The following is a 57671-nucleotide window of genomic DNA, read 5'->3' as shown; positions in this document are numbered from 1 at the left end:
GCTACCCCTTCTGAGTCTGAAAAGCAGCAAATCACAGACAAAACGACATCATTGATCGAAGCTATCCGTGCGGATAAGACTTCTATCCAGATGATCGATGCACTGTTGCTTGAATACAGTCTAGATACTCAAGAGGGCATCTTGCTGATGTGTCTGGCGGAAGCCTTGATGCGTATTCCTGATTCAGCAACCGCTGATGCACTGATTCGCGACAAACTCAGCGTTGCGGATTGGAAATCTCATCTAAAGAATTCTGACTCAGTGTTTGTTAACGCATCCACTTGGGGCCTAATGCTAACAGGCAAGGTGGTTGGACTTTCATCTAACGAGCAGAGTGCGGGTCAAGCCGTTAATCGCTTAGTGAACAAGCTTTCTGAGCCGGTGATTCGTAAAGCGATGCACCAAGCGATGAAGGTGATGGGTCACCAATTCGTTCTTGGCCGTAGCATTGCTGAAGCGCAAAAGAACGGTAAGTCTATGCGTGACAAAGGTTTTACCTACTCATACGACATGTTAGGTGAAGCAGCACTGACCACGGCAGACGCAAACAAATACTTCAAAGATTACCTAATGGCGATTGAAGCCGTAGGTCGAGACACGTATGTCTCTTCAAAATCGAGCCCTGCGCCATCGGTATCTATCAAGCTTTCTGCGCTTCACCCACGTTATGAAGTGGCGAACGAAGACCGCGTACTGACTGAACTTTGCGACACGCTAGAGCAGTTATTGCGCCGAGCAGTAGAGCTCGATGTTGCAATTACGATTGATGCGGAAGAAGCGGATCGCTTAGAGCTTTCTCTTAAATTATTCGAAAAACTGTACCGCACTGACCTTGTAAAAGGTTGGGGTAAATTTGGTTTGGTTATTCAAGCATACTCAAAGCGTGCACTTCCGGTTCTAGTATGGCTAAACCGCCTAGCGAAAGAGCAGGGTGATTTAATCCCGCTTCGCTTAGTTAAAGGTGCTTACTGGGACAGCGAAATCAAATGGTCACAGCAGGCTGGTTTCACTGATTACCCAGTTTACACTCGTAAAGAAGCGACAGACGTAGCTTACCTTGCTTGTGCGCGTTACCTATTGAGCCCAAGTGTTCGCGGCAATATCTTCCCGCAGTTTGCGAGCCACAATGCTCATACGGTTTCAGCTATTGCCGTAATGACCGAGCATAAAGACTTTGAATTCCAACGCTTACACGGCATGGGTGATTCTCTGTACAACCATGCGATGGAAGCTTACCAACAGTCGGTACGTATCTACGCACCGGTTGGCAGCCATAAAGATTTACTGCCATACCTAGTACGTCGCTTGCTAGAGAACGGCGCAAACAGCTCGTTTGTACACCGTTTAGTTGATGCTCGTTGCCCTGTGGCAGAGCTGACCCAACACCCTGTCGATATGCTTCTTGCATTCGATACGCTGCACAACACTAAGATTCCTCTGCCTCCAGCGGTATTCCCTGAGCGTAAAAACTCTTACGGTGTGAACATCGATATTGAAAGTGAAGCGCATCAGTTTGAAGAGCAAGTAAAAGGCTTCTTAAACAACCAATGGACAGCGGGCCCTGTGATCAACGGTGAATCTCTTGCCGAAAGCATGATCAAGGCTGATCAGAATGTTGAGCAAGTGACTGCACCTTATGATCGTCGTATTAATGTAGGTCAGGTGGCTTTCGCTAACCTTGATCATGTTTCCGTAGCGATCACTGGCGCAGATGCAGCATTTGCTGATTGGAACGCAACTTCAGTTGAAACCAAAGCGGCAGCGCTTGATAAGCTGGCTGACCTGATGGAAGACAACCTTGCTGAGCTGGTGGCAATTTGTCATCAAGAAGCAGGTAAGACGATTCACGACAGCGTTGATGAAGTGCGTGAAGCGGTCGACTTCTGTCGTTACTACGCAAAACAAGCGGATAACCTACAAGGTTTCGAACTAAAAGGTTTTGATGGCCAAACACGAATCGCTTCACGACAAGGTCGTGGTGTGTTCGTTTGTATTAGCCCTTGGAACTTCCCTCTAGCCATCTTCCTTGGCCAAATTACAGCAGCTTTGGTTGCGGGTAACACGGTTGTGGCTAAGCCTGCCGAGCAAACAAGCTTGATTGCAGCTCGCGCGGTTGAACTGATGAATGAAGCGGGTTTCCCTGCTGGCACCATTCAATTACTACCGGGTCGCGGTGCTGAGATCGGCAGTGCACTAACCAGCCATGATGCGATTGCGGGCGTTGCTTTTACGGGTTCAACACCAACAGCACAACGTATCAACGTGTCATTGGCAAGTCGTAACGCTAAGCCTGTTCCGTTTATTGCGGAAACCGGTGGTCAGAATGCGATGATCGTCGACAGTACCGCACTGCCTGAACAGGTAGTTCGTGATGTTATTCGTTCTGCATTCGCTTCAGCAGGTCAACGTTGTTCTGCGCTGCGTGTGCTTTACATTCAAGAAGACATCGCAGACCGCGTGGTTGCATTGATTCACGGTGCAATGGACGAATTGAGTGTGGGTATCCCACATCTTCATAAAACGGATGTTGGCCCTGTTATCGACCAAAACGCGAAACAGAAGCTAATGGCGCATTTAGAAAACATGACCAATACCCAGAAGAAGGTGGCTCAACTTTCTCTAGGTTCTGATTGTGAACATGGTGACTTTGTTCCACCAAGTGCGTTTGAAATTGATGACATCAGCTGCTTGAAAGAAGAACAGTTTGGCCCTGTGCTGCACATTGTTCGCTTCAAAGCGAGTGAGTTGGCGCAAGTGGTCGATCAAATTAACCAAACGGGCTTTGGCCTAACCATGGGTATCCACAGTCGTAACGAAACAACTTACCGTTGGATCGAGAAACACATTCGTGTGGGTAACTGCTACATCAACCGCGACCAAGTGGGCGCCGTTGTTGGGGTTCAACCATTTGGTGGTCAAGGCTTGTCAGGTACTGGCCCTAAAGCGGGTGGTCCTCACTACCTATACCGTTTTACAGATGTTCATTTCTCTCAATCACAAGACAAGGCATAAGGAGCAGTATCATGGTTCATCAAGTGACAGGTTTTTCTGATGCTTTGCTAGCGTGGGAACAATGGAATCTTACCGACTTTGATTACAAGAGTGCTCAGGTACTTGCGCTGAAATCAGAGATCGAAAGTCAATCTGTGCCTTTGGCTGCAGTGGCAACTTATCATTTAGAGCAAGCGTCTGCGCTGCTTTCTGAGCATCATCTAATGGCGGGTCCTACGGGCGAAACCAATGAGCTGTATGCCGCTGGCCGCGGTGTAGCTTTGGTGATTGTTGATGATTGCGAAGAGAAAGTGCCGGCACTGCAAACCGCAACAGCGATGATTACTGCAGCACTATTGGCAGGTAACAGCGTTCAATTGTGCAGTGATGACGTGCAGTTCAACACCTTAATTGCAGATGCCGCGAAACAAGCGAATCTACCAACCAACTTGGTGCAGGTTGCCTCGTACGACGCTGCTCAACAGTTGTTGTCTTGCGATGTGCGAAGCGCGGGTTACGTAGGTAATTCACAAACGGCACAAGCTATCAATTTACAGCTTGCTAAGCGTGACGGTGCAATCGTCGGTTTAGTAGCTGAAACGGATCTGGCGACAATGAATGTTGCCAATGATCCACACCTATCGCTGCGCTTCATTACCGAGCGTACGCGAACTATAAATATAACAGCCGTGGGCGGTAACGCGACCTTGCTCGAACTTGGAAGCGAAGCTCACTAACCTTCAGTAAAATTGGCTCTAAAGACTTTTGGTTTTCTCCATTTTTGGGTTTTCTCCATTTTTGGGTTTTCCCATTTTTGGTTTACTCCCTGAGTGCTTTGGAGCCTCAATACCTAACTCAATGCACTTGCTTGCCTTTACGGTGAGTACCTTGCATTGAATTAGGCATGGAAGGCTTTCTACAAATGAGGACTATCAAATGATAGAAAACAGTTTTGCAATAACGACGACGTTCATTGCGTATCTAATTATGATGCTAGCGATCGGTGTTATTGCTTACAAACGTACATCTAACTCAACTGACTACTTCCTAGGTGGTCGTTCGTTAGGTCCATGGCCTGCTGCACTATCTGCTGGTGCATCAGACATGAGTGGTTGGTTGCTACTTGGCCTGCCTGGTTACGCTTATGCTGCTGGCTTTGAAGCATTTTGGCTTGCTGGTGGCCTACTTGTTGGTACTTGGGCAAACTGGTTAATCAGTGCAAAACGTCTACGTACTTACAGCATTACGACTGAATCACTGACGCTGCCTGAGTTCCTATCTCGTCGCTTCAACGATAATTCTAAGCTGATCCAAACAATTTCTGCTTTCTTTATCCTTTTATTCTTCCTTTTCTACACAAGTTCAGGCTTGGTAGCAGGTGGTAAATTGTTTGAAACGGTATTCGGCCTAGATTACACAACTGCGGTAATCATCGGCACGGTATGTGTGGTTTCGTACACCCTGTTTGGTGGCTTCCTAGCGGTATCTTGGACTGACTTAGTTCAAGGCCTGCTAATGTCTGCTGCGCTATTGATTGTACCAATCGCGGCAATGAACGGTGGCCTTGGTCAGCTATCTAGCGACTTGCACAACATCAACCCAGAGCTTCTAACGCTATGGAATGATGCGAAAGGTGAACCACTGTCTGCTATTGCGATCATCTCGCTAGCGGCATGGGGCTTGGGTTACTTCGGTCAACCACACATCTTGGCTCGTTTTAAAGCAACTCGTTCAAACAAAGATCTTGTGACAGCACGCCGCATTGCGGTTATCTGGACTGCATTGTCTATGGTTGGTGCAATGCTAGTCGGTCTTGTTGGTCTAATCTACGTGACTAACTCTGGCGCGCCTAAATTAGACGATGGCGAGAAGATCTTCATGCTTCTTGTTAACGCAATGTTCCACCCAGTAATCGCCGGTATCCTACTTGCTGCAATCCTAGCGGCAATCATGAGTACTGCTGATTCACAGCTTCTTGTTTCTTCATCTGCAATGGCAGAAGACTTGTACAAGCAAATTCTGAAGAAAGATGCAACGTCAGAAGAGATTGTTCGTGTTGGCCGTTTCGCGGTTATCCTAATTTCTCTGATTGCTCTTGTGCTAGCGATGACGCCGGACAGTTCAGTTCTTGGCCTTGTATCTTACGCATGGGCTGGTTTCGGTGCTGCGTTTGGTCCAGCTATCGTATTGAGCCTTTACTGGCCTCGTATGAACCGTAACGGCGCTCTAGCGGGTATCGTGGTTGGTGGTGTTACGATTGTTCTTTGGAAGCAGTTCACGGGCGGTTGGTTCGATGTGTACGAAATCGTACCGGGAATCATCCTATCGACTCTTTCTATCGTTATCGTGAGCCTAATTACTGGCGAGCCTGAAGACGAAGTTAAGAAGCAACACGCTGAGTTCGAGAAGAACCTAGTTGAGCTAGACTAATTTACATTGTAAAACAGGTGTGAATTAGCAAAGAACATTAGCTAAAAAGCAATTGTAAAAAGAAATTGAAAAATAAAAGCAATAGAGTCACTTCGGTGGCTCTATTTTTTTGACTATACCCCAATGCTTTGACCTTTCGACCTTTTTGCATCTGGCAAGTTGAGTGTATTGAGCATGTTTACCTTGTTGGTGACGCTGGCTAAGTCATACTTCTAGGCTCGGAACATTTCAGTTCCCACTGGGATACATTACTCTTGCTAAGAGCTGTTGAGTAAATGAATAGGAAGGTAGTAGTGCCTCAAGTAATCCCGAATATTGGCTTTAACCATGAAAAAACGGCGCAGGCTGAGCTGGAGTTGGTGCCCTTGTCTCGGCTCTATTCAGAAAGCAATATTAGTCACGACCCTCAACTGCCACATCGTGTCAGCTTCTTCCTGATTCTGTTTATCGAGCAAGGCTCAGGCACACACATGGTCGACTTTGAGGACTACCCTTTTAGCCAAGGGAGCGTGTTGTTCATTCAAAGAGAGCAGGTGCACGCCTTTGATTTTAGTAATAAGCCACAAGGCACTGCGGTTTTGTTTACTCAAGCGTTCTTAGACAGCGTTCACGCTAACATGAAGTTGCCGAACTACACGCCTACTCATTTGAACAAGGCACATTCGGCACTGTTATCACTAGACGAATCCCACCAAGAGCGGACGCAAAGTCTCATTCAACAAATTACGATGGAACTGAATCAATCCGAATCTGATCCCTTGATCGTGATGTATCTGTTCTCGGCATTGGCGCTGATTCTTCATCGTCTTCGACCTGAAGTGAAGCAGGATGCCTTGAGCTTGCAGCAGAATATCAAGTTTGCTCGTTACTTCGAGCTTCTTCAAAACAACTACCTGCGCGTGCGTGATGCAAACTGGTACGCCAATCAAATTAACACCACCTACAAGACGTTGAACCAAGCGTGCAAAGTCGCAACGGGGTTAACTGCCAAGCAGATCATCGATTCTTTTACCGTTTTAGAAATGAAGCGTCAGCTGGTGGTGACCAATATTACGTCTCAAAAAATGGCGTCGGATTTTGGTTTTGAAGACGCCAGTAATTTCGTTAAGTACTTTAAAAATCATACTCAAATGACGCCGAGCGAGTTTCAAAAGAAGTATTCCAAGCCGTCACTCTCAGAATAGCGACTAAGTGAGCATTGATAACGTAAGGTTCGATATCTACCATTTTTCTGCCTAAATCCACTCTGCCGTGAGCCTCTCTCGTTGATTAATATAGTTTCCAAGCCAACGAGAGGACTTTAAAAATGAAAACAATAACTAAATCTACATTACTAGCGGCAAGCGTATTTAGCGCTTCTACTTTCGCAACCACCGCGACTGCCCAAGAGCTGTCAATTCAAGAAAAAGCGGTAGCGGTTATTTCGAGCATTGAAACGGGCGACGCAAAAGCGGTGAGCTACATTAACCCTGAAAAGTACATTCAACATAACCTAGCCGTTGGCGATGGCTTAGCGGGCTTTGGTGAAGTGCTACAAATGCTGCCTGAAGGCTCTGCGAAAGCACAAGTGACGCGCTCATTTCAAGATGGCGACTATGTTGTTGCTCATACCGAATATAACTTCTTTGGCCCGAAAGTCGGCTTTGATGTGTTCCGCTTTGAAGATGGACAGATAGTTGAGCATTGGGACAACCTGCAAGAAATTGCCAAGCCAAACGCAAGTGGACGAACTCAATTAGATGGCACGACTAAAGTCGTAGATCTCGATCAAACGGACAAAAATAAGCAGTTGGTCAGTGGTTTCGTTAAAGACATTCTGATCGGCGGTGATATGGCAAAGATTAATAACTATATCGATAATGAAGACAGTGCTTACTTACAGCACAACCCAGGAGTAGCCGATGGTCTAAGCGGTTTGGGTGAAGCTTTGGGTGCGCTAGCAGAAGCGGGTATGCCAATGGTTTATACCGCCAACCATAAGATTTTAGGCCAAGGTAACTTTGTGTTGTCGATCAGCGAAGGCCAGTTCATGAATAATCACGTTGCTTTTTATGATCTATTCCGTGTTGATAACGGAAAAATCGTAGAGCACTGGGATACCATTGAAACCATTCCTGCTCGTTCAGAGTGGAAAAATGACAATGGTAAATTTGGCTTTTAAATTGTGAGCTAAATTTAACCAAACATGGTTTGCTTAAGCGGTACTTTCGCAGAGAAAGTGCCGTTTTTTTATCGACCAATTTGATGACTAAGACGGGGGAAGTACTGTCGCTATGGGGTTTTACAATGTAAATCGAAACCGCATGAACGAGGGAGGGTAAATGGAAGAAGAAAGATCTTGATGGCGTTTGATGTCAAAAAACGAAAGAGAAAAATGGCTATTTTTTGAACTTGGCGCTCACTTTTGTGATTAGCTCGGTGAATAGTGCAACCAAATTCGACATGATGTGTCAATTGTCAGTAACCACTAAAGACCTATAGGACAAAGGTATGCCTGATCTCTATTGCAAAGGATGTAAAAAAACAACACTACATAAGTCTATAATGAAACGTTGTGAATCTGAGCCCGAGACAACCTCTGGCCGTATGATGCAATGGACGTCAAAGCTATTTAGTGGAAACCTGTATTACGATATGGAAACTCAGCACTTCTGTCGAACGTGTAATTGTCGTTGTGAAACAGGAAGTACAGTTCCCCAAGTTGGAATGGCTTAACTTATAGTAAGTGCTTACCTACCTAGATAAAAAAAACCTCCTTTATGGAGGTTTTTTCGTTTCTATGCGGCTTTGAGTGCAAGTTTTGTGTCAATGGCGTTGCCATCAATCTTCACTTCCCATCCATAGTTCGAGTATTCACTTGCGAGTGCTTCAGCAACATCTTTTGATACCGTTACGTGTGTCCATGAGCCAATACCGTATGGTTTGTACGCGAGTTCTTGTGTCTTCATAATAGAGTTATCCTTTCTCTTTGATAATCCCATTATTCACTTTGGCCTATATCCTTTCTTTCGTTTCTGGCTCAACTTATTTGTTATCTGGGTCATTTCTATAATAATTTGTTAATAGTCAAAGATTGATTTATAAGGGGTCTTATCGTTCCATATTGATTTATATTTGATGTGAATACTAAAGGCATATTTAGTTTTTTAAATGTGTGAGCGAGGTTTTCTTCGATTGTTCGTGGTATGGAATATACTGAGCGGAATTTAGAATGTTTAAGGAATGTTATGTCTCAGCATCAACTCGATCGTATCGATAAAGAGATACTAAGAATTCTGCATATGAAAGGACGTTTGCCCGTTGTTGAGTTGGCAAAGCAGGTCAACCTAACGACGTCCCCTTGTTCTGATAGGTTGAAGCGATTGGAGAAAGAAGGCTACATAACGGGCTATCATGCCGAGCTCTGTTCAGAAAAGCTGGGACTCGATGTCCAGGTCTTTATCCATATTCGTCTAGACCAGACCAGCTTTTCGATTTTCGATAAATTCGCCCAAGCGGTTGAAATGATGCCTGAGGTGGAAGAGTGTTATTCGCTGTCGGGTGATTTTGACACCATGATCAAGGTTCGAGTGAAAGACATGAAGGCATACCAAGCGTTTATGGCAACCAAGCTGGGCACACTGCCGGGCGTGATTCAGACTCGCAGCGAAGTGGTGATTGAAGAGCACAAGAAAGGCTTTGGTGTTAACCCTGAGTTGTTGGCCACCCTAAAATAGTGGCCTGCTTTCGCCTTACCAAGGTGATTTAGATATAAAAAATGGAAGCTCGTGAGCTTCCATTTTTTATTGAGTGCCCGAGAAAAGGTCAATCAGATTAAGTTAGAGCAGTTAGAGTGAGAACAGATAAACCGCTTACAGCGTAATTGCCGCAGAGATTAAGCCAATCACACCGCCAAACACACCGCCCCAAACCACTAGCCAACCAAGGTGCTTCTTGATCATGGCTTGAACCATCTCTTTAACCAGCTTTGGTGTCAGTTCATTCAAGCGCTGATCGATGATCGCTTCAATATTCTCTTTGATTTCATCCATCATTGCAGGCGATTCAAGTTCATCCTTGATGGCATTTTTTACAGAATCACTCTTGCTGATTTCAATCACAGACTCTTGCATCTTCTCCACGAATGGCGCTTTCATTGGCTCTAGTGCTTCAGTGCCGCCAACCATCGCTAACATGCCACCAAATTGTGAGTTCTCGATAACATGCACTAGTGAATCGAATGCAGGGTTGAAGTCGATCTTCTTAATCACGGGTTCTAGGTTGAGCGACTTACCGCTCATCTCGCTGCTTAGGAAGCGGTCGATATTACCTTCGGTAAAGAATTGTTCCATCATCAGTTGTTTAATAGCCGCCTTGAACTCTTCAAAACGAGCTGGAATAACGCCAGAACCGTATAAGCCGGGTACTTTTTCGAACAACATGTGAATCGCAAGCCAGTTGGTGATGGCACCAGAAAAGGCGAATAGGCCTGCATAAAGTAAGTATTGGTTTGCTGTCGCATAGCCGCCAGCAAGCAGTGCTAACGCGATTACGTTAGTTAAGACACTTTTGTTCATGGTTGATCTCTAGAAAGAATACTGCGCGCATTTTAAGAAAAAAACGCCAAGAAAAAAACAAAAGGATCGATGAAGTTTATGGGGCAGACGAAAATAGATGAGAAAGGGGCGAAGAATAACAGATATAAAAAAGGCTAGCCTCCCCCCGAAGTCTAGCCTTATTCCAGAACGCGCAAGCGAGGCGTCTTTGGTGTTAATGTCATTATATAATTACGACATAACATTCTGCCACGTGTAATTTACCATTAATTAACAAATTGGTGTGAATTACGCCGCACTTTTAAAGTAGCACATAAATTAAGCACTCGACGCTTGGTCAAGATTATCGGCAATGAAGCCTCCGGTCTGGTGATTCCACAATTGAGCATAGATGCCATTTTGTGTAATCAGCTCTTGGTGAGTGCCTTCTTCGACGATATTGCCTTGGTCGAGTACGATTAAGCGATCCATTGCTGCAATCGTTGATAAACGGTGTGCAATTGCAATCACGGTCTTGCCTTCCATGAGCTCAATCAAGCTCTCTTGAATTGCGGCTTCTACTTCAGAATCAAGTGCTGATGTTGCTTCATCCAGAACCAACAGCGGTGCATTCTTCAGAAGTACGCGTGAGATAGCAACACGTTGACGCTGACCACCCGAAAGCTTAACGCCTCTCTCACCAACTTGAGCATCGTAACCAATGTTACCAAACGGGTCGGTGAGCGTTTCAATGAACTCGTGCGCGTGCGCTTGTTGGGTTGCGGCATACACTTCTTCATCTGTCGCGTCAGGTCGACCGTAAAGGATGTTCTCTTTGATTGAACGATGAAGCAGTGAGGTGTCTTGAGTCACCATGCCGATGTTGCTGCGCAGTGAGTCTTGCGTGACATCTGAGATCACTTGGTCATCAATCAGGATGCGGCCGCTTTCTACATCGTGGAAACGCAGTAGCAAGTTAACTAAGGTTGATTTACCTGCACCTGAACGGCCAACCAAGCCGACTTTTTCACCCGGTTTGATGTTGAGGTTTAGGTTGTTAATCACACCCTTATTCTCGCCGTAGTTAAAGCTCACGTTATCGAAGTTGATGCCACCTTGTGGCACATCCAAAGGCTTAGCGTCTTTTTTGTCTTCAATAGCGATGGGCTTAGACAGCGTTTTAATGCCATCAATCACGGTGCCTAGGTTTTCAAACAAGCCACCAATTTCCCACATGATCCATTTCGACATACCGTTGATACGCAAAGCCAAGCTGACCGCTATTGCAATTGCACCAACAGTGATTGCGTTGTCTAGCCATAAGTAGATAGAGATACCGGCAATACTGAACACCAACAAGTAGTTAGCGAACTCAACGCAGATGTTGAAGCCGGTCACTAAGCGCATTTGGCGATGGACGGTATCTAAGAAGCCTTCCATGCCTTCTTCGGCGTATTCTGTTTCTCTTTTGCTGTGTGAGAACAGTTTGACCGTTGCGATGTTGGTGTAGCTATCCACAATACGACCCGTCATCAACGAGCGAGCATCGGCTTGCTCAGAAGACACATCTTTGAGTTTCGGTACGAAGTGCAGCTGAATGCTGACGTAAATGAACAACCAAACCAGCATCGGAGCCATCAAGCGCCAATCTGATTCTGCGAGTATGAATAACATCGCCGTAAAGTAGACCGTCACATAGACGAACACATCGACCATTTTGGTCACGGTTTCACGTACTGCGAGTGAGGTTTGCATCACCTTGGTGGCGACACGTCCGGCAAAGTCATCTTGATAGAACGACAAGCTTTGCTTCAAAAGGTAGCGGTGGGCTAACCAACGAATCGACATTGGGTAGTTGCCTAGCAAAGTTTGGTGAAGCAATAGCGAGTAGACGCTGATCAAGATTGGCATCACGACCAACAGTAGAACGCCGAGCCCCATCAGTGTTGATTGGTTGTCTGCTAAGAAGGTGTCTGGGTTGCTTGTTGATAGCCAGTCAACCAGTTGTCCCATGTAGCCGAACAGCGCGACTTCGATGATCGCGATGGTCATGCTCATCAACCCGAGCAAGATCAACGGCTTTTCGAAACCTCGAGTGTAATGGCGGCAGAATGCCAGTATTCCAGTAGGAGGTTGTATCGGCTCTCCCTTTGGAAAGGCTTCAGTAAAGCCTTCAAATTTCTTGTACATAGATTTCCCTTTATAAACTAGTGCATCTATAAGCGACTGCATCGTTGGTGCAGCTTTGTTTTTATAGTCTTGATTTGAAATTTTACCGTCTTAGTTTGAAATTATATAAGCGCCCATGGGTTCTTATAAGCATTGAGTCATTCGATGGGTGTTGTTCTAGCTCTTATCTAAGTACTTGGTTTAAGCGCTTAGCTTTAATTACTTAGCTTTAATCACTTGGTTTTAACGTTAAATGCTTAGTTTCAACGTTAATGCTTAGTTTTAAAGTTAATTACTTAGTTTAAGTGACGAAGGAAAGATCCAAAGAGTGTCTTTCATGACGCTTATTTTAGATTGAATTAGACAGGAAAAGTTAAGCTTATTTCAAACGTAATTGATGGTTATGCAACGGTGATAATCCTAACGTTAAATGGATTGAATTGTAACCAAAACTCGTGGTGAGCGAGAAAATGAAATCGGAATATTTATCCATAAAGCGACTTAACGAATATGCATACAGTTGGTTCTTTCTGATGTGCTGTTATCTCGCAGTAAAAATTACCGATTAATCTAAGATCTGCAGTGATTGTTTGGGATAAATATTCAAATCATTATTATTTTCAGTGAATCTTGTCGTAACAAGTTGTTTACAATTCTGAGGTAAATAAAAGATAGGGACGGTTGAGATGTTAAACCTACACAAAAAATCACTTCATATTACTAATGTTCAAAACGCCAATTGCGTTGTTATGGTTCCGCCAAAAGAGTTTCGATTTAACGAAGAAACAGCACGTGATAACGAGTTTCAGCACAGAGTCAATCTGACCGAAGCTGAGGTGAAGCTGGAAACGATGGCCGAATTTAAGGCTATGGTGGCTTCGTTGCGTAAAGAAGGTGTGCAAGTTGTAGAGTTTGATTACCCAGAATTGGGTGTCGAAACCCCTGACGCAGTGTTCCCAAACAACTGGTTCAGTACTTGTAGTGATGGAAGTTTATTCACTTTCCCTATGGCCTGTGAAAACCGTCAGCATGAAGTTAAGCCTACTGCTCTTATTGAAGTGTTGGAAGCGTCTGGTCGCATTGTTAACCACAGTGAGTCTATGGAGTCGTACGTTGCTCAAGGTTCTTATCTAGAGAGCACCGGTGTGATGGTTATCGATCACATCAATAAGACGATTTATGCGGCGCTTTCTCAACGTTGCGACCGTGAAGTATTAGAAGATTATGCGAAGCGTATTGGTTATTCTCGCGTGGTTTCGTTCCAAACGGCATTACCGTCTGGTCAGCCGATTTACCACACCAATGTGATGATGGCGATTGGCGATAACTTCTGCGTGATCTGTGATGAAGTGATTCCTGAGTTTGAACGCCGCTTTGTGGTGAAATCTCTTGCGAAAGACAAGCAAGTTATCTCAATCTCAATCGATCAGATGAACCGATTCTGCGGCAATATTCTGCAATTGGAAACCGTGAATGGCGATAAGGTAATCGCGATGTCTCAGTCGGCTTACGATGCATTTTCTCCAGCTCAATTAGCTCAGCTTTCGACACACGGAAAGTTGCTGCCATTTAACGTGAAAACGATTGAAGACATTGGTGGTGGTTCGGTGCGATGCATGTTGGGTGAGGTGTTTCTACCAACGCGAGTGAATCGTCTGTAACAAGTATAGAAAGTATAACAAGCACTCACTTTAGCAATGAATCTTTGAATACCACTCTTATCGCAGAGTGGTATTTTTGTTTTTATCTATCTTTGTATCCGTCTACCAGAAGTAAGAAAACAGTAATAAGAGAACCAGAGCTAGATACACGAGCTAACGCGCACAAAAGTTAACGGAAAACAGCTAACGCAAAAGCTATGAAGCGTCTTTAAAAGCTCTGTGTTCGATGAATTGAGCCGACAGTGCCACGACTTCCTTGGAGTAGACAAGCGCCGTGTGGTTGAGTTTGAGAGCGTAAGTATCCGTTGCCCCTCTCAGGTTTGCGTCTTCGAGTGTTACCGTGCCATCCCCCGGATTTTTTCCCAGTACAATACGTCCAACTCCGGCGTCGTAAGTGCCTGTAATCACGCCAATCGGCACATCAATATCGTAGTCACCCAAGCCATCACTTAAGATCATTTTGCTCGAACCAAATATAAATCCAAGACCATGATTCGAAAGCGTTTTGGCGATGGTTGCCCCATTGTGCGGAGTGCCTGCGGTAATAATGCAGGTGTCTGCAAAGTCGGGTTGGTAGAACTTAAAGTAGTGGCGAATCAGCAAGCCACCCAGTGAGTGACCAAAGAAGTAGACTTCATCGTATTCATTAAAGCGAGCATTCACGAAGCGATTGAGGCGTTTGGCGGCCGAAGGGAAACGCAGCGAGTTGTAGGCAAATTTGTGCGTTGTAAAGCCGCGTTTTTTGAAGTTTCTATCCAGATATTGCATGATCAACGCAGGCATATATAGACCATGAATTAAAACTATATGTTTGTTTTTATTATTCATTTTTGTCCCCCGTCTGATGATGTCCCCAGTATATTTAGTCGCAAATCTAAACTCAATAAAACTTGCTACTAATGGGACACAAAAGACAGAGAGTGCTTGATGGGTAAAGGGTGGGTTAGTCCGATCTCACTCCACCATAAACATCAATAGTTAAACCGCCTTGTTTAGCGTAAGTATTGGGTGTTAGACCGATGGTTTTCTTTAGGTAACGAATCAGGTGCGGTTGGTCGCTAAACCCAAATTGAAAGGCGACGTCCATCCAGTCGATGTCATCCAAATTTCGCTTATACAAGTATTCCAGCATTGCTTCGAGCTTGTTCATCGATTGGCACTGTTTTAATGTCAGCCCTGTTACCTTGTTGAAGCTTCTTTCCAATGTTCTTTGCGAGCAAAACAGCTTGTCGCCAAGCTCTGCAATCGGTGTCGAACCAAGCACACCCAACACCTTACGTGTCAGTTCGCTGTGCCTATCCGTTTTAGCTGTCGATAGCCAAGGAAGTAGCAAATCATCTAACTGCTGACAGCAGGCCTCAACATGGGTTTGAGCGAGCTTGATCAGTAGCGTTGCATCGGCGTTTGGATTGTTTAGCAAACCTGCGAGATTGACTGGACTAACCCTGTCCAAGCTAGGGTGAGGACTATCTGGGATAACCAATGAATACAAGGCTCCGACATGGAATTTAATGCCCAAGTGAACAAAGGGCTTCGAGTGATCCAATTCGATGGCTTTATGGTGTGGCAGCAGTAGATGGCAACCAACGTCTTGATCGATTTTTTGCTCAATAGTGTAGTGATACGCTTGCTCGCTTGGCGATAAGATCAGGTGTGCTGATGGATCGGGATTGAGTATCGGAAATTGATGAGTTTGAGCGTCGGGCGTCTTTTCAATCAGCCAGTAGCAATCAATGAACTGAGCAACTACAGGGGATTTTGGAGACTGTAACCAATTGATCATTAGACCTTCTATTTCAGATGACTGTCACCTCCAACTATATGTGGATATCGTTGGAGGTGACAGTTTTTATCAGTATCTATTGTTAGAACTTAGTCTTGATGTTTGTTAATCCGAATCAAGGCTAATCAGTTTCCTTTAATTCGCTAAAATTAAACTGCAAGATACGATGCTTTGATGATAACCCAGCGCGTGTGATGGCCTTTTGTGCGCCAATATTACTGCTTTCCGTAGAGCACATAGCTTCTAACCCTTGGCTATTAGCGTGCTGCTTTAGAAAGTTAAGAACACGCGTTGCTAAGCCTTTACCGCGTTCTTGTTGTGCGACAATCATACCTAGGTCGGCAAACTGTGTTTGATGCTCATCGAACTTACGACACTCTCCGGTTGCTAGAACATGGTTATTTTCTATGTAGCCCCATAGCTCTTGGCGAGCAATTAAGTTGCTGTAGTAACCGGTGATCCACTCTTTTGGCGCGCCAATCGCTGATGAAGCAAACTCAACGAACTGCTCCAGTTGTTCTTCTGTCGCGAGGCTCATCTCTATCTCTTCAATGCGGTCTGAATCACAATCAGATCTGGCTTGAGAGTTTTGGCGGTACATCATCGCATTCACTTTAAATGACTCTGTGTTGTCGACACACAGTGATAAATATTGTGGCTCAGCCGTACTCACGAATGCGCCTTTCACATTACCAATCACAGAGCTGTTGTTCTCTACGATTAAGGGGAACAAGTCTTCAATATGAGTACTGGCTGTTGGTGCTAGGTAGAACTGAAGTAAGTAGCCTTCGCCATTCAACACGCAATAACCGACAAGATTACCGTTTTCGTAAAAACCAAAATGGTCAGACATTGGCACAAAGCCAAAATGCCACATGCCATCGAGTGGTGCTGTTGATTCGGTAAAGTAAGCCGTTTGAAGTTCGCTTAGGTCACTAAGTGTTGAGATTTTTTTGATGTCTAACATCGCTTGAATTCCTGCTGTTTTGATTCGGTAGAGTGCGTGGTCGTCATCTTGTTCTCAGGTACGTCAATTGACGATGAGATAATTGATTAGCTGAGCCACGTTTCAATAACAGCAATTGTAGGCGACGGCTTGAGGCCGGTATTGAATAAAAACGACAGTTTTGAAAGGTGTGTGGGTGTTAACAGAAGAGCTGATGTTAATTGAAAGAGGGCAAGATATTTTGCCCTCTGCTGAACTTATTGATTGGGACGTTGAATAGGGCGCATTACTTTCCTGAGTCTTCAGCTTTGATGAGTTTTGTATCGACAGTTTCACTCTTTAACTCAGGCTCAACTAATACCTTTATCACGCCTTTTTGTAGGATCAGGTTATTAGGGTAGGTGATGATGTTGCCCGAACTGTGTCGAAGAATAACGTGGAACATGGTGATATCGATGATCACACCGCTGATGTCTTCGTCTTTCTCCGCGACTCTTACTCTGTCGCCAATGCGATAAGGGAATACGAAAAATATTAGTACACTGGCTGTGAGGTTACTTAGAATCGACCATTGCGCGAATAAAGCGACACCCAGCACCGCAAATATGGATGATAAAAACAGCGAAATATCACCAAAACCCAAGTTAAGAACAATCGTAAACACAGCGATGAAGAGTAGAAACAGAACGATATTGAAACACTTAATCACGAACTGCTTTCGCTTCAATTCGACGCGCTTATTTTCCGCTAATGTTTCTATCCAGTTTTTCCCCAAGCGTTTTATCACCCAATAAACAGTGATAAGAAGTAAACCTAAACCCACTTGTTTAAGCCACATATTGGATTGCAAAAACTCAACCATTAAATAAACCTCAATTTTTTCAAAATAATGACCTCTGCCGCTATGACCACGAGCAGCCCAACGCAAAATAGTGGGAATGCTATTGGGTTATCTGTTCCGGGTATTCCTGCAATATTGACACCCAGCAAACCGGTGAAAAACCCAGCAGGGAGGAAAATACCCGCAATGATAGAAAATAGGTACGTATTTCTATTCATTTTTTCAGCTTGTTGCTGACTTAGGCTCGCTAAAAATACATTAATTTGTTCGATGTAAAACTCAACAGACTCATTAATTCTCAGGATGGTATCAAGGCTGTTCTTTATATGACTGTTGTGCTTACTCAATGGTGCAGGCAGGTCACTCATTAAGTCCTCAAAAACGTATTTCTGTGGCTTCAAATAGCGCCTTAGTCTAAGTAGCCTTGAATGCAGAGCGTTAATGGATCTTATGTCGATATTGGATTTAGATTCTAACTCGTCAATCAAGAGTTCGACGGGTACTAGGAAGGTTGAAATACTGTGGTTGATTCCACGTATCATGCCCAGTAATACATCAGGTAATGATGTCGGGCCTTGGTTTTGTTTGAGATCAGATATCAGATTACTGACCGCTTTTGAAGGAACTTTGCGTGTCGATATTAAAGTGCCTTTGTACCATAAGATGCGTAGGCTAAGCATGTCGTCAGGGTTAGCACCTTCGTTTAGATTAATCCCTCGCAGAATCATCAAAAAACAGTCGTGGCCAAACTGTTCGAACCGAGGACGGGTGTCATCGGTGAGTAATGAATCGATGATGGCATTTGGAACCGTATTACTGTGGAGCCATTCTCTCAAACCGTCAGCATCTCTTTGGCAGTGATACCAAGTTGATTGCTCGAATGAGGCTGGGCTGGTGGTGTGTTCATGTGCCACACCCTCAGAAAATTGCCAGCTTGAAATTATGAAAGCGTCCATTCATTTGTCCTTAATGATATGACGTAAACATTGATATTGCGGCGCCATTCAGGTGCCGTATTGAACTGAGCTTAATCGTGGTAAGTTCAATGAGCGATGTGAGTGAGATAAAGTCTAATAAGACTAGTTGGTCTTTGGAGCACGACGGACTCTTCCATTATTGTGTCTATTAAATGTAGCTCATTGTTTCATCGTTATAAATTAGCACTCTGGCTCCATGTTAGCGACGAAAAAAAAGAAAAGACCGAGGTCTTTTCTTTTTAGGAGAAGTTGAGGATAGCTTGTTCAGGCAACTCGAGTTTTCCGATGGTTTACATAAGCAAAAGCACTACCGACACGCAGAAAAAATGTCTTGGTTCTCTCGATATTCTTTGGTTTGTACATCCATCAAGCCAAGTAAGGAGTCGAACAGATTATCTTGGGAGAAGCTCTGTTCTTTGCCTGCCTTTCTTAAGCAGGTCTGGTCTATCCCTTTCTGCTCGGCGAAACCATCAGACATCCACATTATCATAGGCACATGGGTTTGCTCTTTCGGTGCCAATGAATAAGGCATGCCGTGTAAGTAGACGCCATTTTCTCCCAATGATTCTCCGTGATCGGAAATGTACATCAGCGCGACATTGTACTTATCTGTGAGCTTCTCTAGCTTTTGAATAGCCTGTGAGAGAAAGAAATCCGTGTACAAGATGGTGTTGTCGTAGGTGTTGACTACTTGCTCTTTGGTGCAGTTTTCGATATCAGAACGTGGGCAGTCTGGCACAAACTTCTTATGATCTTCTGGGTATCGCTCAAAGTAAGTTGGGCCGTGAGATCCTGAGATATGATAGAAAATGATGCTATCTTGTTTAAGATCTTGAGTATCTTGTTCGAAGTTCTCTAGCATGGCTGTGTCATAGCACACATCGTTATTACACAGCGGGTCGCTGTCTTTGGCGACGAGAGTCATCTCTTTGATTCGATGTGCGACCGCCTTGTCTCCACCATCGTGCTCTCGCCAGATAGAGTGAATGCCCGCGCGGTTCATAATGTCGACCACGTTATCTTGGTTGTAGGCTTTGTCGCGATCGTAGTTGCTTCGGTTCATGTTAGAAAACATACACGGCACAGAAACCGCAGTGGCTGTTCCGCATGACTGAACATCAGAGAAAAAGATCGGGTTATAGGGTTTGGTATGAGCATTGGTTTCTTTCTCATAGCCATAATATTGGTAGTTATATACACGTGCTGTTTCACCAAGAACAAACACCAATAAGGTTGGTTTTTCAGCTTGTTTAGCTTCTGGTTTTAGCTGCGCATCTAAGCCGATTTCTTGGTAAGGAATCGGTTCTTTGATGTAAGTATTGTTGATGTATTTTGCGGTTGAAGCGACGTATTCGGTCGGAATGATCATCTTTTTAAGATGAGAGTTATTACGACCAATCGACACATAATCTTTGTAAAACAGTCCAGCAATAATCGCTATGACAATCAACGAAGAGAGCAATCCAATCGCCTTCCAAATAGCAAAATCTTTCCAAGATTCTCTTTCAAGATCCGTAAATAAAAGCAGCAGTGACGGGACTCCTCCCATCAGAACAAACCATAAAATAGAATAGCTGCTTAGGTAGCTAGCAGCCTCTCCGCTGTTGGTTTCGAAGACGTTTTCTATCATTCCATAGTCTACAAAAATGCCGTAGTTGAACATGCTGTAGCTGACTAAAGAGGAAGTAAGTAGTAACAAGATAAAAAAAGCTTTGGCGAATATCGGCCAGTTGAATACTTGAAAGATAAAGTTGAATGCGGCGAGAAAGAAAAATGGGATCGAGATGATAAACCCAATGCTTTCGGCTTGTGAGGCACTAAGAATATTGAACAGTTCGCGTGAGATAGGCAAGTTAATGACAAGCAGGTAATACACTGCCAAAACGAAAGGGAGTTTGTTTATCGACATGTTTAAGCGTGGTAGATTCATAGGTCTTGTCTTCCTGTGTCACTTATCCCTTTATTTTAGTCTCGCTACCAAGAAAGCTCTAATATCAATGCATATAGCTCAAATAGAAGGCGCTGAGCGATAAACTGGCTAAAGTGAAATGACGCTAAGGTGTGTAGATAAAAAAATTCACTTTACTGAGTGACCTTCATGACAAGGTGGAACAGCAAAGTGAATTAGTATGTTCAGCTTATTCTATGTGGTTCAATCACATTAGAAGTTGTATGAACCACCGAAGCTAATGCTGTTGAAGGCAAGTGTTTTGTCTTCTTTCTTAAAGCCGTAGTCGTTTTCAACACTCACTGCGTCTGCTTGTGAAATTAGACGTAGTGTTAGATGCTCGATTGGCGTGTATTCAACACCAACACCAAAGTGGAAACCCGTACCGCTGTCATCAGCGTAACCAGCACTCTTATTTGCGTTTAGGTCAACAGAGCTTAAACCAGCCAATACGAATGGGCGGATTGTGTTGTCGAATGTGTAACCAAGATTTGCTGACAAAGAAACAGACGTTGGAGACAGTTTTGCAGCACCCTTTTTGTAGTCTGCATAATCGTTGTAGCCAAGTTCAACACCTACGATGCGGTTGAATTGGTAGCCGCCGTATAGGTTGTAGCCCATGCCATCTGAATCTAAGCTACCTTGACCATCTGTATCAGAATCTTGGTATATGCCAAGACCGCCACCAATGTAAGCACCGCCGTCAGTACCTGCTGCTAAAGCTGGAAGAGAAACTGCGCTGATTAAACCCAGTGCTAATGCTGATTTCGTTATCTTGTTCATCTTTGTTACTCACTCTGTCATGTCTTCAAATGTGATTGTCGGTCACTGTCGATTTTTAATCGTTGTTGGTTTTTGGCCTCTCGACCGTTGTTGACAATTATCCCTGAGTCTTTTGCTCATTACTGTATGGCTTTGTAAGCTGAATCGTTACATAGATACAAAAATTCACTTTACTGTGCTGCCTTATCAACGAGCAGAGTAGTAAAGTGACTTTGAGCTACTTACTTACGACTTAGTCGTTTGGGGTGAATATTAGAAGTCGTATGAACCACCGAAGCTCACACTGTTGAACGCTAGAGTGTGGTCGTCAGTTGAGATCGTAGAGCCACTAATTTGATAAGAGTCTTCTACGCTTACTGCGTCAGCTTGAGAAATCAGGCGAAGTGTTAGGTGTTCAACCGGCGTGTATTCAACACCAACACCAAAGTGGAAGCCGGTGCCGCTATCATCATTGTAGCCAGCGCCGCTATTCGCATTGAGGTCGACTGAGCTTAAACCTGCTAGTACAAATGGGCGAATGGTGTTGTCGAACGTGTAACCGACATTTGCTGATACAGAGATAGACGTTGGTGAAAGCTTGTCTGTGCTGTTCTTGTAATCTGCATAGTCGTTGTAGCCAAGTTCAACACCTACGATGCGGTTGAATTGGTAGCCGCCGTATAGGTTGTAGCCCATGCCGTCTGAATCCAGACTTGGCGCTCCATCCGTATCGGAACCTTGATAGGCACTAAGTCCGCCACCTACGTATGCGCCACCATCGATACCTGCTGCAAAAGTTGGAAGTGAAACTAAACCGATTAAGCCGAGTGCTAATGCTGATTTTTTCATGATAATACCTTGTTTACTCATCCTGTGATGCAAATCACGGTATCGCTGATGATTGATTTATAAAACCCTCACAAATGAAACCTATTTTTTCATTGATAACGTGATTACCTGCGCCCCTTGATTTATCAAGAGCTAACGAAATATTTGTTGGTTATATTGTTTATAAATAAAATTCATATATTGACAAATGGTTAAATTTGCTAAATAAAACGATGTTTTTTAAAGTTGAAGTGAGATCAGGTTTATCTAACTAATTGAAAAATAAAACATAATAAATATTGAATTTGTTCTATTGTAGTATTTATTGTGGTGTTTGTTGAAAGCAAAGCAGTACGCTGATTCTAATCATGACAAGGAGAGTAGGATGTTAAACCGAGCAAACACAGGTTTGGTGGTTGTGGACGTACAAGGCAAGCTCGCACGCCTTGTTGATGAGAGCGATACGCTGATTGCTAATTGCGGAAAGTTAGCTCAAGGAGCGCAGGTTTTGGGGCTGCCAATTATTCGTTTGGAGCAGAACCCAGAGAAGCTAGGTGCAACGGTCGACGAACTGAATGACCTATTGAGTGATGCTAAGCCGATACCAAAATTTACCTTCAACGCGTGTGATGAGCCTAAGTTTGTTGAGGCGGTGCAAGCCAAGGACGTGGATACTTGGTTAGTGTGTGGTATTGAGGCTCACATTTGTGTTTATCAAACCACAATGGGGTTGTTGGAACTTGGGTACAATGTTCAGGTAGTTGGCGACTGTATTAGTTCACGAACGGCACTCAACAAAGATCTGGCAATCCGTCGACTAATGGATGCTGGTATCCAAATCACAGGATTAGAAATGAGCTTATACGAGCTTGTGAAAGACTGCCGCGCGCGTGAATTTAAGCTCATTCTATCCTTGATTCGTTAATCACCGAGAGGCTGTCTATCGCCACCGCCTCGGTAAGAATCGAGCGCAACTTTCAAGCGACGCAGTTTGTCGCGCGAACGGTTCTTGTGATTGACTGCGATTCCCATCGAAAGCACATCTACTAGTGCCAACATTGCGTAACGAGAAGCCGATGGTTTGTAGATGAAATCGGTTTCCATATGCTTGATGGGTAACAAGATATCGGCAATTTTTGCTAGCGGTGTATCTTGTGGCGTAATCGCAATAATCTTAAGTCCGTACTGCTTGGCTAATTCGGCGGTTTCGGTGATCACTGGCGTAAAGCCTGTCGCTGAAATCATCACCATCACGTCATTGGCATCTGCCGTGGCAGCAACCATACGTGACATCAAACCATCGTTGTACGACACCACTGGGTAGCCTAAACGAAACAGTCTATGTTGCAGCTCTTGAGAAGCAATTGTCGAACCGCCGCCCATGCCGATAGCAATGATCTGTCTGGCGTTATGCAGCCAGCTCACTGCAGTTTCAACGTCTTGCTCTTTGAACAGAGTGCGGTTGATGTCTAGGCTCTGCTTGATCGATTCGTAGATACCTTGATAGCCCGTTTGGTCAACAGGCTCGAGGATAAAGCGCTGGCCAACGGTTAGTGTCTGAGCCAACTTAATCTTCATATCACGCACGTTGTTACAGCCGATCGCTTTAGCAAAACGTGTGATGGTGGCTTCACTGACTTGAGCACCCTCAGCAAGTTCTGTAATGCTGGCATTGGCAGCAAAATCAATGTCGTCCATGATCAACTTGGCGACTTTCTTTTCTGCATCACGAAGAACAGGGAAACGCTCTGTTATCTGTGAAATGATATCTACTTCTAAACTCAAGAATCCTGATCCTTTGTTGATGGGGCCAATCGTATCACTTAGTTTTTAAGAACCTAGCTCTTAAAGCTGAGCCTTAGCCCCGTTAGTATATCTTATTGCTTCGCTGATTCTAGCTTATTGAAAAATCGAACTAGAAACAGGTTTCTACCCATTTGGTCACCTGATGTTCGTCATCGCTGATGGCAATGTAGCGCCATTTGTCGAAGGTTAAACACGGGTGTGAGGTCGAGAACGCAATCATGTCGCCCACTTCAATCTCAGAAGAGCCGTCCGTTTCAACAAAGGTATGTTGATCCATCACGGCAGTAGAGGTTAAGCCTTTCACTGAGATCGCTTCGCCATTGCGATAGCCGCGCTCGGCAATCGGTAAACCCGCATCAAAGGCCACATCACGCTTGCCTAGCCCAACCACTAACTTGGTTGGTTCAGGACGTGAGATAACATACGCCCATACCTCAAGTGCCGATTCTAAATCACCACCCAATTCGCACGCGTAGCCTTGGTTTACTTGGGCACGTTGCAACACCTTGCTTTGTGCGTCTAGGTAAATACCTGTGTCGTGAATGGCATAGCAACCTGGGCGGATGATCGCCAAGTAATCGGTTAGGTTCGCCAAACATTCTGCCACCACGTCATACCAAGCAGAGCCTGCGCCAGTGATAATAGGTTGCCCTGCAATTAGTCCATCTGATGCAAGGCTTTCGACCGAAGTGAGCGCCTGATTTAAGAAGGTACGAATGTCTTGTTCGGCATTGTCACCGTGAATTACACCCTCGTACACCTCAATACCCGCCAGCGAAAGGGCAGGTGTGTCTTGGATGGTTTGAGCCAGTTCTAGAACTTCTTGTGGTGAACGACAGCCACAGCGACCGCCCGGTACACCAAATTCGATCAGTACTTTTAGCGTCTGCTTTGTATTAGCGAAATATTGGCTAAGTTGCTGCACGTTTACCGATGAATCCACACAACAGTAAAAGTCGACATCAAATTCACTGATCAGCTGTTCAACGATCGCCATGTTGGTTTTACCCACCAATTGGTTGGCCATGATGATTCGTTTTGCACCCGCCATAGCCGCAATTTCGGCTTGTGCAGGTGTTGCTACTGTTATGCCCCAAGCGCCATTTTCTAGCTGTTGGCGGAAAAAAGCAGGAGTCATGGAGGTTTTGCCATGTGGCGACAATTTAACCTGATGATGGTCAGCGAATGATTGCATCCAATTCAGGTTATTGGTCAATGCCGATTGTTTGATAACTGCAACCGGGAGCGAAATATCTTCATTAACCAATTGATAAATACCGTTCTCAGATTGTGATATTGCTCTCCCTTTTTGGCCTTTTTCAGTCAAGACAAAACTATCTTTTTGATACTTTATAACATCTTTATGTGCAGGGTTATGTTTCATTGCTGATTCCTAACATGATTTAAGTTGTTGTTATTTAATGTTTGAATATATCCACAATCTGTTTTGTGGTAGAAACTATCACACAAATTAAAATATTATGTGTGTTTTGTCACTGAAAATAATCGGCTGGATTCTTAATATAGTTCCATCAACACAGTGGATTGAGAGAGTGATAAATGTTGTTCGATACGATAATCAAAAATGTAGAGGTGTTTGACGGCACCGGCGAACAATCGTTTTGTGCCGATGTAGCAATCCGAGATGGAAAAATAGCCGAAATTGGTCAAATTGATCACGAAGATTGTGGCCAGTTGGTTGAGGGAGCAGGCTTAGCATTAGCTCCTGGTTTTATCGATGTACACACACATGACGATACCAATGTAATTCGTTACCCAGACTGCCTGCCTAAGATCAGCCAAGGTGTTACAACCGTGATTGTTGGTAACTGTGGTATCAGCGCATCACCAACCGTTTTGGCTGGTGACCCTCCTGACCCAATGAATCTTTTAGGCGCACAAGCTGACTTTAAATACCCAACTTTCGCCGCGTATGCACAAGCGGTAGAGCAAGCTAAACCCGCAGTAAACGTTGCAGCGTTAGTCGGCCATACGACATTACGTAACCAAGTGATGGACGACCTGCAGCGCACTGCAAGCGAAGACGAAATCGGAGCGATGCAAACCAACCTTGATTTGGCGATGGAACAAGGCGCATTAGGTTTGAGCTCGGGTTTGGCTTACGCCAGCGCTAAACAAGCGAATGCCAACGAAGTGATGCAATTAGCGAAAGTGCTTTCTAGTCACGGCGGCATCTATACCACGCATATGCGCACCGAATTTGAAGAGATCTTAAGCGCGATGGAAGAGGCGTTTGAGACAGGACAATACGCAAAAGTGCCGGTTGTTATCTCTCACCTTAAATGTGCAGGTGCGGGCAATTGGGGCAGAACCGTTGAAGTGCTTGATTTGATGGACAAGGTTTCTGAGCACCAAGATGTGTCTTGCGACTGTTACCCATACTCTGCGAGCTCTTCGACATTAGATTTGAAACAAGTGACTGACGATTTCGACATCTTCATCACTTGGTCTGAAGCAAAACCAGAACACGCAGGCAAAACGCTGAAGCAGATTGCTGATGAAATGAATCTCCCCCTGATGGACGCGGCAAAAGCGCTTCAACCAGCGGGTGCGGTTTACCACTGCATGGATGAGAACGACGTAAAGCGTGTATTGAAATACAAACTGACCATGGTCGGTTCAGACGGTTTACCTAATGACCCGCATCCACATCCAAGATTGTGGGGCACCTTCCCGAAAGTGCTAGGCCACTACTGCCGAGATGAAAAACTGTTCTCGTTGCCAGAAGCGATTCACAAGATGACCGGAATGTCGGCTCAGCGTTACAACTTAGCGGGTCGAGGCGAAGTTCGCTGTGGTGCCTTTGCCGATTTAGTTTTATTTGATCCAAAGAATATTAAAGACACAGCAACATTTGAAAATCCTATTTCAGTTGCTGAAGGAATAGAAAGTGTATTTGTAAATGGTGAGTTAACTTACCAGCAAGGAAAAGTAAGAAATAATCGTTCAGGCGTTTTTATTTACCGAAACTAGAATTTAAATTATTTATTAAATTTAGATGGATATAAAAACGGCGAATTAATTTAAATATATTGGAATAGAAACTGTTTTATCTATAAAGCCAATGTTATCTATAAACCCAATAGTATCTATAAATAAGTGGAGTTAAAAAATGACTATTAAACGTTACGGTGTTGAAGGCGGTACAGGTACAGGCGGACAACATTTACCATTTGCACGTGCAACTGAAGCAGGTGGTTTCCTATACGTTTCTGGCCAGACACCGATGACAGATGGTGAAGTGGTTGAGGGTGGCATTGTTGACCAGTCTCGCCTAGCGATCCAAAACTGTGTCGATATCATGACTGAAGCGGGCTACGGCCTAGAAGACGTAATGCACGTAAAGGTTGTGCTAACGGATTCTCGTTACTTCCAATCTTTTAATAAGGTATTCAAAGAGTTTTTCGGTGCTAACCCACCGGCCCGTATCTGCATGGTTTGCGACTTAGTTGTAGACGTGAAGGTTGAAGTAGATGTGACTTGCTACCGCGCCGATCGCGGATAGTAATAACCTAATCACAATTACCTACTTAGAGAGTATTAGGGGTTAGTCATCCCTGTTATTATCCTTTAATACTCTCACCCTACATTTATAAAAATTACTTTAATCAAAAAAGATAAAATCAATAAAGTAATTATATGAAATATAAAATGAATGAATCATAAATAAAGTTCAGGAATGAACTCAATATTTCACTGAGAGGTGTCAAATGAACAGCACACTTTTTCTTACAGGCTTCGGCGTGTACGTATTATTTTTAATTTGGTTAGGCTGGTTTGTCTCGCGTAATCAAAAATCTGGCGAAGATTTCTTATTAGGTGGCCGTGGCCTACCTATGTTCTTAGTACTTGGTACAACAGTAGCGACGATGGTCGGTACGGGTTCAAGTATGGGTGCGGTTGGCTTCGGCTACGCAAATGGCTGGGCAGGTGCTCTGTACGGCATTGGTGGTGCGATAGGCATCCTATTACTTGCACTTTGGTTTGCTCCGGTTCGTAAATTGAACTTCATGACCATGAGTGAAGAGCTGGCTTATTATGTTGGCGCTAACCGCATCGTGAAAAACGTTGTAGGTGTACTGATCTTTGTTGCTTCAATTGGTTGGTTAGGCGCCCACATTCTAGGTGGCGGCATGTACTTAGCGTGGATTGCGGACATCGATCTCAACCTAGCGAAAATCATTATTGCTGCAGCATTCACTATTTATGTGGTGATCGGTGGTTACACGGCGGTGGTGTGGACCGATACCATTCAAGCTATCATCCTTTTTGCTGGCTTCATCTTGATGGCGGTAATGTCAGTCGATTACATCGGCGGCATGGATAACCTTTACGCTGCGATGGACCCTGCTGCTACAAGCTTTTTAGCAATCGATAAACTGGGCCTTCTGCCTGCTGTGTCTCTGGCTGTGGTTATTGGTGTGGGTGTACTGGCGACGCCTTCATTCCGTCAGCGTATCTACTCGGGTAAAGACGTATCAACCGTTCGTCGCTCGTTTGTTGCATCGGGTGTGTTGTACCTTTTCTTCTCAATCATCCCTGCAATCATTGGTATGGCAGCACATGCGATTGACCCATCATTGGATAACGCGAACTACTCGTTCCCTTACGTTGCTGCAACGGTTCTTCCGGTTGGCGTTGGCATGATTGTTCTTATCGCGGGTCTTTCTGCAACCATGTCGAGCGCAAGTTCAGATGCGATAGCTGGTGTTTCTATCCTACTTCGTGATGTTTACGTGATGTTCACTGGTCGCGTACCAAACAAAGAGTCAATGGTGAACTATTCTCGCTTGGCATTGATTGTGGTGATTGGTTTTGCCCTGTTGTTCGCACTAACGTCAAACGACATCATTGGCTATATCACGAAAATGATTTCAACCGTAATGTCGGGCATGTTTGTGTGCGGTATGTTGGGTCGATTCTGGAAACGTTACAACTGGCAGGGTGCGCTTGCTACTCTAGCGGGTGCATCTGTGGCTTCATTTGTTGTAATGCTAAACGCAGACTACACGGCTTTCTGGGGTAACCCTGTGATTCCTTCTTGTCTAGTAGCTCTAACGGCTGGTGTGCTGGTAAGCCTATGTACTCCAGCTAACCAAGTGACACCAGAAATGGCGAAAGCAATTCTTGATGACGAGCGCGCTCTGATGGAGATGGAATTGTCAGACTCAGGTGTGCTTGAAGAAGACGCGTCTTCTCAACGTCCTGCTAATCAAACAAGCTAATCTAAAACGCTCCACAGCTAGTTAGTACAACAAATTCAGTACAACAAGTTGTGGAGTGGCTTAGCTAGCTCAGGCTCTGCTTCTCGGTAGGGCCTTCTTCCCCATTTATCTCTCTATTTTAGGATCTGCTATGCCTGCATCTTCTAACTTCAATATTGCTTTCTTTGGCGAGTGCATGGTCGAAATCAGCGGCTCTCCATTAACCAAAAAATTCGGCGGTGACACACTCAATACCGCACTTTACCTTTCTCGCTTAACCCAATATCAAAACCTCTCTGTTCATTACGCGACTGGACTTGGTAGCGATGAACTGTCTCAAAATATGATTGATAGCTGGCAGTTAGAAGGTATTCAAACCAATTTCGTTGAACGCATCCCAAACAAGCTACCCGGCTTGTACATGGTCGAAACCGACGAGACAGGCGAGCGACACTTTCACTACTGGCGCAATGATGCGGCGGTAAAATCTTACTTTCAAATTGATAACTTAAACAAGCAAACCGACAACCTGAATAAGCTTGAAATCGCTCTGACCGAGAAACAAGTCGACGCGGTTTACATCAGCGGTATCAGTATCGCGATCATGGATGATGCCTCTCGTGAGCGCCTATTCAAAGCGATTAGTGTGTTCTCAAACCAAGGCGGCAAGGTGATTTTTGATAATAACTATCGCCCGCAACTTTGGAGCACTGAACAAGCTCAACATTGGTACGCCAAGTTACTGCCGCTAGTGGACATCGCTTTGATTACCGAAGACGACGACCTGCTGGTTTGGGGTAACTCAGAGAGCGTTCAACAACGCTGCCTCCGTTTGGGTTGCCAAGAGATTGTCATCAAACGTGGCTGCGAGCCATGTAAGATTGTTCAAGTTGAACAGGGCAAAATTGTTGAGAATTATGTCTCAGCGACTCGTGTTTCTAACGTGGTCGACACCTGCGCGGCGGGCGATTCATTCGCCGCGGGTTATTTAGCTGCGCGTCTTACTGGCGAGAGCGCCACTGACGCAGCCGAACTTGGCCACCAACTGGCTTCCATCGTTATTCAATACTCTGGCGCAATCATCCCCGTGAGCGCTATGAGCCAACTGATTAAAAAATAAAATAAAAAGCGGAATTATTATGTCTCAAGAAATGATCAACACACTTAAGCAATTCAAAGTTATCCCTGTTATCCAAATCAACAAGGTTGAGCACGCGATTCCACTGGCAAAGGTGTTGGTAGAAAACGGCCTACCAGTTGCTGAAGTCACATTCCGTACTGAAGCGGCAGCAGACGCGATTCGTGCGATGCGCGATGCGTATCCAGAAATGTGTATCGGTGCCGGTACAGTATTAACGCCAGCGCAGATTGACCTAGCGAAAGAGTCGGGCAGCGAATTCATCGTGGCTCCGGGCCTGAATCCAAACACCGTAAAACGCTGCCAAGAGATCGGCATGCCAATCGTTCCGGGTGTAAACAACCCCAGCCAAGTAGAGCAAGCGCTGGAGCTTGGCCTTAACTTCTTGAAGTTCTTCCCTGCAGAAGCGTCTGGTGGCATCAACATGGTGAAATCTCTACTAGCGCCATACGTCGATGTGTCTTTGATGCCAACGGGCGGTATCGGTAAACACAACGTCAATGACTACCTAGCAGTCGATCGCGTGGTGTGCTGTGGTGGTACTTGGATGGTGTCGCCAAAAATGATCGAGAACGAGCAGTGGGATGAGATTGCAGTATTGGTTCGTGAAGCGGTCGCTCTTGTTAATGAGCAATAAGCTTGTGCGCTCATTCGTTTTTTAACAGGCGACAAGCTTTGAGCTTGCAACAATTTTTGAACTAGCGATAACAAGCTTTCGAATCAGAGATAACGAGCAACAGCAGTGGCTGATGGTTCTGTTTTGTGAATCGCCTCCGATAAACAAAACAGAACCATATTTATATAGGAAAACTAATAATGAAAAAAACTATATTATCCCTATTGATTTCAGGTTCAGTAGTGTCCCCAATGGCGTTAGCAATGGCTCCAAATACCGATCTAAATTTAATGCCGTACCCACAAACGGTCGAGCTGCAAGCTGGGCAAGTTAAGGTCGACGGTAACTTCAAGGTTTACATCAAAGGCTTTAATTCTGATCGCGTTGAGTACACGGCGAAACGTTTTATTGATCGCCTTGAGCGTCAGACGGGTGTGCCGATTCTAAATTGGCAGGTTGATAGTGCAGACGAAGCGAACCTGATCATTGATATCGACGCGGCGCCAAAGTCAGAAGTACAGAACATCGACTCTGTAGAGTCCTACAAAATTACCACTCAGGGTGAACAAATCACACTGAGCTCTCCAAGCCCATACGGCTCAATTCACGGCATCGAAACCCTTTTACAGCTCGTTGAAACGACAGCGACTGGTTACCATATTCCTGCCGTCACGATTGTCGATGAGCCTCGCTTCCGCTGGCGTGGTGTCTCTTACGATACGTCGCGTCACTTTATTGAATTCGATGTGCTGATTCGTCAGTTAGATGCGATGGCTTCGGCGAAGATGAACGTATTCCATTGGCACTTCTGGGACGACCAAGGTATTCGTATTCAAACTGAATCTTGGCCGCGTTTGTGGTCTGAAACCGCTGATGGTAACTACTACACCAAAGACCAAGTTCGCTACCTAGTTGAGTACGCGCGTAATCTTGGTATTCGTGTGATTCCTGAAGTCTCTCTGCCAGGTCACTCTTCTGCCGTGGCGCATGCTTACCCGCGCTTGATGTCGGGCGGTGAAGGGCAAAACTACGAGCAAGAAAGAGGGTGGGGCGTGTTTGAACCGCTCATGGATCCACTGAACCCAGAAGTCTATGAGATGCTAGGTGACGTGTTTGACGAAGTGACCGAGCTGTTCCCTGATGAGTACTTTCATATCGGTGGCGATGAGCCGAACTATGCGCAATGGAAAAACAGCGAAAAGCACCAACAGTTCATTGAAGAGAACAATATCGATGGCGAGCGTGGTCTGCAGTCTTACCTCAATGTAAAAGTTGAGAAGATGCTCGAAGAGCGCGGTAAGAAGATGACTGGTTGGGATGAGATTTGGCATAAAGACCTGCCGACTTCGATCGTGATTCAAAGCTGGCAAGGGCACGATAGCATTGGTCGTGCGGCGAAAGAGGGCTACCCAGGTATTCTTTCTACAGGTTACTACCTAGATCAACCTCAGCCGACGAGCTACCACTATCGCAATGACCCAATGCCAACTGGCATCACTGTTGACGATAATCTGCACAGCGGCGAAAAGTTCGTGACGTATCAATGGCAGAAGCCTCGTTCAAAAGGCGGCCCACGTAAGGGAACACTGACCATCATTGAAGCGAAAGACGGCACTTTCCGTGCATTCAGTGATTACAACGGCAAGTCTCGTGAAGAGATCTTCATCCTTGATCATGTGCCGGGTAAAACCTTTGTTGGCCACTTCGATAACTTCATGTCGTACACCGAATTCAACCTAAACCTGCATCCAAAGGGTTTTGCCGAAGGCAGTTACCAACTGGTTGGTAACGTGCGTTGGCCAACCACAGGTGAAGTGATTGCGAGCAGTGATGTTGAAGGCAGCGTGATTCCTGAACCAAATGGTGGTTACCCTGCAGAATTAACCGACAAAGAAAAAGAGCTTATCTTGGGCGGCGAGATCACCATGTGGCTAGAAAATAAAGATAGCCTCACGGTTGAAAACTACCTATGGCCACGCAGCTATGCGATTGCAGAGCGCTTCTGGTCTGATACGGAATTGACGGACGAACGCAGCATGTATAAGCGTATGAAGGCGATGGATACATGGTCTGAAGTGTCGGTTGGACTTCGTCATCATGCGGATGCTGACATGTTGTTAAAACGCATTGCGAAAGGCCAAGATATTCACGACTTGCGCGTGCTTGCCAAGTACACCGAGCCAGCACAATACTATGCTCGCAACTGGGAGAAGTGGAACTCTACTGAACCTAAGGGCACTTTATACAGCCAATACGAGCGTCTAAATCGCTTCGTTGATGCGTTGCCAGTCGAAAGCTACGCTGTGTATGAAATGCAAGATTTGGTCAACGAAGTCGCGACGGGTAATCAACAAGCGCTTGAGCAACTTGCAGAGCATTATCAGCAAGCGAAAGCGTCTGCACTCGCAGCTAAAACTGTCTTCGCTGGCAATGTGTCTTCAGTAGAAACTGTGATTGTCGCTGAGAAAACCGCGGAAGTCGCAGACTTGGCGTTAACCTTGATTGCTAAAGCACAAGCGGGTGAAAAAGTTCGAGCATCAGACGAGAACGCCTATCAAGCGATACTGTCTGAATCAGCGAAGATCTACGACGAATCGATCATCGCGATTGTTCGCCCGACAGAGCTCTTGTTGAAGCAGTTAGCTGACTAAGCCGTTTACGGATTAGCGAATAAGTCACACGCCAATAAGTGAATCAAAACCGCCCTCTGTGGGCGGTTTTTTTGTTTTCTATTCTCTATAGAGTGTGGTTTCTAAATTCTATGTAAGCGGCTACTTACAATCACTATCACTATCAATATTCTGTAGCGTTAACGTGAATGTCATGCCTTGATCTGGGTTGTTCTTGGTTATCAAGGTACCTTGCATATCTCGCACATTGTTTGCAGTGATGGCCAATCCGAGACCCAAACCTTCGCCCATCTTTTTGTTGGTATGGAAGGGTTCGAAAATGGTTTCGAGTTGGTCTTCTGACACGCCACAGCCATTATCTTGCACCTTGATGATGACACGTTGTTGATCGGTATGTGCGCTGATAACAATGGTCGCGGGTGTTTGATTTTGCGTAGCGTCCACAGCGTTTCTGATTAGGTTGCCAAGCACTTGACGAAGTCGTGCCTCTTCTCCCATCACCATCGAAATATTAGAAGCGACACGCACGCGAATATCGACGTTGTCTAATTCGGCTTGGTGAATTCGTAGGGTTTCTTGCAGTGCTTCGGTGAGTGAAACTGGATAGGGCTTCTCAAGTCTTTTAAAGGCGAACGACTTCAGTTGACTGGTCATATTAGCCATTCTGTCGATGAGGCTCATGACTAAGTCCATGTTCGCTTTCAACATCTTGGTCTCACCCCTTTCCATCAGTAATTGATTACTTGAAAGTAGGGTTTTTAGACCAGTAAGCGGTTGATTAAGCTCATGAGTGATCGCACTCGACATCCGCCCTAATGCGGCAAGTTTGCTTGATTCCACCAATTCTTGCTGCGCGTCTTTGAGATCTTGTGTTCGCTCTTCTACGCGAAGTTGCAGTGTTTTATTGGCGTTTTGTACCGCAATTTCCGCTTTTTTACGCTTACTGATGTCGATCACGGTACATAGGTAATAAGGCGTTGAATGCCAAGGGAACGAGCTAATAGAGAACAGCACAGGGAAGTAGCTGCCATCACTGCGCCTTGCCATGGTTTCGACGCTGGTGATCTCGGCCAGTTCTTGGTGTTGTTCCAAGTTTTTGAGTAATTGCAACGTGGTCGAATTCGGATTACCTGCCTCAAACAGCTGCCACGCCTTGATGTTGCTGATCATCGAATCAGAAAGGCAAAAGTAGTTCTTCGCCATCAGGTTAATATCGTGAATATGACCATGTTTATCGATCAGCACCAATCCGACGTGGGTTTTATTGATCATTCCAGACAGCCGTTTTTCCGACTCTTCGATGAGCTTTTGGATTCGCAGATTACTGAGTTTTTTCTGACGTCTTTGATAAAGAATAACCAGCAACAGCAGAATGAAAAGACAGCCAACCGCCACACTCCAGCTGATCCAGCTAGTGGTTTGGTTGAGGCTGGTTAATGGCGTTAGGTAGGTTAAACGCCAATTGAGGTCGTCTAACTTGATTGACTGAATCAGATAGTCTTTGCCTTGCAGTCGCCACACGCGAATATGGGTTTGGTCATACAGCTCACGTTTTGTGGCTGTGGGCTGAGAATTGAACGTGTCATTGAACCAGTCGGCACTCAGTCGGTGATCACTGGAGAGAAAGAACTGATCGCGAGGGTTCTGGAACAGTATCGCTTCACCATCGGCGAACCATTGATCGGTTAACAATGACAAATCGATTTGCACCGCGACAATACCGACCACATCGGACGCTCGATAAACCGGCGCGGCAATAAAGTAATCGGGTATCACGCCTTTATTTTTGGTCACTACAGAGATAGCACCACCTTGCTGGTGGATTTTAGACACAATCGTATCGGCGTTCTTCTTGCTCAACTTACTTCTTTCAACGCTAGAAACCAGCAAATCGCCCTTCCCAGAAAGCAGATACCAGCCCTTAGTGTTGGCGGCTTTGTCTAACTGAATCAGCTGCTTTTTAATGTGCTTTTCGAGGCGAGTTTCACCATCGATAAAACGCACACTGGTTTCATCGTTAGTCACGAGGTAGGGCAAATAATAAAAACGTTTCAGAGTGCGCCTTGCTTCAGCAATGTACCCAAGAAAGCGTTGTTCTGCATAGCGCTGGGCTTGCTCAAGCTTCCATTGGCTTATCCCGCTTTTGGTGGTGACCTGAACCAAACCAATTAATAAACAGGCACATAGGAACAACCAATACCGATTGTTATTCATCATTGCTGATTAAATCCTTTTAAAATTAGTGATTTGCCCTTTTAAACTCATGGCTTGAGAAAGTTATCTGTTTGCTTTTTAAGCGAGTGGCGAATGAGATAAGTTGAAGCTAACAAACATCACAAAACTGTTAAAGGAGTGTTATTCAAAGTGGGAGCTAGCTCCTTTTCGTCTGCGGATTTTTTACATACCGTGGGCGATATTATTCTGATGTAAGTGGCGGAACCAAACTATGCAGCGTATAGCTTTGATTGAAGATGATGCAATTGTGCGTCAAGCAACCAGCCAGTGGTTACAATTAGCGGGCTTCGATGTCACCGCATTTGAGGTTGGGCAAGATGCGTTAAACGCGGTAGAGCAGGGTGACTTCCAAACCATCATTAGTGATGTGCGTTTACCAGATATTGATGGTGTTGAACTGCTAGGGCGCTTTAAACATCTTGTGCCAGACGTGCCTGTCATCTTGATCACGGGTCATGGTGATGTCGATATGGCGGTGAAAGCATTACAGCAAGGCGCGTATGATTTCATTGAAAAGCCATTCGACCCAGAACGTTTGTCTCAAACGGTATCGGAAGCGGTCGACAAACATCAAAGTGGCCAAGACAGAAACAGTCGTCAGAACTATCTGGATAATCTGAAAGGCATTGAACAGGTGCTGATTGGTCGCAGTAAAGTGATGTGTGAATTGCGAGAGCAGATACAAAAAGTCGCCTCGATTGATACCAATGTGATCATTTATGGTGAAACCGGCTGCGGTAAAGAGCTAGTCGCTTCTTGTTTACATGAGTTTAGCCTGCGTAAAACCCATCCGTTTGTACCGCTAAACTGTGGCGCGATTCCAGAAAATCTCTTTGAAAGCGAACTGTTTGGACACGAAGCAGGTGCGTTTACTGGTGCCGCCAAGCGACGTATTGGTAAGCTTGAATTTGCCGACAAAGGCACGGTGTTTCTCGATGAAATAGAGAGCATGCCACTGTCGATGCAGGTCAAAGTGCTGCGTACCTTGCAAGATAATGTCGTCGAACGCGTAGGGGGTAATCAGCAACAACATGTTGATCTACGAGTGGTCTCTGCCTCGAAAAGCGATCTACTGAATCACCCCGATTTTCGCCAAGACCTTTTCTATCGCTTGAACGTTGCCCAACTGCATTTACCTCCCCTTAATGAACGAGAAGACGATGCTTTGATCCTTTTTGAACACTTCACTCAAGAAGCGAACAATGAAACCCGAGTTGCCAGTGAGGCCGATCGTTATGCGTTGTTGTCGTATGCATGGCCGGGCAATGTGCGTGAACTGCGCAATGTCGCGATTCGTTTTGCACTGGATGAAAGCCTGACAGTGGGCGATATCTTGGCGTGTCGCCCCAATTCTGTCACAGAGTCTACAACGGCAGGCATCCCGTTGGCGGTTCAAGTGCAGAGCTTTGAACGGAAAGTGATTCATGATGCGCTAGTGCGTTATCAAGGGCGCATCAATGATGTGATGCAAGATTTGGATTTACCCCGTCGAACATTGAACCAAAAGATGGTGCGTTATGCGTTGAACCGAAGCGATTATGTCGATTCGTAATTGATGATGAAATTAGAAGTGTTGTCTGAATCAATGAGCAAAAAATGGCTCATCAGATATTTATCATTTTATAAACATTGATCACGTAAATGTAACACAGTGTGACTTGGCTACCTTTATAGGGATGTTAATTGCGGCTTCGGATAAGCAAAAAATAGCTCATTCATTCGTAGGTAAATAAGCAAGAAATGGCTTGTTTTAGGTGGTGTTTCAAATGAATTTCAATAAAAACAGAAACTTAAAAGTTGGCATTGTGTTTGCTATCTAGCCATTGTTATTAACAAAAATATAACGTGAATAATCCTACATGGAGAGTAACAATGAAATATAACAAGCTAGTTAAAACTTTAGCAATCGCAATGGCCTCTATGGGCCTTATCAGCAACGCCTCAGCTCAAGAAGACCGCAGCTACATTTTAGCGACGGCCTCAACGGGTGGGACTTACTATCCGGTAGGTGTTGCTCTAGCGACATTGAGTAAAGTTAAGCTTGCGCCTAAGCAGCACTTTTCTTTGGCGGCTATTAGTTCTGCGGGCTCGGGTGAGAACGTAAAGTTGTTGAACGAGAACGAAGCACAGTTTGCCATTCTGCAAGGTTTGTATGGTGCGTGGGCGTGGCAAGGGCTTGGTCCATATGAGAAATCAGGTCAACAAACACAGCTTCGCTCTGTGTCTATGTTATGGCAAAACGTAGAACACTTCATTGTGCGCTCTGATTTAGCAAAAACAGGCACCGTGAGCGATTTGGAAAATCTAAACGGTAAGAAATTCTCTATCGGTAAGAAAAACTCAGGTACTGAAAACTCAGGACGCCAGATCATGCAAGGCCTGTCGGTAGATCCAGAACAATTTAAACTCGCCTTTATGGGTTACGGCGGCAGTGCCAGTGCACTACAGAATGGCACCATTGATGGCATGAACACACCTGCTGGCGTGCCGGTTGGCGCAGTAACTCAAGCGTTTGCTGCCTTGGGGGAAGACATTCAAATCCTGTCATTTACCGATGCGCAGATCAAACAAGCGAACGGCGATTACAATATCTGGACCAAGTATGAGATCCCAGCAAACACCTACCCAGGTGTTGATAAGCCGATCACCACTATCGCCCAACCTAACTTTCTAGCGGTTCGTGAAGACATCTCTGAAGAAGATGTGTACCAACTAACCAAAGCTATCTATGAAAACCTACCTTTCCTACAAGGTATCCATAAAGCAACCAAAGCAATGGCACTCGAGAAAGGGATCGCAGGTCTGCCTGTTCCTCTTCACCCAGGCGCTGCTCGTTATTATCGAGAGATGGGCATCGAGATCCCTTCTGAGTTGATCGTTAACTAGCTTATCTGTTGTCAGGTAACTATTGGTTTATGAGCTGTTGGCTTGTGAACTAAATACTGGCCTGTGAACTAACGGTTTGTTACGAACTACTATTTGCCATCAACTAACCCCTTCGTGACTTAATTGCTTGGTGCGCGTTCGCTCAAAAATGTGTTCGTGCACCTCCTCACTTTATGGATTTTCTCTGCGCGTTTGCTGTGGAGAGCAGGAGTTTTCTATGAGCGATTCGCTGCAGCAGGAACTGAAAAAATTTGAATTACCGACCCGGACGGATTTCCCGTGGGTGGGTAAAGCTATAACAACAATGGGCGTGATTCTCTCTTTATTACACATTTGGTTTAACACCTTATCTACCTTACCGGAACTTTGGGTTTCGGCGACCCATTTTGCTGGCTTCGCGATTATATGCGCGCTTTGGTATCCCGCCCACATTTCACTTAAAAATAGCAAAATCGCCTTAGCCGTTGATATCGGTATTGCCCTCGCTGCTCTGGCTTGTCTTATCTATATTCCGTTTGCGGAAGACGCTCTTTATGAGCGAGGCGTGAAGTTCATCGCCAGTGATTGGTTCTTCTCTATCTTGGCGATTGCCATCGTTATTGAGTTGATTCGCCGCACCATGGGTTGGTTCATTCCGGTACTTATCTTGGTGTGTTTGAGCTATGTGGTACTTTGGGGGCAATGGACCAGCGGTATCTTTCACTTTCCAGGCCTGAGCCTTGAAACATTGCTTTATCGAAGCTTTTACTCATCAGAAGGTATGTTCGGTTCGATCTCAAGAATCAGTTGGACCTTCGTGTTCATGTTCATCCTATTTGGCGCATTCTTAGTGCGTTCGGGGGTGGGTGATTTCATTATTGATGTGTCTCGCGCCGCTGCTGGCAAGGTGATTGGCGGCCCCGGTTTCATTGCCGTGATTGGCTCTGGTTTGATGGGCTCGGTCTCCGGCTCGAGTGTAGCAAATACCGTATCGACGGGCGTAATCAGTATTCCTTTGATGCAAAAGGCGGGCTTCCCTTCGCGTTTCGCAGCGGGTGTTGAAGCGGCTGCGTCTACTGGCGGGCAGCTGATGCCACCTGTGATGGGTGCGGGCGCGTTTATCATGGCGTCTTACACGCAAATTCCTTATGTCGATATTATTGCGGTTTCCTTCGTTCCTGCGCTTATCTACTTTTTGTCTGTGGCCTTTTTCGTGCGTATTGAAGCGAAGCGCAGTGGAGTACAAAAGGTGACTTCTGGCTGTGAACCTTTGTTAAAGGTATTGCTGTCGGGTTGGCACAACCTGATCCCACTGGCCGTGTTAGTGACTTTGTTGGTGAAGGGCTTTACGCCGACTTACGCTGCGGGTATCTCGATTCTTTCTGTGGTGGTGGCATCATGGTTTTCTAAAAATCACAAAATGGGTCCAAAGGCGATCATTGAAGCGCTTTCTCAAGGCGCTAAAAACATGGCGACCACGGCGGTGTTGTTGGTGGGCATTGGGTTAGTCGTCAATGTCATCAGTACCACGGGAATTGGTAACACCTTCTCTTTAATGATCAACAGCTGGGCGAATGGCGAGTTGCTAGTGATGATCGCGTTGATCGCGTTGGCGTCTTTGATTCTCGGTATGGGTTTACCGGTAACGGCGGCTTATATTGTGTTGGGCACTCTGTCAGCTCCTGCCTTGTATAAATTGATTGCTGAAAGTCAGCTGCTCGACTTGTTGGTGTCAGGTCAGCTTCCTGAGCAAGCTAAAGCCATCTTCATGTTGGCTGCACCAGATAAGCTTGATTTGTTGAATGCACCGATGACACTCGAAACAGCCAAAGAGATGATTGCGTTAGTCCCTGCTGATTTTGTGGAAACTCTGCTTGAGCAAAGCTTGGGGTTAGAAGCGATCAGTCTTGCACTGCTTTCGGCTCACTTAATTATTTTCTGGTTGTCGCAAGACAGTAACGTAACACCGCCTGTTTGTTTAACTGCGTTTGCCGCAGCGACTATCGCTAAAACACCACCAATGAGAACCGGTTTAATGGCTTGGAAGATAGCAAAAGGTTTATACCTAGTGCCGTTGTTGATTGCCTACACTAACTTGGTGAGTTGGGATATTACCTCGGTATTGGTCACTGGTGGTTTTGCTATTATTGGCACTTACGCATTTATCGCGGCGATTGAAGGCTATCTAGAGAGCGAAATTAATGTCATTACTCGAGTAGTGTTGGTAGTAATAGGTGCAGCTTTAGTATGGCCTGATGTTTCAGTCGTGATTCGCTTGGTATGTGTCGCCATTTTTGTTGGCATCTTCATCTACAGCGGTCGTAAATACGATGCAAATCAAGTTAAAAAAGAATCAGAAAGTGAGGAACAAAAGTTACCTCAAACTGGGTCTAACACTGTCGCGTCTTCCCTATAATTAAAAGGATTGAATGTAGGAATATTATGAACTCAACATACGACTATATTATCGTTGGTGGTGGCATTGTTGGTGTGTCGACGGCATGGCAATTACAGCAAGCTCACCCTGATAAAAGTATCCTTTTAGTCGAAAAGGAGCGTGGCTTCGCGCAGCACCAAACTGGCCATAACAGTGGTGTGATTCACGCTGGCGTTTACTACGCTCCGGGCAGTTTAAAGGCGGATTTTTGTAAGCGTGGCGTAGAGCGCACCATCGCCTTTTGCAGTCAACACGATATCCCTGTCGAAAACTGTGGCAAGCTGTTGGTCGCGACCAATGAGCAGGAAGTGGAGCGCATGAACGCGCTCTATCAACGTTGTCATGATAACGATATTGATGTCGACCTCTTAGATCAAGCGCAACTGAAACTTGCAGAGCCTAACATCACCGGTTTGGGCGCGATTTATGTCAAAACCACCAGTATCGTGGACTACAAAAAAGTCACCGAAGTGATGGCTCAAGAGTTTGTTGAAGCGGGTGGTAAGCTCAGTCTAGGCACGGAAGTGATTATGGCGGATGAGCAAGAAGATGAGGTGCAGTTAACGTGCAAAGTCGATGGTCAGACTCTTCAACTGAATAGTCGATTCTTGATCACTTGCTCTGGTTTGATGGCCGACAGAATGACCAGCATGCTTGGCATTGAAACCGACTTCCAAATCGTCCCTTATCGCGGTGAATATTATCAGTTGGACGCCAAACACAACCAAGTGGTGAATCACCTTATCTATCCTATCCCTGACCCAGAACTGCCTTTCTTGGGCGTGCATTTAACACGCATGATTGATGGCTCCGTAACAGTAGGGCCAAATGCAGTTCAAGGTTGGAAGCGAGAAGGCTATGGCAAGCTTAACTTTAGTTTCAAAGACACTTGGCAGATGCTGAGCTTTGCGGGCTTTTGGAAGGTGACTGCGAATAATCTGAAAACCGGTTTGGTCGAGTTTAAGAACTCGTGGTGGAAACCGGGCTATCTAAAGCTAGTGAATAAATATTGCCCGAGCATTACGGTGTCAGATTTCAAACCTTACCCAGCAGGCATTCGCGCCCAAGCGGTCCTCAAGGATGGCACCTTAGTTCATGATTTTCTGTTTGCCGAAAGCCCAAGAAGCTTGCATGTATGTAACGCGCCATCGCCGGCAGCGACTTCGGCAATGCCGATTGGTGAGTATATTTGTGGCAAGGTGATGAAAAAAACGTCTTAACTGTTAATTGAACTAATGGCTTGTTTGTTCGAACAGAGCTTTCATAGCAAGTGAAGAACGTAGACAATAAAAAATCCGCAAGCTCCAATCTATTTATGATCGTGGGCTTGCGGATTTTTAGTTTTAGCCGTGTTTACTCGGTTTAACTGTTAGTCAATTAACTAATCTTACAGCTAATCAGGCACGAAGTTAGCGACGATGGTGACATCGTTAAAGTTACGGTAGCCGCGTACCATGATGTTGAATTCCCCCGCAGGCTTGTTCAATACACACTGTTCGTTGCTGCTGTTCTGGTATGGACGGCAGTCGTAGTTCGCTTTCGATACGGTGCCGTTGTGTTTCACGTAAAGGTCGGCATCGCCACTACGAGGGCCTGTTAATGTGACCGTTAACTGACCTGCACTTTCCGTTGTAAATGTGAAGAACTGCTCTTCACCATATCCTGCAGTAAGTCCTTCAACAGGCACGCCATTTTGCAGCTCTTTAGGGCCTGCAACGGGTGAATCAAGGCTGGTTTCGACAAGGTAAGCAATGGCTAGTTTGGCGAACTTGGTCGCGTGTGTCGCCGTAGGGTCGGAGTTCTCAAGCGTGTCGTGCTGGGTATGAATACTTGGGTTGTAATCATTGAACATGCTCTCGAATGGCATGGCAGCTGGGTAGCCAACATTGTGCCAAGAGGCGTGGTCAGAACAGGCATAGCCACAATCATCGAAACCGTAACTGATCTCACTAACGTAAGTGTCGATCAGCTCGCTTAAGTAGGCGGTGAGGTTACTGTCGGTATAGTCTGTGATGAAGGTGATATCGTGCGCTGAACCGTTGTAGTTGGTCATGTCTAATTGCAGTACCGATACAACGTTTGCTTGCTCATCTCTTAAAGCGTTGGCGGCATCTTGTGAGCCACGCAGCCCGACTTCTTCTGCAGCATAACCATAGAACTTAATGGTCTTATCTGGTTGAATACCGCTGGCGATCATCAGGCGAAGCGACTCTGTTACCGTTGCAATGCCAGACGCATCATCATCGGCTCCCGGTGAGATGGTGCCTTCGCTTGTCCAAGATCCAACGGTCGAATCAAGGTGCCCACCAACAACGACGATCTCTTCAGGATATTTAGCGCCAAGCAGTGTCACTTCAACGGATTTTTGCGGATATTCGGCATGCGTGATCTGGCGTGCAGACGCATACGGCACATCCTTAATTTCTGTTTCCCAACGTTCTAAAAGCCAATCTGAAGCAGCGACACCAGTAGAAGTAGTATAAAAACGGTTGGTGAAGTTGGTTAGATTTTCAATGGTCGTGACCATGTTGTTTGGCTCGACCTGAGCGAGTAGGTCATTCACCGTATCTTGATGGCTGATCACCGGCTTTTCGAAGCTGCTCATTGTCAGTGGCATTGCTGCGGCTTTGAGTGCGCTTGCTTTGTCTTCGTGCACCATGTAGCCACCACAACGGTGGGTTTCTTCGTGCATGTGGCTAGAGAGTTTAGCCAGCTGTTTCTGGTTGATTTTCGCGACGATGGAATGCTTGTTTCCAGTCACGCTTGGATAAACCGTTGCGCCATGCTGAGTCATTATATGCTGTGCGTCAGCATCGGTGGTGATCCAAACTTCTTCGTTCGCTGGTGGTGTGATGCCTAGGGATGCGTAAGCCGAAGTACTGTTGATTAAGGCTAAAGAACCTCCGAGTACAGCCAAAGCTAGCATGCTTTTTTGAATAGCCATTTGTCGTCCTTTTTATGGTGAGTATTGTTATGTTGATGGGTGTGATTTTTGTGTATTACGTGGATATTTTTGTGTAGATGTTTCATTTTCTAAACAGATAACCGAAAAAAGGGCCCCTTTCGGAGCCCTGAATTTACTATCGATTATTGTGTTTTAATGAAACGGTAGTGCTTGGTTTCTGAACAGATATCGCTTGAGGTACATACTTGGTACTCCACATCTACTGTGCCGTTGTGACGGAACTTATCGACGTATGAGTTGAAGTCTGTAGCACCGACATTCTTGCCATTACGCTTAATCACAAAGTAGTCGTTGGTGTCATAATCCCATGCCAGCTTAACGCGAGCCTTACCGTTCGGGTTTTTGTTACCAAACTTCAGTTTTAGCGGGAAGCCTTCTGCCGAGTCACCTTCAATCGTGATCGACTTGCTTGTCGATGTTGCAACGCCTGCATCGTCAGTCACGGTTAGAGTCACCACGTAGTCGCCAGCTTCAGCGTAGGTATAACGAGTCACTTCACCGGTTTGCGTGTTGCCATCGCCTAGGTTCCATTGGTAAGAAACGATCTGACCATCGCTGTCCGAACTTGTGCTGCGCAGTTCTACTTCTTTGCCGACAATGGTGTGTTCGAAAGAAGAGACTGGCGGTAGGTTAGCGTTGCCTGATTCGTATGATGCTTTTAGGTTTGCACCTGCGTAATCTGAGTAACCCAGAATGTTCACCGTGTAGCGACCAGCTGTTGGGTTTTCAATTACACATACTTCATCGGTTACGCTTTCACTCTTACAGATATTCTCTTGAGAGCTTGGCGCATAATCTAGACCGACATACATATCCGGATCACCAGTAGAGACAGCAAGATCAATCGTTAGCTTGTCTTGGCCTTCTGGTACTTCGATATCGAAGTAAGTTTTTGAGCCGGTTTCACCAGCAACTGCGGCTTCAACACCGTTTTCAAGGCGTTGATATTCCGGTTCTGGCGGCAGTGGTGGCTCTGCACATGGGGTAACACCCACAAGAGCGAACGCAGAAACAACGTCATCGGCATTGTAGCCAAGGTCGGTTGCTGAGTTCTTCACGCCACAAGCACCCTGCCAGAAGTCACTGTTTTCCGACCAGTAAATTTGGTTAGATAGCACGAAAAGCTCGAACGCTTTTTTAGTATCCCAGCCTTGTGTGGTTGCAAGGTGGTAAAAGGCCTTGTTGAACACACCCGAACTGTAGTGCACGTTCAAGCCATCGTAGTATTCAGATGCGTTGTTGATTGAAGAACCATCTCGTGATGGATCGTCCATGTAACGTAGAGCGCCGTCGCCTTTAAATATATTACGGCCGACCATCCAGTCGTTGGTGCCTTTCATGTAGTATTCTGCCGCTTCACCTGCCATATCAGAGAAAGCTTCGTTCATACCACCGGATTGGTTCGCGTAAACCAAACCTGAGTTTTGCTCAGTGAAACCGTGGCTCACTTCGTGTGCTGACACATCTAGGCTAACAAGTGGATAGAAGAAGCTTTCACCATCGCCAAAGGTCATTGCCTTGCCATCCCAGAATGCGTTCTCGTAGTTATTTCCGTAGTGAACACGCATCATGAGTTTGAAAGAGAGTGGCGCAGTGTCGAACCAGTTCTTATACATGTCGAATACGATGTTACCGAAGTAGTGCGCATCGTTGAGTGGTGAGAATGCGCCGTTGACTTCTTTGTACTCGTTACGAGGACATTCGTAGCTGTAAGTGGTGTCGCCGTCTGTCGCACCATTTAGGTCAACGGTAACGACATTTTCAGACTCCATCACACACTCTGTGCCATTTTCTACCACATCAAGGTAGTGGTAGTCGGTGCCGTATTCGTACATGCCTGTTTTTTCGTTGCCACCGGGGCCTGTACCGATCTGTGCGTGAGCAATACCTTCCCAGCGGTCGATAACTTCGCCGGTGTGCGCGTCTAGCATGGTGAATGGTCGAGTCGGCTGTTCGCTGCCTTCGACAAGATAAGAGATAACGTACACTAGGCGTGTTTTATCTGCACCTTGTGAGCCAATGCCTTGTTTATCAGCTCCTTGCTTAGATGCGCCCTGATAAATAAACAGCTGATGTTGTACGTTGTCTAGAGATTTGCTGGTTAAGCCCTGAACCTTAAGATCTTTACTCGCAAGCTCAACGGCTTGAGAGCTGTTAATCGATGGCTTAACAAAAGATCGCTCTAGGGTTGTCGTTTTAAGGTAGCTGCCTTGAACAGACTTAAGTGCGCCACCTTGTACACTTTGGGTGGCATTTAGGTAATGCCCCCATACTGGCGTTCCCCAGATGTTTTGTTGGATCTTAACTTTGTAGATACCACGCTTTTTGAGGTTAACTTCCTTTACCATCTTAAAGCTAGAGGCGTTACTGACGCCTAACTGAGTGTTCAACCCAGAAAAGCTAGTAAAGTTGATCGGTTGATCGATGCTAACTGATTCACTTGCATGTACTGATAAAGACATAGCACTGGCTATAGCAACGGCAACTAAACGCTTTTTCATTTTCATTGTTATTTTCTCTTTCCATGTAAAATCCATGAAAACGTAACAAAATTATCACAACGAATTTACATCATTCGATCTAATTAATTAGTAGCATGGCAATGATCTCTTTTATTCATGAAACTTATATTTCTCGTATTTACAGATAGTTATCGTTTCTGTTTATTTTTGAACGCACTCATAGGTTTTATTTATAAAATCATGACAATTTTATTAGGTGTTGTTTTTTACTGGAAATTAAGGTTTTTGGGTAAATTGATCTGTGCCTCAATTAGCGGGCTCTGGGTTGATAGAAGGATCAACGATTTGGAAGTGTCAGTTTGAGCGAAAGACGATTAATCGAATTTAAAGGCAATTTTGATAAGAAATTGACGATTTTGGGGATTATTTTCTGAATTGTTAGTTACAATAGAGTTAGCCAAATGGGGCTTTATTTGGCACAGAGCACAAAAACGGCTGGATGGTAAAAGCCAGCGACGGGTCACTGGCTTAGATTAACTTAGTTTGTGCAGGCTACTGATTAAAGGTACGTAACTAATACACTTAGCTATGGTTTGCGACTAAAGCGAATTACTGCTTTTTACCGCCAACTTGAACATATTCAATACCAATAATACGATTGATAACACCCAAAACAGAGGTCGTATCAGAATTTGTTGATGTAACGGTATCGACGGTTGCGCCTTCAGGAACCAATTCCATTGCGCGATCTTGAGTGTTGCCCGGAACTTGGAAGCCTACAATGTTGAAGCTCTCAGCGTGCGCTGTGTAAACTTCTTCATTGTGGTTAATACCTGAACAACCTGCTAGAGAAACAATGCCTAAAACAACTAATAACTTTTTCATAAAAATACCTTAAGAATGATTGGAACCGAGATGGCAAGCCACAAAAGCAGTGTCGTGATTATCAAGATTCAATAAGTTCATGGGAGACAGCATCTCCCGACCGATGTTGAACATTATTCCAGAGGTATTTTGTAGTTACTGTATGGGTTTGTCAGTTGAATCATTACACAGCTGAATGGTAATGGTGAATACCGCACCCTTTAAGGCTTGGCTCTGACCTACCTCCACGGTAGCGCCGTGTTGAGCACAGATCTTCTCGACGATAGACAGCCCTAAACCATGGCCGCTCTTGGCTTTGTTACGCGCTTTGTCGCCAACGTAAAAGGGTTCGAACAGGCGGGCTTGATGTTCTTGAGCCACACCATCACCATCATCGTGTACCGCAATCTGTAGCTGATCTTGATGCACGGTCGCTGCAATCGACACTTGCGAGCGTGCGAATTTCATTGCGTTACGCACTAGGTTATCTAGTGCTCGGTTAAGTAGCGTTTCATCCGCCATTATTGAGCTAGGTTGCTCTGGTAGCGATAGGTTGATGTTGAGCTGAGTGTCTTTGTTCCAACGCGCCAATGCGTGGTCGAGAAAATCTCGAATCTCTAATGGTTTTTGTAAGTTTTCTAGGTCAGTGCTATCAAGTTTGGCGTAATACAATAGCTCATCAACCATTTTTTCCATTTCTTCTGTGTCTTCGACAATACTCTCAATCGTTCTCTCTTGATCGTCGTTAAGCTGGGTGTCTTTGAGCATTTCAGCTTGCCATTGAATACGGAATATTGGCGTGCGCAGTTCATGGGCGACCGCGTTGGTGAGTGAACGATTACTTTCGATTAAGCGGTGAATTCGGTCGGCCATTAGGTTGAAGGATTTGTTCAGTGACCCAATCGCAATGCCGCTTGAAGTCTCGGCTCGCGAGGAGAGATCCCCTTCAGCAAAACGCAGAGTGGCAGATTCAAGTTTTTTAACTCGGCGGAAGATGATTAACAGGTGGCATAAGCCGTATAAGATAAAGCTTGCTAAAAAGAACAACCAAATGAGGTCATCCTCTAGCTCTATCTTTTGCCTAACGAACGCTTCACTGTTGGGTAGGTAGTGATAGGTATCGTCACTGCTGGCTAATCGAAACCATAGGTCACGTTCATCATCGTGAAAGATAAAGGTATTTGGGTTGGTACTGAAAAATTCTGAAACTGGGCCTGGTATTTCATCTTCTGGGCTGAATGTGACCAGCTTATTTCGTGTGGTTTCTACAAACTGGTTTATCGCTTGATGAGCGGCTTCAAGACCTTGATTCTTAGCGATGTTTTCTATCAGTTGCTGGTGGGCCGTCGCTTCGTAATCTTGCAGTACATATTCGTAGTCGGTGTTGAGCTGATAGACACAGATCTCGTAGGCGACAAGGCCGGTCATAAAGCAAACTAATAGCCCTAACAAGGACTCCAAATAGATACGTCGCATAATTGATCTCTTTCATTACGCTCGTATTGAGCGAGGTTAGTGCCAGGCGGTTGAAACAAACAAATAGCCTTTACCGCGAATGGTCTGAATTTTCTCTGCTGGTGCGTGATCGTCGCCAAGAATCTTTCTTAGGCGCACCACTTTGTTATCAATGGTTCGATCAATCCCGTCGTACTCAATCCCGCGCAGTGTTTGCGTCAAATAGTCACGTGATAATGGCGTATCAGGGTTACTCGCTAATAACCAAAGTAGGTCAAATTCACTGTCAGTGAGTGATAAAACGGCACCTGAAAGTTCACACTTCTTATAGGTGTTTTTCAGAACCAGTTGATCGAACTGAAGGTTGTCTGAGTCATCGACTGAAGTGGTATTAGCGTCTTGACGGCGTAATAACGAGCGAACTCTGGCCAGCAGAACTCTTGGTTTGATTGGCTTGGTGACATAGTCATCAGCCCCTGTCTCTAAACCAGCGACGTGATCAAAGTCGTCATCGCTAGCGGTGAGCATCAAGATTTTACCCTTATAGTGTGTACGCGTCTGTCGGCAGATTGTCAGTCCATCGGTTACAGGGAGCATTAAATCCAACAACACGATGTCAGGTTGTTCGGCAAGGATAGTTTTCGCAGCATCACTACCGTCATCTAGCGTGGTGACATCAAAATCCTGCGTGACAAAGTAGTCCTGCAGCATTTTCTGAAGTTTTAAATCGTCTTCCACGATGATCATTTTAGGTTTTGTCATTCCATTATCAGCCTTGTCGTGCGTTTCAATCATTGAGATTACGTGAGGGAGCCTTATCTAGTGGTTAGCTATTGTGGCATCTCCAATTTGCATGCTTTACGTAAAATACCTGACATGAATGATTAAACACTTTCCACGCCAGTTCAATGATGATTTTTAATTTGTGCGAAAATAAAAAACAATGTTCAAAAAGCCAATACATACTATTACATTCGCACGACAGATAGATTAGCCATTTATCAATAGAATTACCCCATCAAACATTTGGGGAATAATTGTATGAACGACTATCGAAATGCATTACTGGCGTTGCCTTTGGTTCTTTTAGCTGGGTGTAACTCAAGCTCTAACTCAAGCAAAGCGGCGAATAAAGCACAAGTGAAACCTAAGGCCGATTACGTGTTTTCATCAGCTAAGCTTGGCGAGTTGTATCAAGAGCGACAAGAGGTCCAAGAGTCAATGGAGCTCACTTACGATGGTGTGCAGTATGAAACCATTCTGTTTGCGGAAGACATTAGTGATAAGCAAAAAGTGGTTAGGCTTGCGGATAGTTTAGGTCAAAGCGTTGACCTGTATTTTCCTGATGCAGGGTTTGATAGCTGTGGTATCTACACAGAGAGCAAGGGTTTGGACGTGTTTGATTGCAGCTCCGCGTTACGCTCTGTTTCTAATGAGACCACGTTAATCCAAACAACAGCGAACAGTGCAAAAGCCGTTAAGCTTGAATACCACAATGAGTTGTCGCAATACATGACTAGTCTTGGTTCGACGATTTTGAGCAACACTAAAAGTGGGAACAAGGTAACGATAACCACCTCGTTTGCCTTCAACGCTTTTTATCGAGATGTGCTTAAAGAGACTGGCGCTGTTGAGCGCATTAATTCAACTCTGGGTGCATCAACCTATTCTCAGCTTTTTGATATCGTTAAGTTATACCGAGGCAGTGAGATGACATTGAAGTTCACTAACCATATCGGTGGCAGTGCTGATGACGAAATCAACATGTACACCGGGCGCATGATCAATAACAACAAGATGACGACGGTTGTGACTCCAACGGGTTCGGTTTTCTCGGGTGGTACCGATCTATTCGCTGCTGGCAACCCACGTATTTTGCAACGCGCTGATACTACCAAGGCCATTGAGCTGAATAAGCAGGTGGGTGTGCATAGTTGGGCTGAAGGCGATAAGACCGCAAAAGATTTCCCGTATACTGAGGAGAGCCACCGTAAGCAAGCGACGTATTTTAAGAAGGTGATGGGAGATACAGGGATTGACTTTTACATCTTCACTTTAGACTCTGCACCATCGGATGGTGAACACTGGGTGACTAAGACCGATTCAGATAAATACGGCTTCATCACTCGCATTGAGTAGCTTAAGCTCGGATTAAAATTAGAAACGACTTGAAAGGGTTGGTGATGACGTTGTTGTCACCAACCCTTTGAGCATCTGTTGTTTAGTGTACTGGCATATTGAGTCGTCGAGTACCGATGTTCGTTGGTGAATAAATTCTTCATTTAACACTCATGTAACAATTAATTCCCGCAGATCGTGTGATAAGAATGTGTAATCACGGCACTTTTTTATCGATAGAATTTATTATCCGCAGCCTTACTGGCCGTTAGCTTTCTATAATCTAACGATGTAAGGAGCATGTGAATGACTAATAAGGACGATCATTTATGCAGTTACTGGCAGGCACTCTGACCCACTACGCTAACCCTCAAGCACGCCCTGAATTGGAATACTCGAGCGAGCAGCGTGACATTTTAAGTGTCGCGAACTCACAACAGGCGATTAAAGATATTTCTCAATGGCCAGGCTACTCTGTTACTCCTTTGCATGAGCTGAATGCTATCTCTGCTGAGATCGGCGTAAACAAGTTTTGGTACAAAGATGAATCGCAGCGTTTTGGCCTGAAGAGTTTTAAAGCACTAGGCGGCGCTTATGCCGTTGCTCGTCAGCTTCAGATTGAAATCGCCAATCGCTATGGGAAGAACCCGACCATCAGTGAGCTGCTCAACGGGGAATGGAAATCAGAAGTTGCTGAAATCGTTGTCAGCTGTGCAACTGACGGAAACCATGGTCGCTCCGTCGCATGGGGCGCACAAATGTTTGGTTGTGGTTGTGTTATCTACATTCACCGTGACGTATCGGAAGGCCGCAAGCAAGCGATGGAAGCGTTCGGTGCAGAAGTGGTACGCATTACCGGTAACTACGATGAATCTGTTCGTTTGGCCGACTCAGAAGCTAAAGCGCAAAATCGCGTGATTGTTTCGGACACTTCTTACGAAGGCTACATGGAAATCCCTAAAGACGTTGCTCTAGGCTACACCGTGATGCTGGCTGAAATTGTAGAGCAATTGGATGGCGAGATTCCAACCCATGTCTTTGTACAAGGGGGAGTGGGTGGTTTGGCATCCGCTGTCTGTGGTTACTTCTGGGATTTGTGGGGCGTCGATCGTCCACGTTTTGTAATCGTAGAACCTGAGCAGGCTAACTGCTTACAGAAGAGTGCTCAAGCGGGTAAACCGATTGTGGTTACGGGCGACTTAGAGACGCTGATGGCCGGTTTGGCATGTGGTGAAGTTTCAAGCTTGGCGTGGACGATTCTACAAAATGGTGCTGATGACTTTATGACGTTGAGCGAAGAAGCTATTCCGCAAGCGATGCGCATGTTGGCAAGTGGCGAAAAAGCGGAAGTAGCGATAGAGGGCGGGGAATCTGCAGTCCCAGGTTTTGCCGCAGCGATCATCGCCAAGCAAGATCCGAACTTCGCTGAAAAATTGAATTTGACTCAAGGCAGTCGAGTGTTGGTTATTGGTACTGAAGGGGCAACCGACCCCGATCTCTACCAACAGATCATCGACAATAAAATCTAATAGCGAAAAGTACATAGCTAGCAGTTAATAGTTAATAGTTAATAGTTAATAGTTAATAGTTAATAGCTAATCGCGAACAACGAATAATAAAGTAAGCCCCAAGGTTGGCGGTATGTAAGGTTTCTTCATACCGTCTTTTTTCCTCTCTTTTTTGACTTCATTTCACGACACGCCTTGCTTTCTAATTGCACTGGTCATCAATCGATCTGGTTAATCAATCGCGCTGCTCATCAATTGGAATCGTCAGCCCCACCTTGACGTTATCCATCACCACATTGGTTTGAAAGCTCTTGATATTGGCATTGTCGAAGAAGGCTTCACGAGTAAAGTTGTCGTAACCCTCCATATCCGCTGCCGTAACAATCATGATGAAATCTGAACTGCCGGTCACGTAATAGCATTGCTGTACTGAGCGGTTTGAACTCATCTCTTTTTTGAAATTGTGCATTAAATCCACACGCTCACGCTCTAGCGTTACCTGAACGATAAACGTCATTCCATGGCCGACCGCTTTTGGGTTGATAACAGAGACATCAGCTTGAATGACACCTTGCGCTCTCATGCGTTTTAAACGGCGCTGCACAGCAGCAGGAGAGAGCCCGACCTTTTCTGCAATCTTGTCTGAGGTAGCTCTGTTTGAGTCTTGTACGATGTTGAGGATCTTCTTGTCGAAACTGTCGACCACCAATGCAGATTGCTGTGTCATACCCATACTTCCCAATATCTGTTTGTAAATTAATTGTTTCTTTTGAACCAGCGTGTGATCGAGTTAAAGGTATTTAGCCTTAACATTTAGACCTCAATGAGCGAGAACAAAAAACCACTATAACGCAGAAAAAATGCGGAATTTCTGCACAACAAGGTAATCATTTAATGATAATCCTTAAAGTTATCGGTGCATTATTAATCTTGTGAACGAAATGTAAAGATCAAATCGACAGAGTTTTAAAATTATATGAAACATGTTGTTAACATCCTTTGGGCGATGTTAACTCTCGCTCAAGGAGTTGGAAAGTATGAAATCTGCAACCGCTACTTTACAGTTTGAATTAGAAAAATTGGCACCAGCAGGACGCGTCGGTGTGATTGCGTTAGCGACAGATTTCAATATTGAGCGTGATTTAAACGCGCTGTATCCAAACGATGTGCAATCGTTCACCAGCCGCCTAAGAAACTACAATCCATTGACGATAGAGAACCTGCGTAGAATGGAGCCGGGAATCGCCGCTTGCGCCGATACCATCCTACCGGGTACTGAATTGGATGTGGTGATCTACGCCTGTACCTCTGGCACCATTGCGATTGGCAGCGAGCGAATTACCCAGCTCATTCATCAGTCTCGTCCAAACGCTGCGGTAACGAATCCGGTGACTGCTGCCTTGGCGGCTTTCGACAGCTTTAAAGCGAAGCGTATCTCGGTATTAACGCCTTATACCGAAGCCGTGAATCAAGACGTGGCCGCATTTTTTGAGTCGCAAGGCATTGAAGTGTTGAGCATCGCAGGCTTTGGTTTTGAAGATGACACCGCAATGACGTTCATTTCTCCAATGGACATCAAACAAGCCGCGATACAAGTCTGTGACCCTGAAGCGGATCTTCTGTTTATCTCTTGCACTGCGTTGCGAGCAGCATCGGTGATTGAATCCATTGAAGTGGCATTAGATAAGCCCGTTGTCAGCAGCAATCAGGTGTTGGCTTGGCACTCGCTTCAGTTGATGAACTACCCCATACCCATTAAAGGGTTTGGTGCACTGCTAGAGCACCATCTCCAACCATCCTCAGATAATTGCCGAAGGTCGCAGTCGTTGTAACGACCTTTGATTAAAGCTGCTCACTTTGCGTTTACATTCAGCAGTCAGCTAACTCCATATCTAACGTTAATACAAAGAATTACACTTTGGGATCACTACTATGCCGTCTACTTTCTCGATCAAACCAGACCAACTGTCTTCGCAGCTTATTCAAAGCATGACGGAGTGGCGTCAACACTTACACCGTTTCCCTGAGTGTGGCTTTGACGTCAACCTCACCTCTGATTTCATCGCCAGTAAGCTTGAGAGCTTTGGCATCGAAGTGGTGCGTAACATCGGCAAAACAGGATTAGTAGGAATACTTCGTTCAGGATCAAGTGAAGCGAGTATTGGCCTAAGAGCTGATATGGATGCGCTACACATTCATGAGCAAAACAGCTTTGCGCATTGCTCACAACATGATGGGAAGATGCACGCTTGTGGCCACGATGGGCACTCTGCAATGCTGCTTGGCGCGGCAAGCTATCTAGCCGAGAACCTATTGGCCCAAAACCTATTAGCAGGTAACCCGACCTTCGATGGCACGGTGTATTTCATTTTTCAACCCGATGAAGAGCACGGTTGTGGCGCTCAAGCGATGATTGATGATGGCTTGTTTGAACGATTCTCGATTGATGAGGTGTATGGGGTTCACAACTTCCCCGGTCTAGCGGAAGGTGAATTGATGGTTCGCCCCGGATCATTAATGGCCAGTGAGAGTAGCTTTGAGATCACCATCAATGGTGTGGGTGGACATGCTGCTCTGCCGCATCAAGGGGTCGATCCTCTCGTCGTTGGCTCGCAAGTCATTCTTGGTCTGCAAACCATCGTGTCTCGTAATCTCAGTGCGATTCACGACACGGCTGTAGTCTCTGCCACCGAATTTATTACCGATGGCACGGTCAACGTCATCCCGACTCAAGTAGTCATTAAAGGCGATTGTCGCTGCTTCACTGAATCTTCCCTCGATCGAATCAAGCAAAGCATGGAGCGAATCGTGGCGGGCATTTGTCAGGCAGCTGGTGCGACTTACGACTTCGAGTTTATCAATACCTTCTACCCAACCATCAACAGCGAGCAACAAACCCAATATTCGGTTGCCGCCGCGCAGAAGGTGCTTGGTGTCGAGAACGTTAATGAGGCCTGTGACCCACTGACAATTTCGGAAGATTTCTCAAGCATGTTGCGCGTTAAACCGGGCTGCTATGTGCTGTTGGGTAATGGCACGGAATCGGTCGGTGGTTGCGCATTACATAACCCGAAATACGACTTTAATGACGGCATCTTAAAGCTCGGTGCGAGCTACTGGATTCAGTTGGTGAACGATCGTTTAGCAAGACCAATTTAGAAATGCTTATTTAGAAACAATGAATTAGAAGTAACTCAATGAGAAGTAACAACGCAATTAGAAGCAACTCAATTTGAAGTAACAAGTAGAGAAATAGATTCAGCAGTGACGGATTTGGCACTGCAAGATGGCTGACTTTAAACGGAGTTTATTGTCGACACAGCCAAAACTGAAGCGCGTGAAGTGACCAAGGTCATCAGCGTGTAATTAGGATAATAAAAGGAAAGACAGGATGAAACGATTAGGCGTAGCACTGCTAAGTTTGAGCATGGTTTTTGGCGTTCATGCCGAAACATGGAAGTTTGCTTCAGAAGAGGACAAAACAGACGTTCAAGACATCTATGCACAAAAATTTGCGGAAGTGATTAAGAAGGAATCTGATGGCGACATCCGTGTTCGCATCTATTACTACGGTCAACTGGGTACAGAAAACGACATCGTAGAACTGGCTGCTAAAGGCACGATTCAATTTGTGTCGGTAGGCGCGGGTCACTTAGGGTCTTACGTACCTGAAGTTCAAGCGGTGAGCTTACCGTATGTTCTGGGTACTAACGAAGCGATCACGCATAAGGTCTTAACGGAAAGCCCAACCATCTATAACAAGCTGGCACCTAAGTTTGAGAGCGTAAACTTAAAGCTGTTGTCGATGATGTCTGAAGGTGAAATGGTTTGGGGCGGCAACAAACCTATCCGTACACCTGAAGATTTTGCGAACCAGAAAATCCGTACTTTCACTTCAACCATTCCTGTTGAAACCTACAAAGCGTTTGGTGCAACACCTACTCCTCTTTCTTGGGGTGAAGTGTACGGTTCACTGCAACTTAAGACCATTGATAGCATGGTTAACCCGATCTACTTCATCTACAACGCGAAGTGGCATGAGGTTCAAGACTACCTAATGTTCCCAGGTCAGCAACCCTATGTCAGCACGGTATCGACCAACAGCAAGTGGTACAACGGCCTGTCGAAAGAGAAGCAAGCGATGGTCGACAAAGCAATTACAGCGGCAGACCAAGCGGCTTACGACTATCAGGTACGCATCAACAAAGAGAACATGGACAAGATCTTAAAAGAGCGTCCAGACATGCAAGTGGTTGTGTTAACTGAGGAAGAGCGTGAACGCTTCAAGGTCCTCAGTCAAAAGCTGCACACGACTTACTATGACGTGGTAGCAAATGCCTACCCTGCCGGTGAGCAAAGTGAAGCGCGTGAGGGTGCGAAAACCATTCTCGAAGAAATCCTAGATGAAGTGAAGGCTGCTTCAGCGACGCAATAGAAAGCGTTGTTAGGATGAATGCTATCCGTTGTTTATTGGCAGCGGTTAGCTTATCCCCACCTTCTCCAAATTGTGGCAATGGACCCCTGTCACTGAACGAAGTATGGAGCACTGCCTGTTATGAAAGAACTGCTACATAAAATAAGCGTCGCGACAGAAAAGCTAGAACGCTTTTTAATCACAACCGCTATTCTCGCGATGATGATCAATTCCACCGCCAATGCGATTGGGCGATATGCCTTCAATAAAAGCCTGTTCTTCTCAGAAGAGCTTAATCAATTCCTTATTGTCTCAGTGACTTTTATTGGCTTCGCCTATGCCGTCCGCCAAGGTCGAAATATCCGCATGACTGCGGTGTACGATTCACTGAGTTTCAAAGCCCAGAAGGTGCTCACCACCGTGATTGCATTGTTGACTGGGATGTTGATGTTTTACCTCGCTTATCACGCCTTCCTGTATGTCCAAGAGTTGAAGTCAATCAACCGACTTAGCCCAGCACTGCAGTTTCCGGTGTATTGGGTCTACTCCATTATTCCAATCGGCTTTGCTATCGCAGGGCTGCAATACAGCATGAGTTTTTTGATGAACTTGCTGCATAAAGAAATCTACGTGTCATTCGATGTCATAGAGAATAAACATAACAACGTGGGTGAATTCGAATGAGTGATATTGCACAATTTTTCTCGGACATTATTGCCGGCGAACTCGATATTTATGTCATCACATTTACTCTTGTTTCTGTGATGGTGATTTTGCTGTTTTTGAGCTTCCCAATGATCGTGCCGTTAGCGGTTGGCGCGTTAATCGGCTTGATTCATTTCTCTCAGGTTGAGCCGGGAGTGCTTATTCAACAGATGGTCACGGGCATCTCACCGAACGCCTTGATTGCGGTGCCGATGTTCATCTTGGCTGCCGATATTATGACACGCGGCCACACTGCCTATAACTTACTTGGCCTGATTCAAGCGTTTGTCGGACATCTGCGTGGCGGGCTGCCGATTACCACCTGCATTAGTTGTACTTTATTTGGTTCTGTTTCTGGCTCGACTCAGGCGACCGTGG

The 57671-nt window shown here is 45.3% G+C and carries 45 protein-coding genes (2 of these 45 cut by a window edge); 25 read left to right on the top strand and 20 right to left on the bottom strand.

Going from position 1 to position 57671, the window contains the following annotated elements:
• From putA to NX845_RS05905, 5 genes are all read left to right on the top strand, one after another.
• A protein-coding gene (gene putA, locus NX845_RS05925; protein ID WP_260256641.1) for a bifunctional proline dehydrogenase/L-glutamate gamma-semialdehyde dehydrogenase PutA crosses the window boundary here: on the top strand, window positions 1–3012 show its 3' portion. Its footprint begins 126 nt before the window's first position; 3012 of the gene's 3138 nt are visible here — the last part of the coding sequence; the start codon falls outside the window, past its left edge; its stop codon occupies window positions 3010–3012.
• Window positions 3013–3023: 11 nt separating this feature from the next.
• Window positions 3024–3728: a 1-pyrroline-5-carboxylate dehydrogenase gene (locus NX845_RS05920; RefSeq protein ID WP_004732537.1), complete on the top strand. Its 705-nt coding sequence runs from the start codon at window positions 3024–3026 to the stop codon at window positions 3726–3728.
• 202 nt (window positions 3729–3930) lie between these two features.
• On the top strand, window positions 3931–5421 hold the full coding sequence (gene putP / locus NX845_RS05915; RefSeq protein ID WP_026012326.1) for a sodium/proline symporter PutP: 1491 nt from the start codon (window positions 3931–3933) through the stop codon (window positions 5419–5421).
• A 293-nt stretch (window positions 5422–5714) separates the two neighbouring features.
• Window positions 5715–6605 (top strand): AraC family transcriptional regulator, encoded by an 891-nt coding sequence (locus NX845_RS05910; protein WP_017084940.1) that lies wholly within the window; start codon window positions 5715–5717, stop codon window positions 6603–6605.
• A gap of 122 nt (window positions 6606–6727) precedes the next feature.
• Window positions 6728–7582 (top strand): nuclear transport factor 2 family protein, encoded by an 855-nt coding sequence (locus tag NX845_RS05905; protein WP_017091973.1) that lies wholly within the window; start codon window positions 6728–6730, stop codon window positions 7580–7582.
• Window positions 7583–8198: 616 nt separating this feature from the next.
• Here NX845_RS05905 and NX845_RS05895 read toward each other — a convergent pair.
• Window positions 8199–8369 (bottom strand): hypothetical protein, encoded by a 171-nt coding sequence (locus NX845_RS05895; RefSeq protein WP_017078425.1) that lies wholly within the window; start codon window positions 8367–8369, stop codon window positions 8199–8201.
• 279 nt (window positions 8370–8648) lie between these two features.
• On the opposite strand from NX845_RS05895, the gene NX845_RS05890 reads away from it, so the two are divergent.
• On the top strand, window positions 8649–9137 hold the full coding sequence (locus tag NX845_RS05890; protein WP_004732526.1) for an Lrp/AsnC family transcriptional regulator: 489 nt from the start codon (window positions 8649–8651) through the stop codon (window positions 9135–9137).
• A gap of 135 nt (window positions 9138–9272) precedes the next feature.
• Here the strand turns inward: NX845_RS05890 and NX845_RS05885 are convergent, their stop codons facing one another.
• Together NX845_RS05885 and NX845_RS05880 are read right to left on the bottom strand one after the other, a co-directional pair.
• Window positions 9273–9977 carry a hypothetical protein gene (locus NX845_RS05885; protein ID WP_004732525.1) on the bottom strand — a complete coding sequence of 235 codons (705 nt, stop codon included), beginning with the start codon at window positions 9975–9977 and terminating at the stop codon, window positions 9273–9275.
• Between the two features lie 297 nt (window positions 9978–10274).
• Window positions 10275–12125: an ABC transporter ATP-binding protein gene (locus NX845_RS05880; RefSeq protein WP_065607504.1), complete on the bottom strand. Its 1851-nt coding sequence runs from the start codon at window positions 12123–12125 to the stop codon at window positions 10275–10277.
• A gap of 665 nt (window positions 12126–12790) precedes the next feature.
• On the opposite strand from NX845_RS05880, the gene NX845_RS05875 reads away from it, so the two are divergent.
• Window positions 12791–13765: an arginine deiminase-related protein gene (locus NX845_RS05875; RefSeq protein ID WP_004732521.1), complete on the top strand. Its 975-nt coding sequence runs from the start codon at window positions 12791–12793 to the stop codon at window positions 13763–13765.
• Between the two features lie 195 nt (window positions 13766–13960).
• Here NX845_RS05875 and NX845_RS05870 read toward each other — a convergent pair whose 3' ends face one another.
• The 8 genes from NX845_RS05870 to NX845_RS05835 form a co-directional block, all read right to left on the bottom strand.
• Window positions 13961–14593, bottom strand: coding sequence for a triacylglycerol lipase (locus NX845_RS05870; RefSeq protein ID WP_017091975.1), 633 nt, complete (start codon window positions 14591–14593; stop codon window positions 13961–13963).
• 115 nt (window positions 14594–14708) lie between these two features.
• On the bottom strand, window positions 14709–15548 hold the full coding sequence (locus NX845_RS05865; protein ID WP_065680938.1) for an AraC family transcriptional regulator: 840 nt from the start codon (window positions 15546–15548) through the stop codon (window positions 14709–14711).
• Window positions 15549–15669: 121 nt separating this feature from the next.
• Window positions 15670–16515, bottom strand: coding sequence for a GNAT family N-acetyltransferase (locus NX845_RS05860; protein ID WP_017095823.1), 846 nt, complete (start codon window positions 16513–16515; stop codon window positions 15670–15672).
• A gap of 265 nt (window positions 16516–16780) precedes the next feature.
• Window positions 16781–17356 (bottom strand): mechanosensitive ion channel family protein, encoded by a 576-nt coding sequence (locus NX845_RS05855; protein ID WP_017078430.1) that lies wholly within the window; start codon window positions 17354–17356, stop codon window positions 16781–16783.
• Window positions 17356–18291 (bottom strand): CorA family divalent cation transporter, encoded by a 936-nt coding sequence (locus NX845_RS05850; RefSeq protein ID WP_017089364.1) that lies wholly within the window; start codon window positions 18289–18291, stop codon window positions 17356–17358. The genes NX845_RS05855 and NX845_RS05850 overlap by 1 nt, the downstream gene beginning before the upstream one ends.
• A gap of 328 nt (window positions 18292–18619) precedes the next feature.
• On the bottom strand, window positions 18620–20242 hold the full coding sequence (locus tag NX845_RS05845) for a phosphoethanolamine transferase (RefSeq protein WP_065680935.1): 1623 nt from the start codon (window positions 20240–20242) through the stop codon (window positions 18620–18622).
• 231 nt (window positions 20243–20473) lie between these two features.
• Entirely contained in the window at window positions 20474–21043 is a 570-nt protein-coding gene (locus NX845_RS05840; RefSeq protein ID WP_065680934.1) for a porin family protein, read from the bottom strand.
• 252 nt (window positions 21044–21295) lie between these two features.
• Window positions 21296–21871 carry a porin family protein gene (locus NX845_RS05835; protein ID WP_370736660.1) on the bottom strand — a complete coding sequence of 192 codons (576 nt, stop codon included), beginning with the start codon at window positions 21869–21871 and terminating at the stop codon, window positions 21296–21298.
• Between the two features lie 364 nt (window positions 21872–22235).
• On the opposite strand from NX845_RS05835, the gene NX845_RS05830 reads away from it, so the two are divergent.
• Window positions 22236–22775: a hydrolase gene (locus NX845_RS05830; RefSeq protein ID WP_102575241.1), complete on the top strand. Its 540-nt coding sequence runs from the start codon at window positions 22236–22238 to the stop codon at window positions 22773–22775.
• Here NX845_RS05830 and NX845_RS05825 read toward each other — a convergent pair.
• Together NX845_RS05825 and NX845_RS05820 are read right to left on the bottom strand one after the other, a co-directional pair.
• On the bottom strand, window positions 22772–23635 hold the full coding sequence (locus NX845_RS05825) for a MurR/RpiR family transcriptional regulator (RefSeq protein ID WP_004732501.1): 864 nt from the start codon (window positions 23633–23635) through the stop codon (window positions 22772–22774). The two genes, NX845_RS05830 and NX845_RS05825, sit on opposite strands and share 4 nt — an antisense overlap.
• 130 nt (window positions 23636–23765) lie before the next feature.
• Complete coding sequence (locus tag NX845_RS05820; RefSeq protein WP_065680932.1) at window positions 23766–25040, bottom strand: amino acid deaminase; 1275 nt, start codon at window positions 25038–25040, stop codon at window positions 23766–23768.
• A gap of 176 nt (window positions 25041–25216) precedes the next feature.
• On the opposite strand from NX845_RS05820, the gene NX845_RS05815 reads away from it, so the two are divergent.
• The 6 genes from NX845_RS05815 (at window position 25217) to NX845_RS05790 (ending at window position 33286) form a co-directional block, all read left to right on the top strand.
• Window positions 25217–26650, top strand: coding sequence for an amidohydrolase family protein (locus NX845_RS05815; protein ID WP_065680931.1), 1434 nt, complete (start codon window positions 25217–25219; stop codon window positions 26648–26650).
• A gap of 139 nt (window positions 26651–26789) precedes the next feature.
• A complete protein-coding gene (locus NX845_RS05810; RefSeq protein ID WP_004732497.1) occupies window positions 26790–27182 on the top strand; it encodes a RidA family protein in 393 nt (130 codons plus the stop codon).
• Between the two features lie 205 nt (window positions 27183–27387).
• The gene (locus NX845_RS05805) at window positions 27388–28902 is read left to right on the top strand and encodes a sodium:solute symporter family protein (RefSeq protein ID WP_102447303.1); all 1515 of its coding nucleotides are present in this window, start codon (window positions 27388–27390) and stop codon (window positions 28900–28902) included.
• A gap of 130 nt (window positions 28903–29032) precedes the next feature.
• A complete protein-coding gene (locus NX845_RS05800; RefSeq protein ID WP_260256639.1) occupies window positions 29033–30001 on the top strand; it encodes a sugar kinase in 969 nt (322 codons plus the stop codon).
• A 19-nt stretch (window positions 30002–30020) separates the two neighbouring features.
• Complete coding sequence (locus NX845_RS05795) at window positions 30021–30656, top strand: bifunctional 4-hydroxy-2-oxoglutarate aldolase/2-dehydro-3-deoxy-phosphogluconate aldolase (RefSeq protein WP_065680928.1); 636 nt, start codon at window positions 30021–30023, stop codon at window positions 30654–30656.
• A 179-nt stretch (window positions 30657–30835) separates the two neighbouring features.
• Window positions 30836–33286, top strand: a complete 2451-nt coding sequence (locus tag NX845_RS05790; protein WP_065680927.1) for a family 20 glycosylhydrolase — start codon at window positions 30836–30838, stop codon at window positions 33284–33286.
• 120 nt (window positions 33287–33406) lie between these two features.
• Here the strand turns inward: NX845_RS05790 and NX845_RS05785 are convergent, their stop codons facing one another.
• A complete protein-coding gene (locus NX845_RS05785; protein WP_065680926.1) occupies window positions 33407–35482 on the bottom strand; it encodes an ATP-binding protein in 2076 nt (691 codons plus the stop codon).
• A gap of 229 nt (window positions 35483–35711) precedes the next feature.
• Between NX845_RS05785 and NX845_RS05780 the strand changes: the two genes are divergently transcribed.
• The 4 genes from NX845_RS05780 to lhgO all read left to right on the top strand — a co-directional run bounded on the left by NX845_RS05780 (window position 35712) and on the right by lhgO (window position 42022).
• Window positions 35712–37052, top strand: coding sequence for a sigma-54 dependent transcriptional regulator (locus NX845_RS05780; protein WP_017095812.1), 1341 nt, complete (start codon window positions 35712–35714; stop codon window positions 37050–37052).
• A 320-nt stretch (window positions 37053–37372) separates the two neighbouring features.
• Complete coding sequence (locus tag NX845_RS05775; protein WP_004732483.1) at window positions 37373–38386, top strand: TAXI family TRAP transporter solute-binding subunit; 1014 nt, start codon at window positions 37373–37375, stop codon at window positions 38384–38386.
• Between the two features lie 217 nt (window positions 38387–38603).
• Entirely contained in the window at window positions 38604–40781 is a 2178-nt protein-coding gene (locus tag NX845_RS05770) for a TRAP transporter permease (RefSeq protein WP_017078445.1), read from the top strand.
• Between the two features lie 26 nt (window positions 40782–40807).
• A complete protein-coding gene (lhgO, locus tag NX845_RS05765) occupies window positions 40808–42022 on the top strand; it encodes an L-2-hydroxyglutarate oxidase (RefSeq protein ID WP_017084923.1) in 1215 nt (404 codons plus the stop codon).
• Window positions 42023–42195: 173 nt separating this feature from the next.
• Here the strand turns inward: lhgO and NX845_RS05760 are convergent, their stop codons facing one another.
• The 5 genes from NX845_RS05760 to NX845_RS05740 all read right to left on the bottom strand — a co-directional run bounded on the left by NX845_RS05760 (window position 42196) and on the right by NX845_RS05740 (window position 49310).
• Complete coding sequence (locus NX845_RS05760; RefSeq protein ID WP_260256638.1) at window positions 42196–43746, bottom strand: M28 family metallopeptidase; 1551 nt, start codon at window positions 43744–43746, stop codon at window positions 42196–42198.
• A gap of 143 nt (window positions 43747–43889) precedes the next feature.
• On the bottom strand, window positions 43890–46274 hold the full coding sequence (locus NX845_RS05755; RefSeq protein ID WP_065680923.1) for a M4 family metallopeptidase: 2385 nt from the start codon (window positions 46272–46274) through the stop codon (window positions 43890–43892).
• A gap of 564 nt (window positions 46275–46838) precedes the next feature.
• Window positions 46839–47114, bottom strand: a complete 276-nt coding sequence (locus tag NX845_RS05750; RefSeq protein ID WP_004732471.1) for a hypothetical protein — start codon at window positions 47112–47114, stop codon at window positions 46839–46841.
• A 135-nt stretch (window positions 47115–47249) separates the two neighbouring features.
• A complete protein-coding gene (locus NX845_RS05745) occupies window positions 47250–48569 on the bottom strand; it encodes a cell wall metabolism sensor histidine kinase WalK (protein WP_065680922.1) in 1320 nt (439 codons plus the stop codon).
• 36 nt (window positions 48570–48605) lie between these two features.
• Window positions 48606–49310, bottom strand: a complete 705-nt coding sequence (locus NX845_RS05740; RefSeq protein ID WP_026012327.1) for a response regulator — start codon at window positions 49308–49310, stop codon at window positions 48606–48608.
• Between the two features lie 279 nt (window positions 49311–49589).
• Between NX845_RS05740 and NX845_RS05735 the strand changes: the two genes are divergently transcribed.
• Entirely contained in the window at window positions 49590–50687 is a 1098-nt protein-coding gene (locus NX845_RS05735; protein WP_102450032.1) for an alpha/beta hydrolase, read from the top strand.
• A 308-nt stretch (window positions 50688–50995) separates the two neighbouring features.
• A complete protein-coding gene (locus NX845_RS05730; RefSeq protein ID WP_102447293.1) occupies window positions 50996–52195 on the top strand; it encodes a diaminopropionate ammonia-lyase in 1200 nt (399 codons plus the stop codon).
• A 214-nt stretch (window positions 52196–52409) separates the two neighbouring features.
• Here the strand turns inward: NX845_RS05730 and NX845_RS05725 are convergent, their stop codons facing one another.
• Complete coding sequence (locus tag NX845_RS05725; RefSeq protein ID WP_054542604.1) at window positions 52410–52901, bottom strand: Lrp/AsnC family transcriptional regulator; 492 nt, start codon at window positions 52899–52901, stop codon at window positions 52410–52412.
• Between the two features lie 310 nt (window positions 52902–53211).
• On the opposite strand from NX845_RS05725, the gene NX845_RS05720 reads away from it, so the two are divergent.
• The 5 genes from NX845_RS05720 to NX845_RS05700 all read left to right on the top strand — a co-directional run.
• Window positions 53212–54006: an Asp/Glu racemase gene (locus tag NX845_RS05720; RefSeq protein ID WP_102455517.1), complete on the top strand. Its 795-nt coding sequence runs from the start codon at window positions 53212–53214 to the stop codon at window positions 54004–54006.
• A 100-nt stretch (window positions 54007–54106) separates the two neighbouring features.
• Window positions 54107–55333 (top strand): M20 aminoacylase family protein, encoded by a 1227-nt coding sequence (locus tag NX845_RS05715; protein ID WP_260256637.1) that lies wholly within the window; start codon window positions 54107–54109, stop codon window positions 55331–55333.
• Between the two features lie 232 nt (window positions 55334–55565).
• A complete protein-coding gene (gene dctP / locus NX845_RS05710; RefSeq protein ID WP_004732448.1) occupies window positions 55566–56609 on the top strand; it encodes a TRAP transporter substrate-binding protein DctP in 1044 nt (347 codons plus the stop codon).
• A 120-nt stretch (window positions 56610–56729) separates the two neighbouring features.
• A complete protein-coding gene (locus tag NX845_RS05705) occupies window positions 56730–57272 on the top strand; it encodes a TRAP transporter small permease (protein WP_017088808.1) in 543 nt (180 codons plus the stop codon).
• Window positions 57269–57671 carry the 5' portion of a TRAP transporter large permease gene (locus NX845_RS05700; protein WP_061021025.1) on the top strand. It continues 941 nt past the right edge of the window, so the window shows 403 of its 1344 coding nt (coding positions 1–403); it begins with the start codon at window positions 57269–57271; its stop codon lies beyond the right edge, outside the window. Before NX845_RS05705 ends, NX845_RS05700 begins: the two co-directional genes overlap by 4 nt.

This window comes from Vibrio sp. NC2 (genome assembly GCF_025195005.1).
Taxonomy (GTDB): Bacteria; Pseudomonadota; Gammaproteobacteria; order Enterobacterales; family Vibrionaceae; genus Vibrio; species Vibrio splendidus.
Note: the sequence above shows the minus strand (reverse complement) of the source record. Positions and strands in the feature narration are given on the sequence as shown.

What these genes read in the sequence shown, in the direction of transcription:
- NX845_RS05920 (WP_004732537.1), top strand. Translation starts at nt 3,024, where the DNA reads ATGGTTCATCAAGTGACAGGTTTTTCTGATGCTTTGCTAGCGTGGGAA.
- NX845_RS05905 (WP_017091973.1), top strand. Translation starts at nt 6,728, where the DNA reads ATGAAAACAATAACTAAATCTACATTACTAGCGGCAAGCGTATTTAGC.
- NX845_RS05895 (WP_017078425.1), bottom strand. Translation starts at nt 8,369, where the DNA reads ATGAAGACACAAGAACTCGCGTACAAACCATACGGTATTGGCTCATGG.
- NX845_RS05890 (WP_004732526.1), top strand. Translation starts at nt 8,649, where the DNA reads ATGTCTCAGCATCAACTCGATCGTATCGATAAAGAGATACTAAGAATT.
- NX845_RS05885 (WP_004732525.1), bottom strand. Translation starts at nt 9,977, where the DNA reads ATGAACAAAAGTGTCTTAACTAACGTAATCGCGTTAGCACTGCTTGCT.
- NX845_RS05880 (WP_065607504.1), bottom strand. Translation starts at nt 12,125, where the DNA reads ATGTACAAGAAATTTGAAGGCTTTACTGAAGCCTTTCCAAAGGGAGAG.
- NX845_RS05875 (WP_004732521.1), top strand. Translation starts at nt 12,791, where the DNA reads ATGTTAAACCTACACAAAAAATCACTTCATATTACTAATGTTCAAAAC.
- NX845_RS05870 (WP_017091975.1), bottom strand. Translation starts at nt 14,593, where the DNA reads ATGAATAATAAAAACAAACATATAGTTTTAATTCATGGTCTATATATG.
- NX845_RS05865 (WP_065680938.1), bottom strand. Translation starts at nt 15,548, where the DNA reads ATGATCAATTGGTTACAGTCTCCAAAATCCCCTGTAGTTGCTCAGTTC.
- NX845_RS05860 (WP_017095823.1), bottom strand. Translation starts at nt 16,515, where the DNA reads ATGTTAGACATCAAAAAAATCTCAACACTTAGTGACCTAAGCGAACTT.
- NX845_RS05855 (WP_017078430.1), bottom strand. Translation starts at nt 17,356, where the DNA reads ATGGTTGAGTTTTTGCAATCCAATATGTGGCTTAAACAAGTGGGTTTA.
- NX845_RS05850 (WP_017089364.1), bottom strand. Translation starts at nt 18,291, where the DNA reads ATGGACGCTTTCATAATTTCAAGCTGGCAATTTTCTGAGGGTGTGGCA.
- NX845_RS05845 (WP_065680935.1), bottom strand. Translation starts at nt 20,242, where the DNA reads ATGAATCTACCACGCTTAAACATGTCGATAAACAAACTCCCTTTCGTT.
- NX845_RS05840 (WP_065680934.1), bottom strand. Translation starts at nt 21,043, where the DNA reads ATGAACAAGATAACGAAATCAGCATTAGCACTGGGTTTAATCAGCGCA.
- NX845_RS05835 (WP_370736660.1), bottom strand. Translation starts at nt 21,871, where the DNA reads ATGAAAAAATCAGCATTAGCACTCGGCTTAATCGGTTTAGTTTCACTT.
- NX845_RS05830 (WP_102575241.1), top strand. Translation starts at nt 22,236, where the DNA reads ATGTTAAACCGAGCAAACACAGGTTTGGTGGTTGTGGACGTACAAGGC.
- NX845_RS05820 (WP_065680932.1), bottom strand. Translation starts at nt 25,040, where the DNA reads ATGAAACATAACCCTGCACATAAAGATGTTATAAAGTATCAAAAAGAT.
- NX845_RS05815 (WP_065680931.1), top strand. Translation starts at nt 25,217, where the DNA reads ATGTTGTTCGATACGATAATCAAAAATGTAGAGGTGTTTGACGGCACC.
- NX845_RS05810 (WP_004732497.1), top strand. Translation starts at nt 26,790, where the DNA reads ATGACTATTAAACGTTACGGTGTTGAAGGCGGTACAGGTACAGGCGGA.
- NX845_RS05805 (WP_102447303.1), top strand. Translation starts at nt 27,388, where the DNA reads ATGAACAGCACACTTTTTCTTACAGGCTTCGGCGTGTACGTATTATTT.
- NX845_RS05800 (WP_260256639.1), top strand. Translation starts at nt 29,033, where the DNA reads ATGCCTGCATCTTCTAACTTCAATATTGCTTTCTTTGGCGAGTGCATG.
- NX845_RS05795 (WP_065680928.1), top strand. Translation starts at nt 30,021, where the DNA reads ATGTCTCAAGAAATGATCAACACACTTAAGCAATTCAAAGTTATCCCT.
- NX845_RS05790 (WP_065680927.1), top strand. Translation starts at nt 30,836, where the DNA reads ATGAAAAAAACTATATTATCCCTATTGATTTCAGGTTCAGTAGTGTCC.
- NX845_RS05785 (WP_065680926.1), bottom strand. Translation starts at nt 35,482, where the DNA reads ATGATGAATAACAATCGGTATTGGTTGTTCCTATGTGCCTGTTTATTA.
- NX845_RS05780 (WP_017095812.1), top strand. Translation starts at nt 35,712, where the DNA reads ATGCAGCGTATAGCTTTGATTGAAGATGATGCAATTGTGCGTCAAGCA.
- NX845_RS05775 (WP_004732483.1), top strand. Translation starts at nt 37,373, where the DNA reads ATGAAATATAACAAGCTAGTTAAAACTTTAGCAATCGCAATGGCCTCT.
- NX845_RS05770 (WP_017078445.1), top strand. Translation starts at nt 38,604, where the DNA reads ATGAGCGATTCGCTGCAGCAGGAACTGAAAAAATTTGAATTACCGACC.
- lhgO (WP_017084923.1), top strand. Translation starts at nt 40,808, where the DNA reads ATGAACTCAACATACGACTATATTATCGTTGGTGGTGGCATTGTTGGT.
- NX845_RS05760 (WP_260256638.1), bottom strand. Translation starts at nt 43,746, where the DNA reads ATGGCTATTCAAAAAAGCATGCTAGCTTTGGCTGTACTCGGAGGTTCT.
- NX845_RS05755 (WP_065680923.1), bottom strand. Translation starts at nt 46,274, where the DNA reads ATGAAAATGAAAAAGCGTTTAGTTGCCGTTGCTATAGCCAGTGCTATG.
- NX845_RS05750 (WP_004732471.1), bottom strand. Translation starts at nt 47,114, where the DNA reads ATGAAAAAGTTATTAGTTGTTTTAGGCATTGTTTCTCTAGCAGGTTGT.
- NX845_RS05745 (WP_065680922.1), bottom strand. Translation starts at nt 48,569, where the DNA reads ATGCGACGTATCTATTTGGAGTCCTTGTTAGGGCTATTAGTTTGCTTT.
- NX845_RS05740 (WP_026012327.1), bottom strand. Translation starts at nt 49,310, where the DNA reads ATGACAAAACCTAAAATGATCATCGTGGAAGACGATTTAAAACTTCAG.
- NX845_RS05735 (WP_102450032.1), top strand. Translation starts at nt 49,590, where the DNA reads ATGAACGACTATCGAAATGCATTACTGGCGTTGCCTTTGGTTCTTTTA.
- NX845_RS05730 (WP_102447293.1), top strand. Translation starts at nt 50,996, where the DNA reads ATGCAGTTACTGGCAGGCACTCTGACCCACTACGCTAACCCTCAAGCA.
- NX845_RS05725 (WP_054542604.1), bottom strand. Translation starts at nt 52,901, where the DNA reads ATGACACAGCAATCTGCATTGGTGGTCGACAGTTTCGACAAGAAGATC.
- NX845_RS05720 (WP_102455517.1), top strand. Translation starts at nt 53,212, where the DNA reads ATGAAATCTGCAACCGCTACTTTACAGTTTGAATTAGAAAAATTGGCA.
- NX845_RS05715 (WP_260256637.1), top strand. Translation starts at nt 54,107, where the DNA reads ATGCCGTCTACTTTCTCGATCAAACCAGACCAACTGTCTTCGCAGCTT.
- dctP (WP_004732448.1), top strand. Translation starts at nt 55,566, where the DNA reads ATGAAACGATTAGGCGTAGCACTGCTAAGTTTGAGCATGGTTTTTGGC.
- NX845_RS05705 (WP_017088808.1), top strand. Translation starts at nt 56,730, where the DNA reads ATGAAAGAACTGCTACATAAAATAAGCGTCGCGACAGAAAAGCTAGAA.